This is a genomic window from Hydrogenophaga sp., from assembly GCF_051860785.1.
Lineage (GTDB): Bacteria > Pseudomonadota > Gammaproteobacteria > Burkholderiales > Burkholderiaceae_C > Hydrogenophaga.
The window spans coordinates 224,195-278,124 of sequence record NZ_JBIMLB010000005.1; the positions used below are offsets into that span (position 1 = coordinate 224,195).

Consider the following 53,930-nt stretch of genomic DNA (forward strand, 5'->3'; position numbering starts at 1 on the left):
TGCTCGAACGCGGTGCCGAGCGCGCACGCGCCGAACGCTTCGACGTGAAGTTCCAGGAAGCCGACGTGGAAGAGCTGCCGTTCAAGGACAGCAGCTTCGACGTGGTGCTCTCCACCTTCGGTGTGATGTTCGCGCCCGACCACGCGCGCTCGGCGGCCGAAATGCTGCGCGTGTGCCGCTCGGGTGGTCGCATCGGCATGGCCAACTGGACACCCGAAGGCTTCATCGGCCAGCTCTTCAAGACGCTGGGGCGACACCTGCCACCCCCCGCCGGCCTGCAGCCGCCATCGCTCTGGGGCGTGGAGTCGCACCTGCGTGAACTGTTCGGCCAGGGTGCCGCGAAGATCGACGTCACGCCACGCATCTTCAACTTCCGTTACCGCTCGGCCGCGCATTTCATCGACGTGTTCCGCACCTGGTATGGCCCGGTGCACAAGGCCTTTGCCGCCTTGCCCGCCGACAAGGCTCAGGCGCTGGAAGCCGATCTGACCGCGCTGCTCTTGCGGCTTCACCAGGGTGGCCCGGGCTCGCTGGTGGTGCCCAGCGAATACCTGGAAATCGTGATCACCCGGAGCTGAATCGCGATGGAACCCCGCCTGCAACGCCGCGTGCAGCGCTATGGATGGGACCTGGCGGCCGACGACTACGAGCCTTTGTGGCAGGCGCAGCTTGCTCCCGCACAGGCTGAGTTGCTGGCGCAGGTGTCACTGGCGCCGGGTGAGCGCGTGCTCGACCTGGCTTGCGGCACCGGCCTTATCACCCTGCCGGCCGCTCGCGCGGTGGGGCCCGGCGGCACGGTGATGGGCGTGGACATCTCCGAGCGCATGGTGCAGGCCGTTCAGCGCAGCGCGCGGGCGCAGCAACTGCACCACGTGAGCGCCGCCCGCATGGACGCCGAACAACTGAATCTGCCCGACGCGGGCTTCGACGTGGCGTTGTGCGCCTTCGGCCTGATGTACCTGCCCGAGCCCGAGCAGGCCTTGCGTGAACTGAGGCGCGTGCTGCGCCCGGGCGGCCGCCTGGGCCTGGCCGTCTGGGGGGAACGCGCGCGTTGCGGCTGGTCGGCGCTGTTCCCCATCGTCGATGCCGAGGTGTCCAGCGAGGTCTGCCCGCTGTTCTTCCGCCTCGGTCAGGCGGACACGCTGGCGCGCCTGTGCGCCGATGCGGGCTTTGGCGAGGTGCTTTCACACCGCATGGCCCGCACGCTCGACTATGCGAGCGGCGAGCAAGCCTGCAACGCCGCCTTTGCCGGTGGGCCGGTGGCGCTGGCCTGGTCCCGCATGGATGCGGCGGCCCGTGAGCGCGCTGGGAAACGCTACCTGCAGGCCATCGAACCCTGGCGCAGTGGCCATCGCTACGCTGTGCCGGCGGAGTTCGTCACGGTGACTGCAACCGCGCCACCCTGAGTGTGGACTACAGTCGATCCCAACAGGACTCGGGATCGAACGCATGAAAACACGCATCGTGATCGTTGGCGGCGGCGCAGGCGGCCTGGAACTGGCCTGCAAGCTGGGACGCCAGTTGGGCGCAGAACAGGTGACGCTGGTCGACCAGCAGTTGTTCCACATCTGGAAACCCTCCCTGCACGAAGTGGCGGCCGGCACGCTGGACATCCACCAGGAGGGCCTTTCGTACGAGATGCTCGCGCACGACAACCGCTTCACCTTCTGCTTCGGTGCCATGACCGGCCTGGACCTGGCGGCCCAGGCCGTGCAGGTCGCGCCCGTGCTCGACGAACACGGGGAGGAACTGGTGCCAGCGCGCGCCCTGCCCTACGACCAGCTCGTCATTGCCGTGGGCAGCACCGCCAACCATTTCAATGTGCCTGGTGCGGCCGAACACACGCTGTCGTTGAACCGCCCGGCCGACGCCGAGCAATTTCGCCTGCGCATGCTCAAGCTGCTCACGGCCGCCGAACTGCGCAAGAGCGCGGGCAACGAAGGCCAGGTGCGCATCGTGATCATCGGCGGCGGCGCCACCGGCGTGGAACTGGCCGCCGAGCTGCGCGAAGCCAGCGTGGTTCACTCGCGCTACGGCTTCCGCCGACTCGACCCGCAGCGCGATGTGCAATTGACCCTGCTCGAAGGCGCCGACCGCATTCTGGCCCCGCTGCCCGAAAAGGTGTCCAGCGCCGCCGCGAAGCTCCTCAAGGAGCGCCACGTCACCATCGAGACGAAGTGCCGCGTGGCGAGCATCACACCCACGGAGGTGGCCGACAACACCGGTCGCCTGTTCCAGGCCGACCTGGTGGTGTGGGCCGCCGGCATCAAGGCGCCCGACGTGCTGGGCACGCTCGGCCTGCCCACCAACCGGTCGGGGCAACTGGAGGTGGACGACCATCTGCGGGTCAATGGCCACGCCAACATCCATGCCCTCGGCGACTGCGCGGCCTGCCCCACCGCCGAAGGCGGCTGGGTGCCCCCACGCGCGCAAGCCGCGCACCAGCAGGCCAGCTACCTGCACGACGCGCTGCTGCGCCGCGCCATGAACAAGTCCGCACCGAAGCGCCCCTATGTCTACAAGGACCACGGCTCGCTGGTCTCGCTGGGCACACAGACCTCGGTGGGCAGCCTCATGGGCAACCTGTTCAAGTCCACCTGGTACGTGCAGGGGCTGCTGGCCCGCACCATGTATGTGAGCCTGCACCTGATGCACCACCAGGCGGTGCTGGGCACGCTGCGCACCGGTGTGCTGGCGGTGGCGCGCTTCCTGGTGAAGCGGGCGACGCCGCTGGTGAAATTGCATTGACGGCATGCAAGAAGACCCAAGGAGATCCCGATGACGCAATACTGGCTGATGAAATCCGAGCCCGAAGAGTGCTCGATCGACGACGCAATCAACGCGCCCGACGCCACTGTGCCCTGGACCGGCGTGCGCAACTACCAGGCCCGCAACTTCATGCGCGACGGCATGAAGGTGGGCGACGGCGTGCTGTTCTACCACTCCAGTTGCCCCGAGCCTGGCATCGTCGGCATCGCCAAGGTGGCGTCCGGCACCCGGCCAGATCCCACGCAGTTCGACAAGAAGTCTCCCTACTTCGATCCCGCCTCCAAGCGCGAGGAGCCCCGCTGGCTGCTGCTGGATGTGAAGGCCGTGAAGAAGACGCGCCTGATGGGCCTGCCCGAACTGCGCGACACCCCCGAACTGGCCGACATGGTGGTGCTCAAGCGGGGGAACCGGCTGTCGATCACGCCGGTGAGCGAGGCGCATTGGAACTTCATCAAACGAAAGCTGGTTGGTGGCTGACCCAGCCATGAACACTTACTCGACATCCCTACGGATTCTCGCGACGCCCGAGCGCATCTGGCCAATCGTTGCCGACGTCGTGCACTGGCCCGAATGGTTGCCCACCATGACCTCGGTGGAAGGCCTTTCCGGGAGTGCATTGGCCATCGGAAACCAGTACCACGTGGTTCAGCCCGGGTTCCGGCCCACGCTCTGGACGGTGATCGAGCTGGAGCCCCCGCGTTGCTTCGCCTGGGAAGCGCGCTGGCCGGGTGCGCGCGCTCTCGCCAGGCATACCGTGCGTGCCGCCCCAGACGGTCAGTCCTCAGACGTGGAATTGCAGGTTCTCTTCTCCGGCCCTTTGGGGTTTCTCGCCAGCGCAATTGCCGGACGTCGCATTCAGGCGTATCTGGCGCGTGAGGTTGAGTCACTCAAGCAGAAGGTGGAACAGCAGGCGTAAAAAAGCCCCGACGCATCGGGGCTTTCTTTGTTCTTGATGCGCTGCGTTCAGGGTGGGCAGGCAGGCGCGATCGGGCGGAACGAGGCCGCGGCGCTGCCAGTGTCGTCCGGGCCGAGCGCGCTGTCGGTGAACGTGCAGCCATACGCCGCGTTCGCCACGGTGGCCGGCGTCATCACGTCATCGCCAGCGGGTTTCACGCCGGTCTGCTCCCAGACCACCATGTCCTCGAAAGCCCGGACCTGCTCGGCCACGGTGAAGTCGCAATGGCTCGCGCCGCGGATCGCGCGCTGCACCAGCCAGCCGGCGTTGCCCTTTGCTGCGGCGCGTTGCTGGTACACCTGCTGCATGCTGAAGGGCACGAACAGATCGCCCAGCGTGTGGATGGACACCACCGGGATCTTGAACTCGCCGTTGATGGCGGGAACCCAGCGCAGACCGTCCCTTCGCAGGCGGTTGGCGTCCGGCGCGGCGGTGAGCTTCTGCACGGCGGTGTTGAGCGCCGTCGAGCCCGGCACGTCGCCAGCGATCAGGTAGGTGAAGGCGTTGGTGTCCAGGATGTTGCGGTTCAGGATGCCGGTGACGGTGCCATCGCTGCCGAAGGTGCCGTAGGCCGACTGGAAGCTGCGACCGTACAGCACGCCTTCGTCGAACATCGGACGCTCGCCACCGGTGAGGTTCTCCACCACCGACAGGTACTTGACCCCTTGCGCCGTGGGCACGATGCTGGTGGCAGTAAAGGTCGAGAACAGCGTGCCGGTGACCAGCCCCGCGATCTCCGACCATTTATCGGTCGGGTAGCTCGGCACACCGGCCAGGGCCTGGGCCGTCACCTGCATGCCGGCGAACCGGTTGAACAGTTCTGCATCGCCCATCACACCGCACATGGGCACGGCACCGTGGTAGCTCACCTTGTTCTTCGCGGTGGCAGCGGCCTCCTGCTCGATCGCCGCACCTGTGACGTGACCGCCCATGGAATGCCCGGTGATGTAGATGCGATCGGGCGCAGCGAGCGCACGACCATTGGTCGCGGCGATTCGGGTGAAGGCCAGCGCCAGTGCGTTGGTGTCTTCCACACCGGCCCGCACATCGTAGAAGTTGGTGGAATAGCTCGAAGCCGCCCAGGCGTAGCCGTTCTCGATGAGGTAGCGGCGGATGCTCGGGTTGGACACCGTGAGCACGGAGCCTTCGCCACGGTAGCCGTGGGCGTACATCACCAGCTTGCCGTTCCACCCGGATGAGGGCACCTCGACGCGGTAGGCCGCGCCGTTGAGCACACCAGCCCAACGCTCGGTGCCGACCATCACGCCCGACATGGCGGCGAAGGTGGTGGCGCTGGGGTCCTGCGGCGTGAAGGTGCGGCTGTCTTGAGCGCGCGTTTCCTCAGGCACCGGTGGCGGTGGTGGAGGGGCCGGGGGGTCGTCTCCGCCCCCACCACACGCGGCGAGCAACGCCGCACCTGCCAGAGCCGCCAGGCGAAATCTGTTTGCTGTTTTCACGTTTGTCTCCAGGTCGTTGTAGGTCTGCACAATGGTTGAACGCGCCAGCGGCGCGTTCAACAGACCCGTTATGCGGCGACGGAAAACACGCAAGGAGCGGGAATACCCGATAGCAGTCGCGGAGGCGACGCGCCAGCTTGCCAGCCAGATATTGGGCATGTCGTTTGCCCTTGCCACGAACGTCGACGGCGCAACGGCAGGCCAACGCGAATCGGGTCGCTGAGGGCAGAATCGGGCAGACGAGGAGACACCTGCAACCATGATGGAAAACCCCCTGCCCGGCCTGCGCCTTCGCCCGTTTGCGGGTGACGGCGACTTCCCCGCCATGGCCGAAGTCGCCAACGCCGTGTTTGCCGCCGACGCGATGGGCTGGGTGCGCACGCCCGAACACATTCGGCGCGACTACGCCGGCTTCACGCATTTCGACGCGGCCAAGGACGTCGTCATGGCGGAGCAGGATGGCCGCTTGGTGGGTTATGTGCGCACCACGCAGTGGATCGACGAGAAGGGCATCCTGGTGCAGGGACAGATCGGTTTCGTGCACCCGGCGTTCAGACGCCGGGGCGTGGGCCGCGAACTGCTGCGCTGGGTGGAGGCGCGACAACGCGAAGTGGCGCACGCGCAAGACGCTGCCGCGTCGGTGCACCATGTGTACGTGACCGAGGGCGAGACCAGCCGTGCAGCGTTCTTGCAGCGCGCAGGCTATGCGCCCGCACGCCACTTCCTGCGCATGGAGCGGGCCACACTGGACGACATCCCCGACTTCCCGCTGCCGCAAGGCTTCGAGCTGCGCAGCGTGCAGCCCGAGCACCTGCGACCGATCTTTGACGCGCACATGGAAGCGCTGGAAGATCACTGGGGCGTCGCCCCCGCCAGACCGGGTGACTTCGAGCGCTGGCAGACGATGCCCACTTTCCAGCCCCACCTCTGGCAAGTGGCGTGGCACATCGAGAGCGACCGCGTTGCTGGGCAGGTGAAGCCCTTCATCAACGAAGAACAGAACCTGACCCAGAACCGCAGGCGCGGCGAGACCGAGTTCATCAGCGTAGGCGTGCCCTGGCGGCGTCGAGGTCTGGCGCGCGCGCTCATCGTGCGTGCACTGCGGGCGCAGCGCGACGCGGGCATGAACGAATCGGTTCTGGGCGTGGATGCCGACAACGCGCACGAGGCTGCGAAGCTCTACGAACGCTGCGGGTTTCGCGTCACGCAGCGCAACGTGGTGCTGCGCAAAACAATGGACTGCGCCGGCGAGCCCCAGGCGCGTCCTTGAGAATCCCTTCTTTGGTCCGACTCAACGAGCAGCACACCATGCAAGTCCGCATCACCGTCATCACCCTCGGCGTCGACAACCTGGAACGCGCCGTGGCGTTCTACCGCGACGGGCTCGGCCTGCCCACCCAAGGCATCATCGGCAGCGAATTCGAGAACGGCGCCGTCGCCTTCTTCGACCTGCAGGACCGACTCAAGCTCGCCGTCTGGCCTCGCACCAGCATCGCAGCCGACACAGGCCTTGCGCTCGGCGCACGCGGGTCGCTGGAGTTCACGATCGGCCACAACGTGTCCAGCAAGGAAGAAGTCGATGCGCTGCTCCGACAAGCCATCGCGGCCGGGGCCACCCAGGTCAAGGCGCCAGCCGACACCTTCTGGGGTGGCTACGCCGCGTACTTCATGGACCCGGACGGGCACCTCTGGGAAGCCGTCTACAACCCGCAGATGCTGCCGTAGTGCGCACGACCGATTCCATCCACGCCCAGCTTTCAGCGGTGAGCGCCGTTCTGCGCGCGCACCTGGGCCCGCATCTCCGCGCCATCCACCTCTATGGCTCGGCGGTGACGGATGGCTTGAAGCCGCACAGCGACATCGACCTGATGGTGGCAGTGGCCACGCCATTGCCGGAACCCATGAGGCAAGGGCTCATGCAGGAGCTGCTGGCTCACTCGGCCTGGCCCGGCAGTTCCGACGTGCTCAGGGCACTGGAAGTGACGGTGGTCGCCCTCAGCGAAGTGGTGCCGTGGCGGTACCCACCCCGGCGCGAGATGCAGTTTGGCGAATGGCTCCGGACCGACCTGCAGGCCGGACGCTTCGAGCCACCCATGCCCGACCCCGACCTGGCCATCCTGCTGACCAAGTTGCGACAGCACAGCTCCTCGCTTTTCGGTCCTTCAGCCGATGAGCTGTTCGAGCCCGTGCCAGCTTCCGATCTCAGGAAAGCCCTTACCGACACCATTGCCCAATGGAACTCGCCAGCGGAATGGCAAGGCGATGAGAGAAACATCATCCTCGCCTTGACGCGCATCTGGTTCACCGCTTGTACCGGCGAGATCGCGGGCAAAGACCGCGCTGCGACCTGGGCCGCTGAACGCCTGCCGGCGTCGCACCGTGCCATCGTGGAGCGGGCGCTGAGGTCCTATCTGCGGGGAGAGCCTGATGGGCTGGCATTGATGCCGCAGCCGCTTGCTGACACGATCCACTTCATGAAGCGCGCAGTCGAGGAAGAACTAAAGAAAGAAGATCCCTCCAATGATCAGGGTGCCCGATGAAAACCATTGATGAGAATCGTCTGTACGCGGCGCTCTACGTTGAAACGCAGCAAGCGTGGCGCCATCTCAAGAACAAGCACCAAGACGAGAACTTTTACGCCTTCGGGCTGTACACGACGGATGCGGCCTCCTACCTGACCATCACAGCAAGCACTGAACAAGGCTTGATGACAGTGGTAGAAGACTATGTGGCCAGTTCCGCAAAGAGCCAGGAATCGCAGTTGCTCGCGTTGCGCTGGTCACCATGCGATTCGCCGCTGCACGAAGAGGGAGATGGCCTCCTCAGCGAATCCCAGGCTGTGCGTGACCTGGGGCCAGAACCTTACGAATGCACCGAAGAGGAAAGTGACGCTGCAGTCGAAGCCGTGTTTCGCGCGTTCACTGCCGTAATTCAGAAGCTGGACAGCGAGGGGGAGTTTGGCGTGGGTGAGCAGCGCGAAAAACTGATCCTGGGAATCTGGTGGGGCGATCAATCTGATGAAGACCGACTGGCGCTGGCTTGCCCCATGAACTCAGCCGCCGCGATCGAACGCTTCGCGCGGGAGATGTCAGCTGCCTGGAGGCAGGTATGAAGTTTTTTTAGAGCGGGTTGATGGCTGCGCCTTGAGTGCTTGACAAGAAAAGAGGGCCGACACGCGGCCCTCTTTTCACGAGATCGATCTGGGACGAGTCACCTGCTACCGTTGTCGTGGCCCGTTCCGTATGCACGATTGTCCTCGTGCACCTCCTCAAAACTCCTGTGGTAAACGCCGCAAAACGCAGCGAACTCATCTCCCGCGCTGTGGGGCGGATCGAGGTTGTCGTTCGCGCCGTCCCCTTGCCCGTCGTTGTTGTGATCCGTTTTACTCTTGCTCATACTTTCTCCTTGAGGTAGTGAACTGAAGGACACCCCAGATACATGGGGCGAAAGTACTTTGTCATCCTGCCGACCAAAGCACCACGGCATGAACTCTGCATAGGCGTGAAGCCGGCATGAAATCGGTGTTGCCAAGTTGGATGCCACTCTATGGCTTGCCTTCACCAAGAGTCGAAGGGAATCGTTTGAGGTACGGGCCTGCAATCTTCGGGCGTTTGCTGAAATGGCCCTGTAAAGCAACTTGACGTCCAGTCGCGTGGAATATCTCGGCCAGCTCGCCAGCTCGCGCCGCCGTATGCCTACCGATGAAGGTCATCCCAAAGTCGTTGCACAGAGTCACCCCTTGAGGTGTGAAGGCGACCGCGACAAACTCCGAGATGAACCACCCATTGGTTGTGAAATTTTCGATCTCTTTTACGAATGACTGGATCAATCTCATGTTAGGTCCGGGGCGTTGGTGAGAACCATGAACACCAATCATGATGATGTACATCCTGTAGTTCCGAGACATATCTACAAGCGAAGGGTACTCAAGCATCGAGGGATCAATCTCGGAATCCCGGAGTTTTCCTTGTTTCACCAGCTCAAAATATTCGTCCTTCAGGAATACGAACTGCCAGTAGCCTACGATTTGATCTCCCCAAGTCAACAGTTTCCAAGTAAAGGGGCTTGCTTGAAAAATGGGTGCCCATTGCGCCACAGAACCTTCATCTTGGTGGGTCAGACGGGGGATCAAAGCCACATCGATTTCGATGAGCTTTTCAAGGAGCTTTTCCTCGTCAATGCCCGTCGCCCCCAGGTACCCGAAATCTCTCACCCAGTACTGCTGGTCTGAGCCCAGATTTTGTAGTGCCCATTCGGAGAACCAGTCATCGAGTTCTTTCTGGCTGATCGAGTATTCACGCCTTAGCGCCTCAAGCAGCGCAATGCCAGTAGGACGATTTTTCCCGCGCTCCCACCGAGAGATTGTGTCTTTGTCGACGGAAAAGAGTTCCGCAGCTTGTTCTTGGCTGAGGCCCCGAGCCTCGCGACGCGTCTTCAGATGCAATGCCAGTAACTGAGCCATGATCACCTCTTCGGAATATGGAAGAAGTATTCAGTCTCTCATGCAGAAAGTACGGGAGCAATGTCGAGTTAGTGTCGAGTTAGTGTCGAGCGAATGCGGCGCCGGCCGTTGCTGCCAGCTCCGGCGGTATGCTCGCCCGTCACTCTTCAGGATCTTTTTCATGAAACCCCTCTGGCACCGAATCCCTTGTGCACTGATGGCCGCCTGCTTGGCTACCGGCATGGCCCTGGCGCAGCAGCCACCTGCCTCGGTAGAGATCTCGCACCGCATGACGCCGGATTCGGACTTCGTGACCGACACCGTCAGCGAGGGGATGAACACCATTCACGTGGTGGAAGACCGGGGCATCGTCGCCAAGACCGCGGAGCGCGGGGGGCGTTTTCCCGTGCACCTCAACACCGTCAACCGCCAGTCCATCCGCTTCACCAGCACGCCTCGCGTCGCCGACGGTAGCTTTGGCATCTCGATGGCGTTCCTGGCACAGTCGGACGCGATGCGCAATGACGCCGGTGAAGAGACACCGCTTCCCCGCAAGGCTTCGCTGGCCGGCGGCAAGGTCAGCGCCCAGGCGGGGCCGGACGGCCGCGTGAAGACCGAGTCGCTGGCGTTCTCCGGCATGACACCCGAGCAGTTGCAGATCATGCAGACCACCTTGACGGCCATCCTGCAGCAGGTGAACCAAGTGGACTCGATCCATGTGGTGGCCGGGAAGAGCACCGAGCAGGTGATCGAACTGAACGTGCCGGTTGCCACGATCACCACCATGGCGCTCAAGATGACCGCGTCTTACCGGCTGCTCGAGGTGAAGGACAACGTCGCTTTCCTGGACATCACGTACGTCATGGATTTCGGCTCCCCGGCGCAGGCATTCAAGGTCCAGGCCAACGGCTCCGGCGCGGGAACCATGGAGTACGACACGGCGCTGCAACGCGTGGTGTCGAGCACGACGCATTCGGGCATGGAGTTCGAATTCAGCGTGCCCGATGGCACGCTGAGACTGCAGTCGTTGAGCAAGCAAACGCAGACGATGCGGGCACCTGCCACTGGGGATTGAGGAATATCCCGGTTCAGTGCTGGTCCGGCGTGTCCGCCGGCCACAGCCGAGCGAAGTCAAACGAAAGCTGGCGGTGATGACGGATGGACAGCAGGTACACGGTGGCTTTGGTCTTGGACCTGGGATCAGCATCCACCACCGTGTAAAGCACCAGGTAGTCGCCATGCAGGTATTCGCGCAGGGCGCCCGGTGCGCCGGTCGGCAGCGCAGCCAGTTGTGCCAGCGCTTCGGCTGACTGGGGCGGGTTCGCCAGATAGCGCCGGCCGATGCGCGGGAAGCGCTTCAGATTGGGAATGACGGTGCTTCGGAGCTTGGCCAGAAGGTCATCGAAAGCAAAGCCAGCGTCCGCTTCCAGCAGGAAAGCCTCGACGGCGTCCAGGCGCTCCAGGAAACTCGCGGTCAGTTCGACCCGGCACAGCGGGTCAACCACGCTTTTTGTTCGCCTTGGTGGTGGCTTTGCGACGCTGCTGCAGCTGGGCGATAGCTCCGTCCGCCTCAACGGTGCGGCCGGCTGCAATGTCGGCGAGGCCGCGCGTTGCATCGTCGATCAACAGCAGGTGGATGCGCTCCCGCTCCAGCCGATGGTAGTAATCCAGCCTGTCACTGTCGATCAATGCAACATAGCTTTCGCCGTTCTTGGTGATGATCTTTTCTGCACCCGCTTTGGCCTGGTCGGCCAGTTCGGACAGGTTGGAACGCGCTTGGGTGAAGGGCACCACGTCGCTGGCGGCAAATCCCATGGTTGACTCCTTGAAGGTAGATGACAGAATTCTGTGCATTCTAAATGGTCTTCAATGGAAATCTCGGCTCACCGTCGACAGCCCGTTCAGCATCGGCGTGAGGTCTTCCAGGTGACCGGCGATGAGGTTGGTCACTTCGCCTTCGCGTTGCCATTGGCCGTAAACCGCCAGCAGGCGTGAGTTGGCCAGCACGCTGCGCTGGCGTTCGCGCAGGTGGCGCCACACGATGACCTGCACCACACCGGTTTCGTCTTCCAGGGTGACGAACACCACGCCCGATGAGGTGCCGGGTTGCTGGCGCAGGGTGACGATGCCGCAGTGGCGCACCAGGCGGCCATCAGGGGCATCCTTGAGTTGTGCGGCGCTCATCAGCTTGCGCTTGGCGAGTTCGGCGCGCAGCAGCGCGAGCGGATGCCGGCGCAGTGTGAGGCCGGTGCTGGCGTAGTCCCACACGATGGCCTCGCCTTCGGGGGCTTCGGGCAGAGCCAGCGGGGCTTCTTCGATGGGTGCGCCCTTCAGCAGCGCTGGCGGGGTCTGGAGCGCGGCGGCGTCCCACACCTGCTGGCGGCGGTGGCCGCTCAGGCTCGTGAGGGCATCGGCGGCGGCGAGTGCTTTCATCTGTGGCTGGTCCAGGCCGGCGCGACGGGCCAGGTCCTGGGCGCTTCGCAAGGCTTGTCGGGCGCGTGCGGCCGTGATGCGCTCGGCGGCGTCTTTCCGGATGCCGCTGACGAGGTGCAGGCCCAGGCGAACGTGGCCACCAGGCTCGATCGTGCTGTCCCATTCGCTGGAGCACACATCCACCGGCCGCACGCTCACGCCGTGACGCTTGGCGTCCTGCACCAGTTGGCTCGGCGTGTAGAAGCCCATGGGCTGGCTGTTGAGCAGGGCCACCAGGAACTCGGCCGGGTGGTGGCATTTGATCCAGGCGCTCACGTAGACCAGCAGCGCGAAGCTGGCGGCGTGGCTTTCGGGAAAACCGTAGCTGGAGAAGCCTTTGATCTGTTCGAAGATGCTCTTGGCGAATTCAAGTTCGTAGCCGCGATCGGTCATGCCTTTCACCAGCCGCTCTTCGTATTTCTGCACGTTGCCATGTCTTTTCCAGGCGGCCATGGCGCGGCGCAGTTGATCGGACTCATCGGGCGTGAAACCCGCGGCGAGCACGGCAATCTGCATGCATTGCTCCTGGAAGATGGGCACGCCCATCGTGCGGCCCAGCGCTTTCCTCAAGGCTTTTCCACCGTCAGGGCCGGGGAAGATCACCGGCACTTTTCCCTGCCGGCGGTTCAGGTAAGGGTGCACAGCGCCGCCCTGTATGGGCCCGGGCCGCACCAGCGCCACCTCGATCACGAGGTCGTAGTACTCGCGCGGCCGCAGGCGCGGCAGCATGCTCATCTGCGCGCGGCTCTCGATCTGGAACACGCCAACGGTGTCGGCGGCGCAGATCATGTCATAAGTGGCCTGGTCTTTCTGTGTCGCGTCTTCCATGCCGAAGGGGCGACCTTCTTTCTGGCCGATCAGGGTCATGGCCTTGCGCAAGGCGGTAAGCATGCCCAGCGCGAGCACGTCCACCTTGAGCAGGCCGAGCGCGTCGAGGTCGTCCTTGTCCCATTCGATGACGGTGCGGTCTTCCATGGCCGCGTTCTCAATCGGCACCAGGCGCGAGAGCGGCAACTGCGTGAGCACGAAGCCGCCGGTGTGTTGAGAAAGATGGCGTGGGAAACCCATCAGCGTGGAGGTGTGTTCCAGCAATTGCCGCACCTGCAGACTCTCGGGATCGAGCCCCGCCTCCATCAGCCGCTCCACTGCGATGCCATGACCGTCCCACCAGCGGGACTGCTTGGCCAGCACGTTGAGCGAGCCTTCCTCGAAACCCAGCGCCTTGCCCACGTCGCGCAGCGCGCTGCGCGGGCGATAGCTGATGACAGTGGCGGTGAGTGCGGCGCGTTCGCGTCCGTATTTTTCGTAGAGGTACTGGATGACCTCTTCGCGCCGTTCGTGCTCGAAGTCGACGTCGATGTCCGGCGGCTCGTCGCGCTCGCGAGAAATGAAGCGCTCGAACAGCAAGTCAGTCAGCTCTGGGTTCACAGCCGTGATGCCCAGGCAATAGCACACCACGCTGTTAGCTGCTGAACCACGGCCTTGGCAAAGAATTTTTTCCCGGTTGGCGAAAGCGACGATGTCGTACACCGTCAGGAAGTAATGCTCGTATTTCTTGTAGGCAATCAATTCGAGTTCATGGTCGATCTTCTCTGCCCACTTTTCGGGTATGCCCTGCGGCCACTTCTTCCAGGCGCCCTCCTCCGTGAGCCGACGCAAATAGCTCTGCGGCGTCTCTCCCTCGGGGATCACTTCGCTCGGATACTGATAGCGCAACATGTCGAGCGAGAACTGGCAGCGCGCGACCACCGCGAGCGTTTCCGCCAACAGGTCGGCGGGATAGAGGTTGCCCAACGTCGAGCGCAGGCGCAGGCGCTGTTCAGCGTTGGGCTGCAGCGCAAAGCCGCATTCGGTGAGCGGCTTGCCGATGCGGATGGCGGTGAGCACGTCGTGCAGGGGCTTGCGCGATCGCACGTGCATCTGCACGTCGCCCACGGCCACCAGCGGCACGGCGGTGAGTTCGCTGCTCTGGCGCAGGCGATGCAGGCGCATCTCGTCGTCGAACTGGCACAACTGCTCCACGCCCAACCAGCAACGGCCCCGGAAGTGCCACAGCAGCCAGCGGGCGATGGTGTCCATCTGATCTTGATCGCAGGCGAGATCTGGCACGGCGATGACCACGCAGTCGGCCAGGGCGTCGGCGTCGATATCGTCGATCGTCAGCCGGTAGGTGCCTTTCTTTGGCGAAGCGCGGCGCAGGCGGGTGATGAACTCACACAGGTTGCCGTAACCATCCAGGTGGCAAGCGATCACGATCAGGGTGAAAGGCGCATCGCAATGCACCTGGAACTGGCTACCGATGAGCAGAGGCAGCTTGTGCTTCTTGGCAGCCACGTGCGCACGCACCACCCCGGCCAGGGAGCACTCGTCCACCATCGCCAGCGCGCTGTAGCCCAGTTCCTTCGCGCGTTCGACCAGTTCTTCCGGGTGGCTCGCACCGCGCAGGAAGCTGAAGTTGGAGAGGCAGCGCAGCTCGGCGTAGTCGGGCAAGGTGGGTGGGTTCATCGCAGCGCCTCAAGCAAAGTGCCCATGCAGAAACCATGAAGCCTTTTCTTCCAGCCGCGTCTGGAACACCCACACCACACCCGCCTCCGGTGACAGCGCCACCCAGTAGTCGCGCACCACATTGCGCATGCGGTCTTCATCGCCAACGCGATCCCACCAGCCGCCTTCCACGCGCTGCGGCCCGAGCAGCAGCACCAGTTCGCCCTGGTAGAGCGGCCGGTGATCGCGCACGAGCAAGCGCAGCGGCACGGGCAGCACGAAGCCGGGCTGCGGCAACCCGGTGCCGGGTGCAACCTGGCGCGGCAGGGGCAGCGCTGCGGGCTGCCAGCGGCACATCCATTCGGGGCGGTGGTCTTCGCACAGCACCGGGCGCAGCACGCGCTGCGGCCCCAGGCGGGCCGACAGGCGCTCCAGCACCAGGCCCAGCTTCTCGCCCTGTCGCACGGCATCGGGCAGCAGCGATGCGCTCACCTCGTGCAGGGGCTGCACTTCGGTGGCCACCAGCACCAGGTCGCCCACGGGGGCGAGCAGTTGCACGCGCGCCAGGTGCTCGGCCAGCAGGCGGCAGAGGTGTTCGATGTCGCGCGTGGGCTCGGCCGTGCCGATGGTGATCTCGCCGCCCTCGCCCGCCGCGCGCGCGCGCATGGCGTCGTGCGCCCACTTCAGCGTGAAGGCGGTAACGCCCGCGCGCCGCGCCGCCAGCCAGCCACTGAGCACCAGCAGCAGGCGCCGCGCCCCGAACAACAGGGCCGGCGCCTGTTCCACGCGCGCCATGAGTTCCAGCCGTTCTTCGAAATGCTCGGGCAGCGCCACCCATTCGTGCACCTCGGGCGCGTGGCCATACGCCTGGTCGAGCGCCTGGAGCAGGTGCTGGTCGAAACGCCGGCCGATGCCACCACGCGGCAGCGCACGCACGTCGCCCAGGGTGCGGCAGCCAATGTGTTCGAGCGTGAGCCGGTGCGGGTGCGTGGCGCTCAGCGTGGCCATGGGCAGGGTGTCCAGCAGCTGATCCAGCGTGCGCTTGAAGCCGTTCTCGATGCCGGCCCGCGCCAGCGCCAGCGCAGCCAGGCCGTTGGGTGCCCAGGCGAGTTGCGTCACGCCCACTTCGCGCCCCTCGCCCCACACCCGGTTGCGCAGGGCGCGCTTGCCGCCAAACAAGCGCACGCTGGCTTCCACCTCCATGAGCACGGCTTCGTCCACCAGCGCCACGCGGGGCGTGAACTGCAGGGCCCAGGTGGCCAGCGCGCGCTGCGCGGCTTCAGTGCGCGGGGCTGTGGCGCCGGCTGGGCTGGGCAGGAGTGCGGACCACAACATGGTCGACCTCTTCTTCACGGAGCATCCACCGGCTGGGCTGGCACAACCGGGGGGTAATGAAAGCCTGCAGGCCACCAGGCACCGAGGTCAGGCGCAGGGTGTCTTCCAGCGGCGGGCCCTTGCGCTTGGCGATGCGCACGTGCAGTTCCCAGTCGATCCCCACCCGCACCTGCAGCCGCAGCGGCGCGGCCGACGATTCGCGCAGGGCGTGGCCGGGCCGGCACAAGAACACCGGCGATTCGAAGCTGGCGGCCAGCACCTGCAGCCGGCGGATCTGCGCGGCTCGCGCCTGCGGCAGCCACACCAGAAGCGCGCCGCAGGCCTGGGCCTTGATGAGCTGTTCGGCCGACCACAGGCGCTCGGCCACCGAATCGGCCTGCACCCAGACCAGCCGCCGCTCGTCGATGCCTTCAAAGCGCAGGCCCGGCAGGTGCGGCGCCAGCGGCGGGCCGACCACCACCACCGGTTGCCCGGCGGCACACACCTGGCGCAGCGCCGGCCCCAGCAGGCGCCATTCCAGCGTGCCGCTGTGCGGCGCGAGGATCTCGGTCAGCCCATGGCCAGGCCAGCCACCGCCCGGCAACTGCGCGTCCAGCGCGGCGAAGCCGCTGGGCCACACGGCAGACACCGGCGTGCCGAGCTGGTCACCACGCCACAGGGCCGCCGCCACGGCGGCCGACCACCCGCCAGCGGGATGCACCGGGCGGGAAGGCGGAGAAACGACAAGAGCGGATGACATGACCAACCCAGAAAACTGTATGAAAGCACAGTATCTTAAAGCGGCCTGTGTGTCCATCACCAGGGTTTTATTGCGTCTTCGATGTAATGATTTAAATATGCTTTTTACTTTTTTAGATAGTTAACTTAACTTGACTATCAATAAAAAGAAAAACAAAATATCTTTTATCTGAAGAAAATATTTTTAATATTTATGAAAACACTTCAGTCTCTCGCCGCGGAACTGGAAACCGCCCGCCTTGCACGGGGGCTGAACTACAAGACCCTGGCCGAGCGCACAGGGCTGAGCACGCTGGCCGTGCGCCAGGCCCTGCAAGGCCGCACCGCCCTGCGCGCCACCAACCTCATGGCCCTGGCCGATGAACTCGGGCTTGAACTCGCCCTGGTGCCCAAGGAAATGGCGGCATCGCTGCGCAGCGCCAGCGCAGAACAGGCCACCACCCCGCGCGTGCTCAGCGACGTGGAACGGCTGCTGGCGCGCAGCGCAGGCACACAGGAACGAACCCGATGAGGTTCCGCAGCCTGGACATCTTCATCGGCACGCGCCTGGTGGGCGTGCTGTTCCAGTACGGCCAGGGCGCGGATGCCATCACGCGGTTGCAGCCCGAACCGGCCTACTGGCTCGACGCCCACGCACCGGTGCTCTCATGGGCCACCCACTTCAACGAACCCGCGGACCGCGCCGCCTTTGTGGCCCAGTACACCGTGCAGCCGTTCTTCAATGGCGTGGGCGAACGCTTGCCCCATTTCTTCCAGAACCTCCTGCCCGAAGGGCCCTTGCGCAAACACCTGGAGCGGTTGCGTGGTTGCGCGCCCGACGACCACTTCGATCTGCTGGCCATGTGCGGCGACGACCTGCCTGGTGCGGTGCGTGCCACGCCTTCGGCGCAGAGCCGCACGGCCACGGCCGCCATCGTCACGCAACACCAGGACGCGCTCGAACCCAGCGTGGTGGACGACCCGGTGGCCGGCGCGGTATCGCTCTCGGGCATCCAGCCCAAGCTGGGTCTGGTGGAAAAAGGCGGGCGCTACGTGGCCCGCACACGCGCGCGCTCCGACGGCCTGCACATCATCGCCAAGCTGCCCGCGGTGGACTACGCGCTGCTGCCCGAGGTGGAGCACCTGTCGCTGCAACTCGCGAGCGCAGCGGGCGTGCACGTGTGCCAGGCCAGCCTGCGCCCGGTGAGCGACATCGACCTGGAGGACCAGCCCTTCGTGCTCAACGCCGGGGCGAACTTCCTCGCCGTAGAACGCTTCGACCGCGATGGCGCGCGCCACATCCACTGCGAGGACTTTGCGCAGGTGCTCGGCCTGGACCCGCTGGACAAATACAAGGACCCGCAGCAGCGCGCCAACTACGCCGCGCTGCTGCTCACGCTGCGCGAATCCATGGGCCTGGGCGACGAGGCCGCACACGAGCTGCTGCGCCGGCTCATGGTCAACGAGATGCTGGGCAACTACGACGCCCACGTGAAGAACTTCGGCGTGATCTATGCCGATGGCCGCACCCCCGCGCTGAGCCCGGCCTACGACGTGGTGGCCTACGCCGCCTACCTCGGCGGGCGCGGCCACGCGCTGAAGTTCTTCCCCGGGGCGCCCGACCGCGCCCTGCTCACGCCCGCGCTGGTGCGCCAGCTCTGCAACGCCAGCGGCCTGCTGGAGACGCGCGTGCGCGCCGTGCTGCGCGACACCGTGGGCCGAGCGCTGGCCACCTGGCCGGCGCTCATCGAAGCCAGTGCCCTGCTACCCGAACAGAAGAAGCGCCTGCTGGCGCACTTTCAAGCAGTGCCGGCGGTGCAGGCCCTGGCCAGTCGCAAAGCGCGCTCAGCAACCTGAGCCGGAGCGCCAGTCTCCCGCCAGAGACACCGCCGGGCCGGCTTCGCCGGACGGCAAGTGTCGCCCCCTTGAGGGGGTAGCGCGAAGCGCTGCAGGGGTGCTTCCGCTTCAACGCTCCCAGTCGCGCTCGGGCTTCGCGCCGCGTGCCTTGACGGCGGTGAGGTATTGCGTGAGCAGTGCCTTGGCCTGTGTGCCGCGCGCTTCGTTGTTCTTCACCCACTCCTGCGACAGCGCTGGCAACTGGTCGATCCACTTGCGGCGATCGGCTTCGGACAGCGGCGTCACGGTCACGGGCGGGTTCTGCGTCTTGCCCACTTCGACCATGCGGGCAATGGCGCTCTCGTGGCGCTGCACCAGGTCTTCGCCATGGCGGCGCGAATATTCGGCACCGGCCTCACGCATGGCCACCTGCACTTCGGGCGGCAGCTTGGCCCAGGTGTCCTTGTTGATGGCCAGGCCACCGGAGAACACCACGCCCATGTTCACCTTGGTGATGTAGGGCGCGACTTCGTAGATCTTGGTCGGCAGGATGCCGGTGGCCAGCGAGACCACGCCATCGGACACGCCGGTCTGGATGTCGGTGTAGAAGGTGGTGAGTGCGCCGTCGACCGGCGTGGCACCCACGCCGCGCAGCCACTGGCCCAGGATGCCGGGCGCCGAGATCTTCTTGCCGCGCAGGTCCTCCACCGATTTCACCGGGAACTTGGTGAAGATGTCGTAGGTGTCGGAACCGGTGGCGCCGAGGAAGACCAGGTTGTACTTGTCCCACTCGTTCTTGAAAGCGGGGTTCTTCTCGATCAGTTCGTTCATGGCGCCGAGCACGATGCGCGTGTCGCTGGTGACGAAGGGCGTGTGCACGCTGAGCTGGCTGATCGGCATCTTGGCCGGCTCCAGGTAGCTGAACACCCAGCCAATGTCGGTGATGCCCTGCTCCACCGAGGTGAGCGTGGCGTTCGCCTTGTAGAGCTGACCGCCAAAGGCTTCCTTCCACTGGATCTTGTACTTGCCGCCGGCGGCCAGGCGCTTGTCCACCTCGGGCATGAACACCTGCGGGATGAAGCCCACCCACGGAATCGTGGTGGGGTGGCTGGAGGCCACGGTGAGGTTGATCACCTGCTGGGCCGAGGCGGCCATGGGCAGGCTCATCGCGACGGCGGCTGAAGCCGCCAGGCGAACAAAGGTCGAACGTTTCATGCTTGTCTCCTTTTATGGGTCTGTGTTGCGAACGCGGAAAAACTCAATCGACCTGTGCGCCGGACTGGCGAACCAGTGCGGCCCATTTGGTCACCTCGCTGCGGCCGAATTCGGCCATGGCATCGGGTCCGAGCGGACGCTGTTCCACGCCCTGCGCCGCCAGCTTGGGCGCCACTTCAGGACTGGCGAGCGCCGTGGCGGCGGCCTGGCGCAGGCGCGCCAGCACGGGCGCTGGCGTGGCAGCAGGTGCGTACAACATGAACCACGCCACGAGGTCGAAGTCCGCATTGATCTGTTCGGCAATGGTGGGCACCTCTTTCGCAGCGGCGCTGCGCTGCACACTGGAAGCCCCCAGCGCGCGCAGGCGCCCGCCCTGGATGTGCGGCAACACCGCGGCCGGGTGGTAGAACATGAAATCGGCGCGGCCCCCCATGACGTCGTTCATGGCCATGCCGCCTTCCTTGTAGGGCACATGCAGCATCTGGCCGCCCAGGCGCGCCTTGAGCAGTTCTCCGGCCAGATGGCCCGAGGTGCCGTTGCCGGCCGATGCAAAGCTCACGCCCGCGCCCTGCGCCGCACGCGCCTTGAGATCCGCCAGGGTCTTGATCGGGCCCTGGGCAGAGACCACCAGCAGCGTGGGTGTGTAGCCCACCAGCGCGATGGGCGCAAAGTCTTTCAGCGGGTCGTACGGCAGGCTGCGGAACAGCGTGGCGTTGATGGCGTGCGTGCCCACGGTGCCCATGACGATCTGGTAGCCGTCGGCCGCACCGCGCGCCACCTGCTGCGAGCCCACCGAGCCGCCCGCTCCGGCGCGGTTCTCCACCACCAGGGGCTGGCCGAGCTCTCGCCCCATGCCCTCGCCCACCACGCGCGAAATGATGTCGGTGGTGGTGCCGGCGCCAAATGGCACGATCAGGCGCACCGGCTTGTCGGGGTAGGCTTGCGCAAAGGCACTCAGTGGCAACGTCAGGCCTGCGGCCGTGGCGCCGAGGCCGATCAGGGCTTCGCGTCGGCTGGGCTGGCGTGGGAATCGGGTCATGCGGTCTCCTTCTTGTGACGAATGTCGGTGGTGCTGGCGGGCCAGCCGTGCGCATACAGCGCGTTGTGCTCGCCCAGGGTGGGCGGCGGAACCACGTCCAGACTGCGCTGGCCGTCGAAACTCAGGGGCGAGCGCACCGTGCGCGAGGCGCCCATCACGGGGTGGTACGTGTCCACGAAGAGCTGCAGGTGCCTGGCCTGGGCATCTTCAGGTACTTCGTCGGTGCGGTACATGGGCGCATGCGGCACGTCCTGCGCCACCAGGCGAGCGCACCAGTCGTCGCGTGTGCGGGCCTTGAAGATGCCGCCCAGCAAATCGATGAGCGCGTCCTGATTGGCAATGCGCCCGGGCCGGCTGGCAAAGCGTTCGTCCTCGAAGATGTCGGGCCGCTCCATGGCGTTGGCCAGGCCCTGCCAGAATTTTTCGGGCGAAGACATGTGCAGCGCGATCCAGCCGCCGCACGCGCATTCGAGCACGTAGGACTGCGACACGCTGGGCCGGCTGTAAGGACCCATGACCTCGCCCACCGAGAACAGGTGCGTGAAGGCGTCGAGGTTGAAATGCGCCATGGCCTCGAACATCGAGACCTCCACCTTGCGGCCCTGCCCCGTGCTCTGGCGCTCGAACAGCGCACCCAGGATGCCGAAGGCGGCGTAGTAGCCGGTCATGGCGTCGGCAATGGCCGGGCCCACCACGCGCGGGTTGGCCGGGTTGACCAGCAGGCGCAGGTAGCCGCTGGCAGCCTGCGCCACCGTGTCGTAGCTCGGTCGGCTGGCGGCCGGGCCGTCCTGGCCAAAGCCGCTGATGGCGCAGTAGATCAGCCGCTCGTTGAGCGCGCGCAAGCGGCCCTCGCCGGCATGGATCTGTTCGGCAAAGCCCGGACGGAAGTTCTGGATGTAGACATCGGCGCCCTCGATGAGACGGTCGAAGGTTTCCAGGTCGGCGGGCTTGCGCGTGTCCAGCGCCACACTGTGCTTGTTGCGGTTGTAGGTCTGGTAGTGCGGGCTGTAGAGCCCGCCCTTGAAGGCGCGGAACGGGTCACCGCTGCCGGGCAGTTCCACCTTCACGACGTCCGCGCCCATGTCTGCCAGCATCATCGAGGCCGCCGGCCCGGTGATGAAGGTGCCGTGTTCCACCACGCGAAGGCCTTTGAGTACCTGGGTCATGTCAAATGCCTCACAGCTTTTGGTCGGGCACGAAGCCCTCGGGCACGGCACCGGTGTAGCGCGACTCGCGCGTGGCCTGGTACGACAGCGCGAAGCCAATGGGCGTTTCCACCTCCTCGCTCATGTGGGCGATCAGCCCCGCACAGCGCGCCAGCATGGGCACGCCCTTGAGCGCATTGAGCGGAAAGCCCACGCCCAGCAGCACGGCCGGAATGGCAGCCGACACGTTGAGCTTGAGCTCCTTGCCGATCACTTCGGGCAGCACGGCTTCCACCGCTTCAGCGATCTGCATGAAGCGCTGGCCACCGCCGGCCTGCTTCGAAACGCGGAACAGGGCGTCCACGCGCGGATCACGCGCCTTGTGCAGCGGGTGGCCGTAGCCGGGCACGGCCTGCTTGCGCGCGCGCCATTCGCCCACCACGGCGCGCGCCGCCGCGGTCAGGTCGCCACCGTGTGCGGGCGCGGCCCGGTCGATCTCGTCGAACAGGCGCCCGGCGGTTTCGGAAGCACCGAGGATCACCGAACCACAGCCCAGGATGCCGGCGGCTACCGCGCCCTGCAGCGCATCGGGTGCGGCCGCCAGCGTCATGCGCGCGGCCTGCACGCTGGGCACCAGGCCGTGCTCGGCAATCGCCACCAGCGTGGCATTGAGCACCGCACTCGCTGGCGCGTCGGGCCGGCGTCCGGTGAGCAGCAGGTAGAAGTAGTCGGCAAAGTTCACCTGGCCGATCAGGTCCTGGCACAGGTCTTCGCCACGCACCACGATGGTGTCGGGATTGGAGGCACAGATGGCCGACTCAGGGACCGTGGCTTTGCCGATTTTCAAAAGGGATCTCCAGTGAGGTGAAAGCAGAGGGCCGCTGGTGTGCTCAGGCGGTAGGCACCAGGCGGAAGTCGTAGGTGGCGCTGTGGTAGGGCACGTTCATGCTGCGGCCATCGGGCGCCGTGCCGGGCGGGTGCTGGTCGAACGGCACGATGAGGCTGTTGCGCACACCGAACACGGCGTCCGAGTCGAGGTAGGGGCTGTCGGCCACGAAGAGGTGGGTGGTCACCGTCTGGTGGCCCGGCGCGTACACCTTCATGTGGATGTGGCCTGGCCGGTTGGGATGGCGGCCCATGCGGCGCAGCATGGCGCCCACCGGTCCGTCGTCGGGCACCGGGTAGAACGAAGGCTTGATGGACCAGAAGCGGTAGTGGCCTTTCGCATCGGTGCGAAAGCGCGCGCGCAGGCGCATGCCGGCGTCATCGCCCATCTGCATGTCGTACACGCCGTCGCCGTCGCCCGACCACACGTCCAGGCAACACCCTGCGATGGGCTTTCCCTGGGTGTCGGTCACGGTGCCGTGGTAATAGGCCGGCTCGCCGGGCATCTGCTCGCCGATGTCGCTGCCCAGTTCGAGTTCGGGCGAACCTTCCCAGTAGAACGGACCCTGCACCGTGGCCTCGGTGGGTGTGCTCTTGCCACCGCCGGCCTGCTGGAAGGCGCGCGCCGCCTTGAGCTGGTTGATGGCCACCACCAGCATCGAGATGCCCAGCGTGTCGGAGAGCAGGATGAATTCCTGGCGCTTGTCGTCGCAGGTCTTGCCGGTTTCAGTGAGGAAGCCAATGGCCGAGATCCACTCTTCCTCGCTCAGCTCGACTTCGCGCACGAAGGCGTGGGCATGGCGCACCAGTGCGCTCATGACCTGTTTGAAACGGGGATCGTTGCAGTCGGCGAGGCGATCAATGACGGCCTGCGTGATGTCGCCGGCTTCGAGTTGGGCCATGTTTTGTCTCCTTTTATGACGTGAGTCTAGGGGTGGGTTGATGACGATGGAAGTGATGATTTTCGACCGCTATCATCGACAGCATCAATACATACTGAACAGGAGCTGGCCATGGAACTCAGGCACCTGCGCTACTTCGACGCCGTGGCCGAAACACAGAATTTCACGCGCGCGGCCGAGCGCCTGCACGTGACACAGTCGACCCTGTCGCACCAGATCCGGCAACTGGAAGAAGAACTCGGACTCGTGCTCTTCGACCGGGGGCACAAGCGCGTCGCGCTGACCGAAGCGGGCGAGATGCTGCGCAGCCACCTCATGCCGGCGCTGCAGCAGATCGACCGGGGTCTGCAATCGCTCAAACACGCACCCGAATCGCTGGCGGGCGAGCTTCGCATCGGTGCCACGCACAGTTTCAATACCCGGCTGGTACCCCTGTGCGTGTCGGCCTTTCTCGGCCACCACCCGGGCATCAAGGTGAGCGTGGAAGAGCTCTCGGCCGAGCAGATCGCCCGACGCCTGGTCAGCGGCCACCTGGACCTGGGTGTGTCGTACCGGCCCGACGACCGCACCGAGCTCTGGTTCGAGCCGCTCTACAACGAGGAGCTCCGGCTGGTGGTGGCTGCATCGCACCCGCTGGCGCGTCGGCGGCGGGTGCGCATGGTGGAGCTGCATCACTGCCGCATGGTGCTGCTTCCGGCGCAGTTCTCCACCCGAAAACTGCTGGACGATTGCTTCGAAGCCGCAGGCGCGCAGCCGCTGGTGATCGCAGAGCTGAACTCGATCGCGCCCATGATCGAACTGATCCGGCAGACCGACCTGGCCGGCATCATTGCCGAGACCGCCGTGACGCCGGCTGCGGACTTGCGCGTGGTGCCGATCGAAGACCCGACGCCGATCCGCACGCCAGGCCTGCTGTGGAAGAAGGGTGCCAACCGATCTCCCACCGTCAAGCACATGGCCTCCGTCATCCGCAGGGCGGCTGGATAAGCCCCCACGCTCCGCCGCTGCGTGGGTCGCTGCCCCCCGCGGGGGCTGATCCGGCTTGGGGCGGCCTGGCGCCGGATCGACCACGACTCACTTACAGCACCTGGCAGGCCTGCTCGAAGCTCAGGCGCGGGTTGCGGTCGAACAGCTTGCTGTCGTCGCCCTGGCCGAGGTTGATGAGGAAGTTGGCGCGCCAGCGACCGTCGGGGAAGAACTCGGCGTTCACCTTGTTCAGGTCCACGCCACTCATGGGCCCGCAGTCCAGGCCGAGGGCGCGCGCGGCGATGATGAAGTAGGCACCACCCAGCGTGCCGTTGCGCGTGGCCGTGGCCTCGCTCAGCGCCGGATTGCTCTCGAAGTTTTCCTTCGCGCCTTCGCGGTGCCACACCTGCGGCATGAACTCGAAGAACTTCGTGTCGGTGGCCACGATCACCGTGACCGGTGCGTCGCGGGTCTTGTCGAGGTTGCCAGGCGTGAGCGCGGGCAGCAGGCGTGCACGCGACTCGGGTGAGTTCAGGAACACGTAGCGCGTGGGCTGGGTGTTCATGGAGGTCGGCCCCATGCGGGCGATGTCATACACCTGCCGCAGCAGCGACTCGGGCACCGGTTCGCTGGTGAAGCCGTTGGCGGTGCGGGCCTTCAGAAAGATCAGGTCCAGGGCTTGGGCGTCAAGGGTCATGAGAAGGGTCTGGTTGGGGGTTGAATGTCAGGAAACTTCGAAATCGACCTGGTGGCGCGCGATGCGCAAGCCTTCAAGCTCGCGGCGCACGCGCAGGTGCTCGGGGTGGTCGGTGTAAGCGGCCAGCGCCTGGCGCGACTCGAACTCGGAGTAAAGCACCACGTCGCAGGCGTAGTCGACCCGGCTCTCGTCGATGCCGATCTCCAGCCGCAACAGGCCGGGAATGCGTTCGCGCATGCCTTCGAACGCGGCCTTGAGACGGCTCACGTTGCCGGCCTTCTCATCCGCAGTGCTGCCCAGGATGTTCCACATGACGATGTGTTTGATCATGCTCGTGGGCATCAGGTGGAGGGGAAGCCCGTCTTCTGGGGCCAGAGGTTGGCAAAGGCGTGCACCGAGCTGCCCGCGTACACCCCGGCCTTCGTGAAAGGTTCCTCGGCCAGCCAGGCCCGCGCAGCCTCCCGGTCCGCGAAATCGATGGCGAGCAGGCTGCCCACCATGGTCTGGCCGTCGTCGGCCAGCAAGGGACCTGCAAACGCAATGCGATCGGCCACCGCGCCCAGGTAGTCCTTGTGCTGCGGGCGAATGCGTTGCCGCAGTTCTCCGGCGCCGGGTTTGTCGAGCAGATGAAAGATGAAGATCATCGCGTGGCTTTCATTGCATGCGCGCCAGCCAGGTGGACAGGCCTGGGAAGATCGCGAGGACCACCAGCACGGCGATCATCGCCAGCACAAAAGGGAATGCACCGGCAAAGATGTCGCGGATGGTGATGCGCGGATCGTTGAGTGCGGATTTCACCGTGTACACGGACACCCCGAACGGCGGCGTGAGCAGGCCGACTTCCACCGCCACCACGGTCAGCACGCCGAACCAGATGAGGTCCATGTTGAAGGCCGTGGCAATGGGCAGCACGATGGGCAGCATGATCAGCATGATGGACACCGAGTCGATGATGCAACCCAGCGCGATCACGATGGCCAGGTACGCGATCAGGAACCCCCAGGGGCCGAGGCCCATGTCGGTGATGGCGCTGGTGATGCCGCCAGGCATGCCGGTGAGCGCCAGCATGCGGCTGTAGAGCGAGGCCGCGATGATGAGGAACAGCACCGACACCGAGACGTAGCCCGTCTCGGTGAGCACGTTCCACAGCTTGCGCCAGGTCAGGCGACGCCGCACCAGGGCGATCACGAAGGCACCCGCGGCGCCCACCGCACCCGCTTCGGTGGGTGTGAAGAAGCCGCTGTACAGACCACCCAGCACCAGCACCACCAGTGCCAGGATGGGGAAGAATTTCACGGCGGCACTCGCCCAGGTCTCGGTGTCGGCCTGCTCGGCTGTCTGCGGTGCGCCGCTGGCGTAGATCTTGTGGGGCAGGAAGTAGGCCATTGCCAGGATCAGCCCGGCAAATGCACCCGCCATGATCAGACCGGGCAGGATGCCCGCCAGAAACATGCGCCCGATCGATTCCTCGGCCAGCACGCCGTAGATGATCATCAGCAGCGAAGGCGGGATGAGCATGCCCAGCACCGAGGAACCCGCCACCACGCCCACGGCAAAGCGTGGCGTGTAGCCGTGCCGGATCATTTCCGGCGTGGCCACCTTGGTGAAGACCGAGGCCGAGGCGATGGAGATGCCGGTGATGGCGGCGAACACCGCGTTGGCCCCCACGGTGGCCAGGCCCAGCCCGCCGCGCAGGCGCCGCAGCAGCCACTGGAACACATCGAAGGTGTCGCGCCCGACCCCGGAGACGCTCACGAACATGCCCATGAGCACGAACAGCGGCACCACGCCGAAGAGATAGTCGCGAATCGAATCGTTCGCCGCCGCCCCCACGAAACGCGCCGCGATCTCGGGCGACTTGAGCAGCCACACGCTGATGAACGACGTGACGATGAGCGCCACGCCGATGTGCATGCCGACCACGATGGCCACCAGCATCAGGCCGATGGCCAGAAAGCCGATCATCAGTTCACTCATGGCGCTTACCTCCCTGGACCGGAGCAGCGCCGCTGTCGCGCAGGTCGTGCCAGGCCAGCAGTGCGTACTGCAACGCAGCCAGGGCCGCTCCCACGGTCACCACCAGAGCCATGGGCCAGGTGGGAAAGGTGAACACACCCTCGAGGCCGATGAACTCATCGTTGTTCCAGGCTTTCACCAGCAAGGGCCGCGTGGCGTACGCAATGACGCCGCACGCAAAGATGCCGAAGAGCGAAAACAGCGCCCGCAAGCGCAGGCCAGCGCGCGGCCGCTTGACGAGGAAGGGATCGATGAACAGGTCGGCCCGGCTCATGCGGCCATGCCGCAGCGTGCTGGGCAACTGCAGAAACACGATGACGATGATGGACGCCGCCACCAGCTCGGCCACGCCGTCAATGGGCTTGTTGAACGCGTTGCGCATGAACACGTCGGCGCACATCAGCACCATGACCATGCCGATCACGATGGACCCCAGGCCATTGAGCCCGTCGACCAGATGGCCGAACGGGCTGCTGGGCGCCGACGGCGCAGGCGCGTCGTCCAGATTGGTGTTGGCTTCGTAGCTCATGGCTGATCAGAGGCCCTTGTCCCAATCGCGCAGTGGCTTCGCACCGCGCTTGCGGAGTTCTTCCATGTAGGTTTTCACGATCAATGCAGAAGGACCTCTGTTGGCGTTCGCCTTCACCCAGTCGGCGGCGATGTTGGGCATGGTGGTGGCCCACTTCTCGCGCTCGCCAGGGGCCATGGGCGCCACCTTCACCGGCACGCTCTGCGTGGCGCCCTGCGTCTGGATGGACTTGAGCGCTGCCTCATAGCGCTGCATCAGCGTGTTGCCCAGCGTCTTCGAATACTCGAGGCCCACGTCCTTGATGATCTTCTGCACCTCAGGCGGCATCTTGTTGAAGCTGTCCTTGTTCATGGCCATGCCGCCGTTGTAGAGCGCTCCGATGTCCACCGTGGTCACATACGGCGCCACTTCATAGATCTTGTTGGGCAGGATGCCGGTGGAGATGGAGATGGTGCCTTCGCTCACGCCGGTCTGGATGTCGGTGTAGTAGCTGGTAAGCGAGCCGTCCACCGCCACCGCGCCCGAGCCACGCAGCCAGGTGCCCACCGCGCCCGGCGCCGAGATTTTCTTGCCGCTGAGGTCGGCGTAGGTGTTGATCGGCATCTTGGTGAACAGGTGGTAGGTGTCCACGCCCGAAGCGCCGAGGAACACCAGGTTGTTGCGGTCCCACTCTGCCTTGAGTGCCGGCACCTTCTCGTTCATCTCATTGGCCACTTCCAGCAGCATGCGCACGTCGCCAGTGGCGAACGGGGTCACGGTGGCGTACTGCGTGAGCGGCATCTTGGCCGACTCAAGGTTCGCGAACACCCAGCCGACATCGGCAATGCCTTCGCCCACGCTGGAGAGCGTGGCGTTCATCTTGTAGAGCTGGCCACCATAGGCCTCTTTCCATTCGATCTTGTAGCCCTTGCCCAGTGCTTCCACGCGCTTGTTGACCTCGGGCACGAAAAGTGTGCTCATCAGCCCGACCCATGGCAGCGTCGTCGGGTGGCTGGAGGCGATGGTGAGCTTGAAGGTCTGCTGCGCCTGGGCGAGTGGCAGCCCGGTGGACATCAGTGTGGTGCCGATGGCGGCGGCCAGGGCGGTGCGGTGGAAGGCACGCTTGTTCAGTTTCAACATGATTTTTTGTCTCCTGCAGGTTGGCTTATGTTTTCAAAGGGTTGAGCACGAAATCGAAATCCAGGGTGGTCGAGCCATCGGGCTGCCTCACCCACTCGGCCACCAGCGACTGCCGCACACCGAAGACGGCATCCGAGTCGAGGTAAGGGTCGCCGGCACGGAACACATGGGTCACCAGCGTCTCGTAACCGGGCGCACGGATCATGAAATGCAGGTGGGCGGGACGCCAGGGATGGCGTTTGGTGGCACGAAGCATGTCGCCCACCGGCCCGTCGTCGGGAATCGGGTACGGTTCCGCCACAACGCTCTGGAAATGGAAGCGCCCATCGGTCCCGCTGTGCAGAACCGCCCTGCCCTGCGCCTGGGCCAGGCCCTCGCGCTGCACGTCGTAGAGCCCATCGGCATCGGCCTGCCAGACGTCGATCTCGGCATCGGCCACCGCTCCCCCGCCGAGACCGCGCACGCTGCCGCGCACCAGGCAGGGCTCTCCCGGAGCCCCGTTGGCCACGTCTGCGCCGTGTTCCACCCGGGGAGCGCCCTCCACATGGAAGGGGCCGAACACCGTGGCTTCGGTGCAGCCGGCGGGTTTGTCGTTGTTCATGGCCACGGTGAGCATGGACAGGCCCAGGGTGTCCGACAGCAGGATGAACTCCTGCCGCTGGTCGTCGCACTTCTGTCCGGTGGCGGTCAGGAACTGAATGCCCTGCATCCACTCTGCCTCGGTGAGCTTGACCTCGCGCGCAAAGGCGTGCAGGTGCTGCACCAGGCTGGTCATGATCTCCTTCAGACGCGCGTCGGGCGTCTGCGACAGGCGAGCGAGCACGGCCTGGGTGATGTTGTACTGATCGAGGTTTCTCAAGCGTTTGTCTCCAGCTTGCCGGCGGTTGGCCCGCAGTGCCGTCACAATGTAGAGCGTTGGGGGAGACAGACCAATGCCTGAGGCAAAAATGACTTTTTCTTCAGGCGCAACAAAGAGCAGACCATGGACCGCTGGACCGAGATCGAATTGTTCGTGCAGGTGGCCGAAACCGGCAGCCTGAGCAAGGCCGCCGAGTCGCTGGACCTATCCAACGCCAGCGCCAGCCGCCACCTGGCCGCCCTGGAAGAGCGCCTGGGCGTGCGCCTCGTGGAACGCAACACCCGTCGCCTGTACCTGACGGACACCGGGCAGGAGTTCTTCCAGCGCGCCCGCACCATCCTGTCCGATCTGCGCGACGCCGAATCCACCGTCAATGCCGCTGCACTCAACCCCACCGGCGTGCTGCGGGTCACGGCGTCGCTGTCGTTTTCCATGCACCACATCGCGCCGCTGTTGCGCGAATACACCGATCGCTACCCCAACGTCACGGTGCATGTGGAGGCGGCCAACCGCTACCTGGACATCATCGACAACAACATCGACGTGGCCATCCGCAACCGCGAGTACGAGCCCGACTCCAACATCACCATCCGCCGCCTGGCCGAGACACGGCGCATTCTGGTGGCCTCACCCGGCTACCTGGCGCGCCATGGCGTGCCGCACGATCTGGACGATCTACAGCGCCACAAACTGCTGATCTACATTCACGCCAACAACCCGTACGAACTGCGTTTCTCACGCGGCGACGAACAACGCACGGTGAGCGTGAAGGGGCTGCTGGAAAGCAACGACGGCCAGATCCTGCGCGCCGCCGCGCTCGACGGCATGGGCATCCTGATCCAGCCCAGCTACATCGTCTACGACGACGTGGTGGCAGGGCGCCTGGTGCCCATGCTCGACGACTGGGACCTGCCCCACCTCACCATCAACCTCGCCTACCCCAGCCGCAAGCATCTCAGCGCGAAGGTGCGCACCTTCATCGATTTCATGGCCGCGCACTTCAAGAAGATGGACTACGAGCGCAAGTGGACCGGGCAGTTCACGGTTTACTGACCTTGCCGGCGTCAAAGCCCAGCTGGCGCATGGCCGGCGCCAGCGACACGGCGGCCTTGTCGTAGCCGTCCCAGGGGGCATTGCCTTTGCGCAGGCGCTGACCCACCGTGTGCACACTCCAGTGCGCGCCGCCCGTGAGGCTCGCGAGTTCGGACCAGGCCACCGGCACCGAAATGCCCATGCCCGGCCGCGCGCGCGCCGACCACGCGCTCACGGTGGTGGCGCCACGCCCGTTGCGCAAGTAGTCGGCAAAGATCTTGCCCACGCGGTTGCGCGGGCCGCTCTTGGCCACGAAGCGCTCGGGAATGGTCTGCGCGAGGTGCTGCACCACCGCCTGCGAAAACCCCTTCACGGCATCCCAGCCGTGCAGGCGCTTGATGGGAACCACCACGTGCAATCCCTTGCCGCCGCTGGTCTTCAGGAAAGCCGGCAGGCCCAGTTCCTTCAGCAGCACATGCACCAGCTCCGCCGCTTCCTGCACCTGTTCCCAGGCCACGCCTTCGCCCGGGTCCAGATCGAAAGTCATGCGGTCGGGGCGCTCGATGCGGTCCTTGCGCGCGTTCCAGGTGTGGAACTCGATGACGTTCATCTGGGCGGCCGAAAGCAGCCCATTGGGCCTGGCCACTTCGATCAGGGGATCGTGCCCTTCATCCAGCGCGGGGTCGAGCAGCATCACCCCTTCCATGCGGGTCTTGTCCAGGTGCTTCTGGAAGAACAGCTCGCCTTCAATGCCGTCGGGGGCACGAACCAGCGCCACGGGGCGGCCCTTGAGGTGTTCCATCATGAACGGGGCGACCGTTTCATAGAAACGCACCAGGTCGAGCTTGGTGAGCCCGCTGTCGGCGTCAATGACGCGTTCGGGGTTGGAGATTTTCATGGAGTTCACCGCCTTGGGCTCTTCACGGGAAATGGCCGCAGCCGGCTTGTCGCCGCGCAGCCCCAGGAACACGCCGTGGCGCAGGCGCCCTTCCTGCGTCCAGCCAGCAAAGGAGACTTCGGCCAGCAGGCTGGGCTGCACCCAGTGCGGTCGGCCTTCGATCCTCGTTGAGCCAGCGAAAGGTCGCTTGCCGACGGCGAGCTTCTTCAACGCGACGTGGAGGGACTGCAAGGTGCGTTCGTCGAAGCCGGATCCCACGTGTCCGACGAACTGCAATGCGCCTTCTTCGTCGTGCAGTCCGAGCAGCAGCGCGCCGATGCCGGTTCGAGAACCCTTGGGATCCGTGTAGCCGCCGATCACGAACTCCTGCCGCTGGCCACACTTGAGCTTGATCCAGTCGGTGTTGCGGCGCGACGTGTAGGGTGCCGTCTTGCGTTTGCCGATCAGTCCCTCGAAACCCAGCTGGCACGCCGAGGCGAGCAGGTCGGCCGATGGTGCGTCGAAGCTTTCGCTGAAGCGCAACAGATCGCTGGCGTGGCCATCCATCAGCGCGCGCAACCGCTCGCGGCGTTCTTCCACGGGCAGCGCTCGCAGATCCAGCCCGTCGGCAAACGGCATGTCGAACAGCACGTACACCAGATGATCGGCCTCGGCGGCGTCGAACGCGTTCTGCAGGGCCTGGAAGTTCGGCATGCCCTCCTCGTCCACCACCATCACCTCACCGTCGAGCCAGCCGGAGCGCAGCGGCAGCCTGGCCAGTTCCCGGGCCAGCGCCGGCATGCGGGCCGTCCAGTCGTGGCCATTGCGGGTGAACAGGCGCACGTGCCTGCCCTGCTTGCGCGCCAGCAGGCGATAGCCGTCAAACTTCAACTCCCACAACCAGTCAGCCACCTCGGTGGGAGCGGCCCTGGCGAGCGTGGCGAGCTGCGGGGACAGCGTGTTGGGCAGGGTGGCTTTGGCGGGCCTGGTGTTCCTGGGTGCGGCCGCCTGCAGACCGCTCACACTGTCGGGCTGTTCCTCGACGACGTTGAACTCATCGGCCGGGCGTTCGTGTTCGTCGTGCTCCTTGATGAGCAGCCACGGCGGCACCTTGCCACCGGCATCGGCGCGCATGCGCACCAGCGTCCAGCGGCCCTTCAGCTTGTGGCCGTGCAACTCGAACTTGAGCTTCCCGTCGCGATAGCCTTTCGCAGTATCCCCGATGGGTGTCCAGTGCCCCTTGTCCCACACGATCACCTTGCCCGCGCCGTACTGCCCCGGCGGTATCTGCCCTTCGAAAGTGTTGTAGGCGATGGGATGGTCTTCCACCTGCACCGCCATGCGCTTGTCCTTCGGGTCGAAGCTCGGTCCTTTGGGCACGGCCCAGCTTTTCATGGCGCCGTCGAGCTCCAGCCGAAGGTCGTAGTGCAGGTGACTGGCCCAGTGTTTCTGTATCACGTAGCGAAGGGCACCGGTACTGGCCTCACCGCCCTCGGCGGGCTCAGGCGTGCGGGCGAAGTTGCGCTTCTTGCGGTACAGCGCCAGCGCATCGGCCACGCCTGCGCTCCTAGGCCGCGCGGCGCGCGGGCTTCTTCACCGGCGGCCTGGCAGCGGGCGCGGTCTTCTTCGCCGCGGGCTTCTTCTTGGCCACCGCCTTGCGCGCAGGTGCTTTCGCGGTGGGCAGCTTTGTCACCGAGGCGGGCTTTTCCTTGGGCGTGCGCGCAGCGCCCAGGCTGCGCTTGAGCAGCGCGGTGAGATCGAGCACATTGGCGCCGCTCGGTGCCCCTTCGGTTTTCTCGACCTTCGCCACCTCCGCCAGCTCGCCCTTGGTGGCCTTGGTCTCCACCAGCTTGTTGATTTCATCCGCAAACGAATTGCGAAACTCGTCGGCCTTCCAGGGCTGGGTCATGTCGTCGATGAGCTGCATCGCCATGGTCAACTCGGCGTCCTTGATGCCTGCGGCTTTCACACCCAGCGGCGGCAGATCGAGCTGTTCGAACGAACGGATTTCCCCGCCCCAGCGCAACAGGTTCAGGATGAGCGCACGCCCACAGGGAATGAGCACCGCCAGGTGCTGCTTGGTCTGGATCACCACCTTGGCCAGGCCCACCTTGTTGCTCTTGGCGAGCGCCTCTCGCAACAGCGCATACACCTTCTCGCCGCGCTTGAGCGGCGCCGTGTAGTAAGGCCGTTCCAGGTAGACGAAGGGAATCTCGTCCGCATCGACGAAGGTCTCGATCTCGATGGTCTGCGTGACCTTGGGGAAGGCCGCCGCGATTTCCTCGGGCGAGAGCAGCACATAGCGACCATCTTCGTACTCCACGCCCTTGACGATGTCGGCGCTGGCCACTTCCTTGCCGGTCACCTTGTTGATGCGCTTGTAGCCCACCGGGTCCATCGAGCGCCGGTCCAGCCAGTCGAAGTCGATGCCCGAACTCATCGTGGCCGAATACAGGCCCACGGGGATGTGCACCAGCCCGAAGCTGATGGCACCCTTCCAGATGGTTCGGGTGGAGGTAGGCGCCTGGCCTTCGTCTGACGCCTCCGCCCGGGGTGTTTTTCTGCTGCGTTCACTCATGGCGGATCTCCTTTCCAGGGGTCTGTGGAAAGGTAGCACCGACCGCGCTGATTCCCTGTAGGACAGCGCCCCTTCGACACCAGATTTCAGGCTGGCCGCACGCCCTCGAACGCGTCCTGCAACAACGCCCGGATCGCCCCACGCTCCAGCGGCCTGGGGTTCGGGTACTGGTTGCTCATGGCGATGTCGCAGGCCTTGTCCAGATCTTGCGCCTTCATGCCGATGTCCTTGAGCGCCACCGGGGCGCCATTGGCGTGGGCCAGGTCGTACACCGCCTGTGCCGCACTGGCGCCGCCGAGTGCGCGCCGAATGCGCTCCATGGCTTTGGGAGCGGCACCCGCGTTGTACGCCAGCGCGTGCGGCAGCACGATGGTGTGCGTCTCGGCATGCGGCAGGTTGAAACTGCCACCCAGTGTGTGGCAGAGCTTGTGGTGCAGGGCCATGCCCACGGTCCCGAGCACGATGCCGCAGAGCCACGCGCCGTAAAGCGCATCGGAGCGCGCCTCGGGGTCGCTGGCGTGGGCGCGAATGCGCGGCAGCGCGCGGCCGAGAGCCGTGATGCCTTCTTCGGCCATCAGGTCGATCACCGGGTTGCCTTCCACCGAATACAGGCCTTCGGCGGCGTGGGCAATGGCGTTGATGCCGCTGGTCACGCTCAGGCCCACGGGCAGCGTCATGGAGAGTTCGGGGTCGTAGATCACGGTGCGCGGCAGCACGCGGATGTCCTTGCCGGTTTTCTTCAGGCCCGCTTCGGTGATGCCGTAGATGGGCGTCATCTCCGAACCGGCGTAGGTGGTGGGAATGGCGAGGATGGGCAGGCCGGAATCGAGGGCGATCGCCTTGCCCAGGCCGGTGGTGGAGCCGCCGCCGATGGCCACGGCGCAATCCGCACCCAGGCGGCCAGCTTCTTCCCGGGCCTCGCGGGCGGTCTCGATCGGCACGTGCATCACGGCGCGGTCGAAGATGCCGGCGGCGCGCGAGCCCAGCAGGGCGGCAACGCGTTCACCTGAATCGCGCTGCTCAGGCGTGCACAGCACCAGCGCGCGCTGTGCCTTGAGCGCATCCATCTCCACCGGCAGCGAGGCGAGCGAGCCGGCGCCGAACACCACACGCGAAGGCAGGCCCTGGTAGACGAAGTTTTTCATCGCGTCAGCCCAGCGCTGCGTTCGAGCACGCGGATGATGGCCGCGTAATCCAGGTCGGCGTCGCCCTGCGCCTGCGCAGCGGCCATGAGTTGCCGCGTGGCGGCGGTCTGCGGCACCGGGGCCTCGCAGGCGGCGGCTTCGGCGAGGATGAGGTCGAGGTCCTTGTTCATCTGGGTCACGGTGAAGGTGGGCGCGTAGTCGCGCTTCGAAAGCTGGGCCGATTTGGCCTTGAGGATGGGCGAGGCCACGGCGCTGGCGCCGAGCACGGCCCACATGTCGGCCCAGTCCAGTCCGCCTTTCTGCCCGAGTGTGAGGCCTTCGGCCAGCATGGCACTGGTCTGCGCGATCAGCAGGTTCACCACCAGCTTCATGAGACGGGCCTGCTCGCCCTCGCCCAGGTAGAAGTGGTTCGGTCCCCAGCAGCGCAGCAGGGGCAGCAGGCGCTCGTGCACGGCCTTCGGGCCAGAGGCCATCACCGTGAGCTGGGCGGCTTCGGCCATGTGGTTGTTGCCGGAGACCGTGGTGCGCAGGTATTCCACACCTGAACGGGCACAGGCTTCGGCCACCTCGGCAGAAACGCGCTGCGAGACGGTGCTGGTGTCGAGATACACCGCGCCCTGTGGCAGCGCGGCTGCCACGGCCATGCCCACGCTGCGCAGGGCCTGGTCGTGCGGTAGCGAAGACATCACCACCTCCGCGCGAGCCAGCTCATCCATGGTGCCCGAGGCGAGGCCGCACTCGGCCGCCAGCGCCAGGCGAGAGAGGTCCGGGTCGCTCACGGTGACCTGGTTGCCGGCGGCCAGCAGGTGGCGGGCCATGGGCAGGCCCATCTTGCCCACGCCGATGAAATGCACACGGAACATGTTCATTGACCCTTGAGGTTGGCCGCCTTGGCGATGCGCGCTGCGGCGTCCATCTCGGTGCGGATGAAGGCGTTGAACGCCTCGGGCTGCATGGGGTAGGGTTCGGCGCCCAGGCGCGTGAGGCGCTCCTTCACCTCCGGGTCGGCCAGGGCTTTCAAGGCTTCGGCATGCAACCGCTGCTGAATGGCGGTCGGCGTCTGGGCATGGACGATCATGCCGACCCAGAAGACGAAGTCCGAACCCGGCACGCCGGCCTCCACCGTGGTGGGCACCTGGGGCAGCGCGCTGGTGCGTTGCGATGTGCTCACGGCCAGGGCCACCACCTTGTTCTCCCGGATCAGCGGCAAGGCAGAAGACAACGGTGAGAAATACCAATCGGTGCGCTCGCCCATCACGTCGGCCAGCGCTTCAGGCGTGCCCTTGAAAGGAATGTGCTGTGCGTCGAAGCCCGCCTGCAGCTTGAACTTCTCGGCATTGAGGTGCGTGGCGCTGCCCACGCCGGCCGAGGCATAGTTGAGCTGGCCGGGCCTGGCTCGCGCGGCGGCCAGCACATCGGCCACGGTCTTCCAGCCCCGCGCGGGCGAGACCACCATCACGTTGGGCAGCGCAGCCAGCGGCGTGATGCCGGTGAGATCGCGCACGGTGTCGTAGGTGAGGTTGCTGTAGATCGCCGGGTTCACCGCGTGGCTGGACGAGGGAATGAGCACGGTGTAGCCATCGGCCTCGCCCCGCGCCACCTGCGCGGTCGCCAGCGAGCCCCCTGCGCCGGGGCGGTTCTCCACCACGATGGGCTGGCCCATGCTGCGCGACATCGCATCGCCCACGGTGCGCGCGATCAGGTCGGTGCCGCTGCCCGCGGTGAAGGGCACGAGGAAACGGATGGGCTTGCTCGGGTAGGCCTGTGCCTGAGCGGTGCCCGTGAGCACCGGCATGGCCAGCACCACGGCACCCGTCCAGCGGGTCACCGCATGGATCCATGTTCTTCTCTTCATGCTTGTCTCCTCGTTGCAGGGAAAAGGATGGGGCCACCACCCGCCGGTCTCAGAGGCCCATGGCCTGTGTGATCTTTCGGCCCGACTGCTGCAGGCTCTCCAGCAGCGAGGCGATGTCGGCATCCAGCACGCGGCCATCGCGCTTGCGCCACTGCCCGGCAATCATCACGCTCTCGATGTTGGCCAGCGAGGCCTGCATCACCACGGCACTCACCGCGTCGTGCACGGGCTGCATGTTGAGGGTGTCGGCGCGGATCACCACCAGGTCGGCCTGCTTGCCGGGTGCCAGGCTGCCGATGCGGTCCTGCTGGCCCAGCATGCGCGCGCCCTCCACGGTGACCCAGGCCAGCGCCTCGCGCGTGGTGATGGTGGACGTGGGCGGGATGCTGCCGTGCGCTTCCCGGTAGGCGAAGTTGTCCAGGCTGCGCTGGATGCCCAGGGCAATGCGCGCCTGGCTCAGCATGTCGCCACTCATCACGCTCTCCAGATCCACGCCCAGCGAAGGTGCGCGGCCCAGCGCACGCAGCCGGCCGGTGAGCGGGTGGCCATGACCTTGCGACATCTCGCTCTCAGCCGCCGCCGAGAAGCTCATGCCGAGTTCACAAAAGCGCGCCAGCTGGGCGTCGCTCAGCGCATGACCATGCACGATGTTGATGTGCGGCCCGAGCAGTCCGGCTTCCTCCAGACGCTCCCAGCCATCGGGCGTGCGAGCCGGTCCGCCGCCCTGGTGCAGGGAGGCGATCAGGCCGAGTTCCTTGGCCATGCGGAAATCGTGCATCGCCACATCGAGGGTGGAGTAATGCGGCCCGAGCACGGCGGCATGGATGCTCAGCAAAGGTTCGTCCGCATGCGCCCTGAGCAGGCGTTCGACCTCGGCGCGCGGGTGCGGCTGCTCCCAGAACGGCGTTTCGCCGGGCTTGGGATCGGGCTTGGGCGTGCCATGGAAGAAGGCGGCGCGAATCCCCGACTGCAGCAGCGCGGCCACGGCAGCGTCGTTGTGCGCGAGCGTGGGGTTGTTGTGGCACCAGTCCACCAGCGTGGTGGTGCCGCAGTTGATCTGGTTGAGTGCACCCACCAGCGTGGCGATGTGCAGGTCGCCCGGCGTGAACACCGTGGCCAGGCCGGCGTGCATGTTCTTGAAGTACTGCAGCAGTGTCCAGTTGGCAGCCACGCCGCGCAGCGCCGTCTGCCAGGTGTGCATGTGGGCGTTGACCAGGCCCGGGATGACGATGCATCCGGTGGCGTCGACCACCTGCGCGTCGTCGGCGGCGATCGCAGGCTCGATGGCCGTGATGGTGTCACCGGTGATGAGGACATCACCTCGCGCCAGGTCGCCCTGCGCGTCCATGGTGATGACGGTGCCTCCGCGAAGCAGGGTGCGGGCTGCAGCCATGGCCCGGCGCCTCAGCTGCTCAGACCGTCGCTGACGTCGACGTCCAGCGGCTGGATCTGAAGCCCGGCATCGGCCGCCGTCTCGCGCAGCAGCACGGCGAAGTCGATGTCTTCATAGCCCCGGCCCACCATGCGCGCAATGCTCTCGCGCGTGGCCGCCGCAGCAGGCATGGCCACGCCGTGGGCCTTGGCCGCACCCAGGCCCAGGTCCATGTCTTTCAGCAGCAGCTTGGGCGTGAAGGTGACCTGCTCGAAGTTGAGTTTGGTGAGCACCGGTGTCTTGTAGCGCGTGTACATGGAGCCCAGCACCGAGTCGTTGATGCTCTCCAGGAACACATCGCGCGGAATGCCCGCCTTCTCGGCCAGCACGGTGATCTCGCAGAGGTTCTGGATGATCACGCCGAACATGGTGTTGTGCGCGATCTTCCACACTCGGGCCAATTCGCCCTCGCCCACCCACATGGCCTTGCGCGACATGGCAACCAGGTAAGGCTCGGCTTCGTCGTAGATGGATTTCGCACCCGACGCCACCACCAGCAGCTTGCCGGCCTTGGCCACCTTGGCGTTGCCAGAGACCGGGGCACACAGGTAGGCGATGCCCAGGGCTTCGAGCTTCGTGCGGATCTCGGCCGACCCTTCCTGCGAGATGGAAGAACTGTCGATCACCACGCGCGGGCGCTTCGCACCGGCCACCAGTCCGCCCTCGCCAAAGAGCACTTCCTTGAGGTCGTTTGTCGTGGAGACCATGGTGAACACCGTGTCGCAAGTGGACAGGTCCTGCTTGCTGTTCACCACCACCGCGCCGTATTCGGCCAGGGGTTCGGCCTTGCTGCGGGTGCGGTTCCACACCTCCACCGTGTGGCCGGCCTGGGTCAGCCGCTTCACCATGGCTTCGCCCATGCGGCCGAGGCCGATCCATCCAATTCGCTTGCTCACGCTTGTCTCCAGGTCTTTGTGGTCGATGGCCGCTGAGTGTGTCGCCCTGCCCCTTCCCATGCAACGGATCCACTGAAAATCAGTTTTCCGGCTTGGGAAAAGCCCATGCGCCCCGAGCCCGTCAAAGCGGATGAAAATCCCGTCACCCCAAAGTACCCAGCAGGAGACATCGTTTTGATCAACAAGATCGCCGCCTCGGTCGCCGAGGCGCTCACCGGTATCGCCGACGGTGCCACCGTGCTCATCGGCGGCTTCGGCACCGCCGGCATTCCCGGCGAGCTCATCGACGGCCTGATCGAACAGGGGGCGAGGGAACTCACCGTGGTGAACAACAACGCCGGCAATGGCGACACGGGGCTGGCCGCGCTGCTCAAGACCGGGCGCGTGCGCAAGGTGATCTGCAGCTTCCCGCGCCAGGCAGACAGCCATGTGTTCGACGCGCTCTACCGGAGCGGAAAACTGGAACTGGAACTGGTCCCGCAGGGCAACCTGGCCGAGCGCCTGCGCGCCGCCGGTGCCGGCATCGGCGCGTTCTTCACGCCCACGGGCTTCGGTACCGAGCTGGCGAAGAACGCCGACGGCACAGCGAAGGAAACGCGCGTCCTCAACGGCAAACCGTATGTGCTGGAGTACCCCATCTTCGGCGACGTGGCGCTCATCAAGGCCGAGCGCGGCGACCGTTGGGGCAACCTCACCTACCGCAAGGCCGCGCGCAACTTCGGCCCGGTGATGGCCACGGCTGCGAAGCGCACCATTGCCAGCGTGTACGAGATTGCCGAGCTCGGCAGCTTCGACCCCGAGGCCGTGGTCACCCCCGGCATCCACGTGAGCGCCATCGTTCAGATTCCCCGCGTGGCCACGCAGGCTGGCGGCTTCAAGGACGCAACATGACCTACACAAGAAGAACCAAAGACGAACTCGCGCGCCGCGTGGCACGGGACATCCACGACGGCGCGTACGTGAACCTGGGCATCGGCCAGCCCACGCTGGTGGCCAACCATTTGCCTCCGGGCATCGAGGTGGTGCTGCACAGCGAGAACGGCATCCTGGGCATGGGCCCCGCGCCCGCACCCGGCGAGGAAGACTACGACCTCATCAACGCCGGCAAGCAGCCGGTGACGCTGCTGCCCGGCGGCGTGTACTTCCACCACGCCGACAGCTTCGCCATGATGCGCGGCGGCCACCTCGACATCTGCGTGCTCGGCGCCTTCCAGGTTTCGGCCACCGGCGACCTGGCCAACTGGAGCACCGGCGAGCCCGGCTCCATTCCCGCCGTGGGCGGCGCGATGGACCTGGCCATCGGTGCCAAGCAGACCTGGGTGATGATGGACCTGCTGACCAAGCAAGGCGCGAGCAAGGTGGTGGCGCAGTGCAGCTACCCGCTCACCGGCATCGGCTGCGTCAAGCGCATCTACAGCGACCTGGCCACGCTGGCCTGCACGCCGCAGGGCTTGCAGCTGATCGATGCGGTCGACGGGCTCGAACACGCGGAGCTGGAAAAGCTGGTGGGCCTGCCGATCGCGGCCTGAAGCGCCCGGTGCGTCGGGGCCTCAGGCGTTGCGCCGGTACAGCGCGAGCGAACCGGCCAGCGCAAGCAGCACGCCGCCACAGCAACGGTCCAGCCACAGCACGCCGTTGGCCTTGAGCACGCGGAGGGCCTGCACACCGGCCACGGCATAAACCAGCATCACCATGAAGTCGATCACCGCAAAGGTGATGGCCAGTGTCGCGTACTGCGCGAACTGCGGCTCGGTGGGCACGATGAACTGCGGCAGGAATGCCGTGAACATCAGGTACCCCTTCGGGTTCGACACCGCCACGAAGAAGCTGCGCATGAAGATCGATCGCCCCGAAGGAGGCAGCGCACCGGGATCGTCGCCAGGCACCGCCAGCGTGCCCGTGGACATGAGCATGCGCACGCCCAGGTAGGCCAGGTAAGCCACACCGACCCACTTCACCACGGAGAAGGCGAACTCGGAAGCCGCCAGCAAGGCGCCCAAGCCCAGCGCCACAGCGGCAATGAGCACGAAATCGGACACCACGGCACCCGCCATGCCAGGCAACGAAGCGCGCACGCCATAGCGCGATCCATTGGACAGCGCCAGCAGCACGGTGGGGCCGGGCGTGGCAATGCCGACCAGGGAAACCAGGGCGAAGATGAGCAGGGTCTGGGTCATGGTCAGGAATCTTTGAAAGGAAACCGGATCGACTTTAGTGGATTGCGCCGGGTAGCATCGGTTTCATCACCATTCAAGGAAGAGACGGCAGTGGGATTGCAGGACAGAGACCGGGACGGAAACGGACAACGCAGCACCGCATCGACCGCGAGAAGAGGCGCCTTCTGGATGCTGGTCTTCTGGGTGGGCCTGGGCGCTGCGCTGTACACCGGCTTCTCGCACTTCGAGGGTCAGCGCGCCGCCAGGCAGGCGCCCTACACCACCAGCGAACAAGGCGAGATCGTGATCACCCGCAGCCGGGACGGCCACTTCCGCCTGCCCGGCACCGTGAACGGCAGACCGGTCGAGTTCCTCGTGGACACCGGCGCCAGCCTCGTCACCGTCAGCGCCGCGTTCGCGCAGCAAGCCGGTCTTGAAGGCGGGCAGAGCGTCACCTTCAGCACCGCCAACGGACCCATGCCGGGGCGCGTGCTGCGCGATGTACCGGTGACGGCCGGCTCATTTGCCGTGGGCGGCACGGCGGTGGGCATCGGCCTGCAGACGGGCCGCGATGCCGTGGCCTTGCTGGGGCAGAGTTTTCTATCCCGGTTCGACATCGAGCTCAAGGCCAACCAGATGGTGATCCGCCTTCGAGAGGTATAGATGTTTCCGTCATAAGCAACCAAATATTCATTCGTTCCTTATCCGTGGCTTTGACGGGATCATCCGGCATCCCTTCAACAAAGTCCCCCGAGGAACACCATGACCACCCGCCGCCAGCTCATCCAGGCCCTTGCCGCCACCGCCCTCTCCGCCAGCGCCCTTTCGGCCTACGCCCAGACCGGCCCGGTGACGCTGCTCAACGTGTCGTACGACCCGACGCGCGAGCTCTATGTGGAATACAACGCCGCCTTCACCAAGTACTGGAAGGCCAAGACCGGCCAGGACGTGACCATCAAGCAGAGCCATGGCGGCTCGGGCAAGCAGGCTCGCTCCATCATCGACGGCCTGGACGCCGACGTGGCCACGCTGGCCCTGGCCGGTGACACCGACGCCCTGCACAGCAACGGCAACTGGATCCCCAAGGACTGGCAGAAGCGCCTGCCGCTCAACAGCTCGCCCTACACCTCCACCATCGTGCTGGTGACGCGCGCGGGCAACCCCAAGAACATCAAGGACTGGGACGACCTGATCCGCCCGGACGTGAAGGTCATCACCCCCAACCCCAAGACCTCGGGCGGCGCCCGCTGGAACTACCTGGCCGCCTGGGAATTCGCCAAGCGCAAGTACGGCAGCCCAAATGGTGATGACAGCAAGGCCAAGGAGTTTGTGGCGAAGCTCTACGCCAACGTGCCCGTGCTCGACACCGGTGCGCGCGGCTCGTCCATCACCTTCGCGCAGCGCAACCAGGGCGACGTGTTCATCTCCTGGGAAAACGAGGCCTACCTGCTGGAAAAGGAATTCGGCAACAAGGTCGACTTCGTCTACCCCTCGCTGTCCATCCTGGCCGAGCCGGCTGTGACGGTGGTCGACAAGAACGTGGACAAGAAGGGCACCCGTGCCGTGGCAGAGGAATACCTGAAGTTCCTCTACACCGAAGAAGCGCAGGACATCATCGGCAAGCATTTCTACCGCCCGACCTCGGCCAAGGCCCAGGCCAAGTACGCCAAGCAGTTGCCCAAGCTCAACCTGTTCAAGATCGAAGACGCCTTTGGCGGCTGGGAACAGGCAGCCAAGGTGCACTTCAGCGACAACGGCACCTTTGACCAGATCTATACCAAGAAGTAACCAGCTCAGGGAAAGTGCACCGTGTCCATTCTCCTGATCGCCGGCAGCCCATCCGAGCATTCCCGCTCGGCCGCGCTGCTCGACGCGGTGTACCAACGCCTCGGTCTGCGCCACGCTCTGATTGAACGCCTGCACATCCGGGACCTGTCTCCACAGGCCCTGCTGCTGGCGGATGTGGGCCACAAGTCCATTCGCGCAGCGCTCTCCCAGGTGGAAACGGCGCGGGCCATCGTGGTGGCCACGCCGGTCTACAAGGCGGCCTACAGCGGCGTGCTCAAGGTCTTCCTGGACCTGCTGCCGCAGTCGGCCTTCAAGGGCAAGGCGGTGCTGCCGCTGGCCACCGGGGGCAGCCCCCACCACATGCTCGCGCTCGACTATGCGCTGCGGCCCGTGCTGCAGTCGCTGGCGGCGCGCCACATCCTGCCCGGTGTCTATGCCACCGACGCGCAGATCCCGAAGGACGAGGACGACGGGTACCGCGTCGGTGACGAACTCGGTACCCGACTCGACGACGCCGTGAACAACCTGCTTCACGAAGGCCTGCGAATGCCGCTCACGGCCGGGTTCGCCCCCGTGCCGTTTGCCCAGGTGCGATGTAGCGTCTGACCCGCTGCGAGCCGGGACCACCCGGCCGATCTCCCGCACCCCCCAATTCCCGCATTTTCAAAGCCACCGCGCGGGTGGCCTGGACGGCTGTCGCCTGCGCTTCGTCAAAAAGGAATCTGTCATGAGTGAATCCATCAAGCACCTCGCCGATGCCGAGGCGGGCGCGTCCGCCACGCCGGGCTTCTCGAAACTCAGGCGCTGGGGTCTGGCGCTGCTGGCCGCCATCGTCATCGGCGTGGGCCTGGCCCTGTTGTTGCTGCCGGTGCCGAGCGCCCATGCGCAGACGCGCGGCGAGTTGCGCATCGGCTACCAGAAATCGGCCAGCCTGTTCGTGTTGCAGAAGGCGCAGGGCACGCTGGAGAAAAAGCTCGCTCCTCTGGGCTTCGGCGTGAAGTGGGTGGAATTCCCCGCCGGCCCGCAACTGCTCGAAGGCCTGAACGTCGGCGCGGTCGACGTGGGTTACGTGGGCGAAGCACCGCCCATCTTTGCGCAGGCCGCAGGCGCGCAGTTCGTCTACTTCGGCTTCGACCCCGCCGCACCGCGCGCCGAGGCCATCCTCGTCACCAAGGACTCGCCGATCAAGTCGGTGGCCGAGCTCAAGGGCAGGAAGGTTGCGCTGAACAAGGGCAGCAACGTGCACTACCTGCTGGTCAAGCAGCTGGAAAAGCACGGCCTGAAGATCACCGACATCGAACCCGTCTACCTGGCACCGGCCGATGGCCGTGCCGCCTTCGAGAGCAAGCGCGTGGACGCCTGGGTCATCTGGGATCCGTTCCAGGCCGCTGCTGAAAAAGCCACGGGCGCCCGCGTGCTGGCCGATGGCACGGGTGGCGTGGTCAACAACTACCAGTACTACCTGGGCGCACGCAACTTCGTGACGAAGAACCCCAAGGTGATCGAAGCCCTGTTCGCGGACTCGGTGGAACAAGGCATCTGGCTGAAGAAGAACCTGCGCCAGGCCGCCGAACTCATCGCGCCGCTGCAGGGCCTGCCGGTGGAGGTGGTGGAACTCGCGCTGCAGCGCTACGAGTTCAACGTCAAGCCCATCACCGCCGCCGTGGCCGCCGACCAGCAGAAGATCGCCGACACCTTCTTCGACCTGAAGCTGATTCCCAAGGCCATCAAGGTGAGCGAAGCGGTGGTGGTGTCGCAACCCTGACGCCATCCACCCCAAGCGGAGCCCGCCATGTCCACGCCCTTCGATGCGGCCGACCTGCGCCGCCACATTGCCAGGCTGCTCACCACCACCGCCGCCGCCTGGAGCATCGCCGCCGCGAAAGCGCGCAGCGCCCTTTCACCTCTTTCAAAGACTCAGATGACACTCGATTTCTCCAACCGCCGCCGCTTCGTCCTCTCGGGCGTGGGTGCGGCCGCCCTGGCCACCCTGCCGCAACTGCGCGCACAGGCCCAGACCCCCACCGCCAACCGCGTGCTGCGCGTTGGGCACCAGAAAGGTTTCCTCAGCCTGCTCAAGGGCCGTGGCACGCTGGAACAGCGCCTGGCGCCCCTGGGCGTGAAGCTGACCTGGACCGAATTCACCGCCGGCCCGGTCCAGCTCGAGGCGCTCAACGTCGGCTCCATCGACTTTGGCGACGTGGGCGAAGCCCCGCCGATCTTCGCCCAGGCCGCCGGTGCCCCGCTGGCCTACGTGGCCGCCACGGTGCCGCGCCCCGCCACCGAAGCGGTGATCGTGCCCAAGGACTCGCCCATCAGGTCGGTGGCCGATCTCAAGGGCAGGAAGGTGGCCTACAACAAAGGCTCCAACGTGCACTACTTCCTGGTGAAGCTGCTGGAGAAGAACGGCCTGAAGTACGACGACGTGCAGTCCGTCTTCCTGCCACCTTCCGATGCGCGCGCGGCCTTCGAGCGCGGCGCCATCGACGCCTGGGTGATCTGGGATCCGTTCCTCGCTGCCGCCGAAGTGGGCCTGGGTGGCCGCATCCTGGCCGACGCCACCGGCGTGGTGAACAACCGCGCGTACTACTTCTCCACGCTGGACTACGCGGCGAAGAACGCCGACGTGGTCAGGATCGTGATCGAGGAGATCAACAAGCTCGACCAGTGGGGCAGCGCCCACCGCGATGCGCTCGCCGCCGAGTTCGCGCCGCTGTGGGGCCTGCCCAAGCCGGTGGTGGACCGCTCCGTAGGCCGCGCCGTGTACGGCACCGGCCCGATCACCAAGGCCATCCTGCAGGAACAGCAGGTCATCGCCGACACCTTCTTCAACCTCAAGCTGATCCCGAAAAAGATCAACCTGCTTGAAGCGGCCGTAAATGCTGGTTGACCACCCCCGCCGCGCTTCGCGCGACCCCCTCAAGGGGGCGGCACCAGAGGCCCGGCAAAGCCGGTTCCTCGGTGCCACTTGAACAAACCCCTTCGTTCGGAACGCTATGTCACTCAACATCTTCTGGTTCATCCCCACCCACGGCGACAGCCGCTACCTCGGCACCGCCGAGGGCGCGCGCCAGCTCAGCCACGACTACCTGAAGCAGGTGGCCCAGGCCGCGGACAGCCTGGGCTATGAAGGCGTGCTGATTCCCACCGGCCGCTCCTGCGAAGACCCCTGGGTCGTGGCGGCGAGCCTGCTGCCGGTGACGCAGCGGCTCAAGTTCCTGGTGGCCGTGCGCCCGGGCCTGCACCAGCCGGCGCTGGCCGCGCGCATGGCCGCCAGCTTCGACCGCCTCTCGGGCGGGCGCCTGCTCATCAACCTCGTCACCGGTGGCGACCGTGCCGAACTGGAAGGCGACGGCGTGTTCCTGGACCACGCCGAGCGCTACGAACAATCGGCCGAGTTCATCCGCATCTGGCGCGAGATCCTGGCACGCAGTCACGAAGGCGAAACCTTCGACTACGACGGCAAGCACCTGCAGGTGAAAGGCGCCAAGCTGTTCTTCCCGCCGCTGCAGCAGCCCTATCCCCCGGTGTATTTCGGTGGTTCGTCCGAGGCGGCGCACGAGCTCGCTGCCGAGCAGGTCGACACCTACCTCACCTGGGGCGAAGCGCCAGCCGATGTGGAGAAGAAGGTGGCCGATGTGCGTGCGCGAGCCGCGAAGCGTGGACGGACCGTGAAGTTCGGCATCCGCCTGCACGTGATCGTGCGCGAGACCGACACCGAAGCCTGGGCCGCCGCCGACTCGCTCATCAGCCGGCTCGACGACGACACCGTGATCCGCGCGCAAGCCGCGTTTTCGAAGATGGATTCCGAAGGCCAGCGCCGCATGGCCGCGCTGCACGCCGGTGGCAAGAAGCGCACGCGCGCCGACCTGGAGATCAGCCCCAATCTGTGGGCCGGCGTGGGCCTGGTGCGCGGCGGGGCCGGCACCGCGCTGGTGGGCGATCCGAAGACCGTGGCCGCGCGCATCCAGGAATACGCCGAGCTCGGCCTGGAGAACTTCATCTTCTCCGGCTACCCGCACCTGGAAGAGGCCTACCGCTTTGCCGAACTCGTGTTCCCGCTGCTGCCCCGCCAGTTGCGCGAGAAGCTGCCCGGCCCCGCGCTGAACGGCCCGTTCGGCGAGACCGTGGCCAACGTGTTCGTGCCGCGCGCATCCCAGAGCTGAACAGGAACAAGCTTCATGACCACGATCCAGACGTTTCGCGAGGCGCCGGTGACCCCGGTGCCCGACACCATCGACGCTCCCGGCTGGGGCTTCACCCCGGGCCGTGACCTCGGCCCGTTCGTGGGCCGCTTCCTGCGGTCGGCCTGGCAGCGCTTCCTGCCCTGGCTGGTGCCCACGCTGCTCGTGGTGGTGTGGCAGTTGTCATCTTCGTTCGGCTGGTTGTCCACCCGAGTGCTGCCCGCCCCGCTCTCCGTGGTTACTGCGTTCTGGACGCTGGCCGTGTCGGGCGAACTCTGGACGCACGTGCAGGTGAGCGCCGGCCGCGCCCTGATCGGGCTGGCCATCGGCGGCGGCCTGGGCCTGCTGCTGGGCCTGCTCACTGGCTCGGTGCGCTTCTTCGAAACGCTGCTGGACTCCAGCGTGCAGATGGTGCGCAACATCCCCGCGCTGGCGCTGATCCCATTGGTCATCCTCTGGTTCGGCATCGACGAAGCCGCCAAGCTGTTCCTCATCTCGGTGGCCGTGTTCTTCCCCATCTACCTCAACACCTTCCACGGCATTCGCAACGTCGACCCGGGCCTGATCGAGATGGGCCGCACCTACGGCCTTTCGCGCTGGGGCCTGTACACGCAGATCATCCTGCCCGGCGCGTTGTCCTCCATCCTGGTCGGCCTGCGTTTCTCGCTCGGCCTGATGTGGGTGATTCTGATCGTGGCCGAGACCATCTCCGCACAGGCCGGCATCGGCTACCTGACGATGAATGCCCGCGAATTCCTGCAGACCGACATCGTGCTCGTCGGCATCCTGCTCTACGCCGCCCTCGGCAAGCTGGCCGACGTGTTTGCAAGAAGCCTCGAGACGTACTGGCTCCGCTGGCACCCCGGCTACCAGAACCCCTGAACCACCCCAACGAGAACGACCATGACGCATCCCCTCTTCAACCGCCGCGCCGCCCTGGGCGCCATCGGGTCCCTCGCCGCCGGCGCCGCACTGGCGCAAGGCAGCGCGCCGCGCACGGTGCGCCTGGGCTACCAGAAATCGTCCACGCTGATCGCCGTGCTGCGCCTGCAGGGCACGCTGGAACAGCGCCTCGCGCCGCTGGGCGCCACGCTGAGCTGGCACGAGTTCACCAGCGGCCTGCCGCTCCTGGAAGCACTCAACCTCGACAACCTCGATTTCAGCGCCGACGTGGCCGACACCGTGCCGGTGTTCGCACAGGCCGCGGGTGCGCAGCTCACCTTCGTGGCGCAGGAAGCGCCCTCGCCCACCGCGCAGGCCATCCTGGAGCGCAGCGACTCGCCGCTGAAAAGCGTGAGCGAACTCAAAGGCAAGCGCGTGGGTTTCGCCAAGGCCGCCGGTGCGCACTACCTGCTGATCGCCGCGCTCGAGAAGGCCGGCCTGTCGTTCGTCGACATCGAGCCCGCCTACCTCACGCCCGCCGATGGCCGCGCCGCTTTCGAGCGTGGCGCCATCGACGCCTGGGTGGTCTGGGACCCGTTCCTCTCGGCAGCGCAGAAGCAGGCCAACGCCCGCGTGCTGGCCGACGGCACGGGCCTGGCCTCGTATCAGCGCTACTACCTGGCCAGCACGCGCTTCGCGCAGGCGCGGCCCGACGTGCTCGGCGTGATCTACGCCGAACTGGAGAAGACCGGTCGCTGGGTCAAGGCACAACCGAAAGAAGCGGCCGCGCTGCTCGCGCCCTTCTGGGGCCTGGACGCCGGCATCGTGGAACAGGCCAACGGCCGCCGCAGCTACGCGGTGCGCCCGGTGACCGCGCAGAACATCGTCGAGCAGCAGAAGATCGCCGACACCTTCCTGGCGGAAAAGCTGCTGCCCCGGCGCATCAACGCGGTCGACGTGCCGCTGTTCAAACCGCAGGTGTGACGCGCATCATGGCCAACCCGACCGAAAAATCCACACCCGGCGTGCGCGTGCAGCTGCGCCACCTGAGCAAGCGCTATGGCGCGCGCGAGGTGCTGCGCGACAACCAGCTCACCATCGAACCCGGCGAGTTCGTCGCCATCGTCGGTCGCAGCGGTTGCGGCAAGAGCACGCTGCTGCGCCTGGTGGCGGGCCTGGAGGCTGCCAGCGGCGGTGAACTGCTGCTCGATGGCAAGAACGTCGACGGCCTGCACGACGACACCCGCATCATGTTCCAGGACGCACGCCTGCTGCCGTGGAAACGCGTGGTGGACAACGTGGCCCTGGGCCTGCCGAAGGAGAACCGCAAGGACGCCGAGGCCGTGCTCGGACAAGTTGGCCTGGGCGACCGCCTGGGTGACTGGCCGGCCAAGCTCTCGGGCGGTCAGCGCCAGCGCGTCTCGCTCGCCCGCGCGCTGGTGCACCGCCCGCAACTGCTGCTGCTCGACGAGCCGCTGGGTGCGCTGGACGCGCTCACCCGCATCGAGATGCACGAGCTCATCGAAGGCCTGTGGAAACGCCATGGCTTCACCGCCCTGCTCGTTACGCACGACGTGCAGGAAGCCGTGGCCCTGGCCGACCGCGTGATCCTGATCGAGGACGGCGCCATCGCGCTGGACGAGCGCGTGCCCCTGGCGCGCCCGCGCTCGCGCGGCGATGCCACCTTCGCCGCCATCGAGAAACGCATCCTCGACCGCGTGCTGCAGGTACCTGAAACCGAAGCACCCTCGAACGATCCGCCCTGGCCACCCGCTCCAGCCCACGCCCTTCGCTGGGCCGTCTAGATGAACACCCCCCGCATCGCCTTCGGCGCTACCCCCCAGGTGGCAACGCCAGTGGCCCGGCAAAGCCGGTTCCACGGCGTTTCTTGACCGAGACACCTCCATTCACCGCGTCTTTCACAACCAAAGGAAAACCACACATGTCCATTCAAGCCATCAACGTCCGCAACCAGTTCAAAGGCAAGGTCAAGGAAATCATCAAGGGCGACGTCGTCTCCGAAGTCGATGTCGAGACGCCCTGGGGCATCGTCACCTCGGTCATCACCACCCGCTCCGTGAACGACCTGGGCCTGCAGGTCGGTTCTGAGGTCGTGGCGCTGGTGAAGTCCACCGAAGTCTCGATCGCCAAGCTCTGAATCGGAAGGCGCACGATGAAAAGAACACTCGGCATCGCCGCGCTGTTGTTGCTGGGTAGCACAGCACACGCCCAGACCACCGACTTCCAGGCCCGCGCCTGGGCCGCCTCCTGCGCGGCCTGCCACGGCACCGGCGGCAAGAGCAACAGTGCCATCCCGTCCATCAATGGGCAGGACAAGCAGGTGCTGCTGACCAAGCTGCTGGCCTACAAGCGCGACCAGTTGCCCGCGACCGTGATGCACCAGCACGCCAAGGGCTACAGCGACGCCGAGCTGGAACGCCTGGCCGACCACTTTTCACGCCAACCGAAATAACGCGCAGGAGACACGGACATGACCCAGATGATCAACCGCAGACACCTGCTCGCCGCCGCCGGCGGCACCGCCGTGGCGCTGGCCCTGCCCGGCTGTGCCACCACCACCGCCACCGCCCCCAAGGCCCGCGTGGTCGTGATCGGGGGCGGATTCGGCGGCGCCACTGCCGCCAAGTACATCCGCCAGTGGGCGCCCGAGATCGAGGTGGTGCTGGTCGAGCGTGAGGCTGCCTTCGTCTCCTGCCCGCTGAGCAACCTGGTGCTCGGCGGCAGCGAGAAGATCGAGAACCTCACCACGGGTTACGACACGCTGCAACGCAAACACGGTGTGCGCGTGGTGCGCGACGAAGCCACCGCCATCGACGCCGAGAAGCGCGAAGTGCGCCTGGCGCGCGGCGAGACCTTGAAGTACGACCGCCTGGTGCTCTCGCCCGGCGTGGACTTTCTCTACGACCTGGTGCCCGGCCTGCAGACTGCTGAAGCACAGGCCCGCGTGCTGCACGCCTGGAAAGCCGGCCCGCAAACCGTGGCGCTGCGCCAGCAGCTCGAAGCCCTGCCTGATGGCGGCGTGTATGCCCTGCACATTCCCAAGGGTCCCTACCGCTGCCCGCCCGGCCCCTACGAACGCGCCGCCCAGGTGGCTTCGTACTTCAAGCAGCACAAGCCACGTTCCAAGGTGCTGGTGCTCGACGCCAACCCGGACATCGTTTCCAAGAAGGCCCTGTTCGTCAAAGCCTGGACCGAGCGCTACCCCGGCATCGTGGACTACCGGCCCAACAGCGAACTGGTGCGCGTGGACGCTGCCACGCTGAGCATCGAGACCAGCTTCGAGACCATCAAGGCCGGTGTGCTGAACGTGGTGCCACCGCAGCAAGCGGGCCGCATTGCGCGCACCGCCGGCCTGGTGCAACCCACCGCGCGCTGGGTGGGTGTGAACTTCCAGAGCTTCGAGTCGCTGGCCGTCCAGGGCATCCACGTGCTGGGCGATGCCACCGCCTCCGCACCGGGCATGCCCAAGTCCGGCTTCATGGCCAACAACCACGGCAAGGTCGCGGCCGATGCGGTGATCGCGCTCATCCAGGGCCGCCCCATCAACCCCGACCCCATCATCGCCAACACCTGCTACAGCTTCGTGAGCGAGACCGACGTGGTGCACGTGGCCTCGGTCCACAAGTGGAACGCCGAGCAGAAGACGCTGGTGCCGGTACCGGGCTCGGGCGGCCTCACGCCCACGGCCAATGCACTCGAAGGCCAGTACGCCCGATCCTGGGCGAAGAACATCTGGGCCGACGCCCTGCTATGAACCACCCCCGCCGCGCTTCGCGCGACCCCCTCAAGGGGGCGGTATCTGCGGCCTGGCAAAGCCAGTTCCGCGATACCTCTCGACGAGTCTACGGCGCGCGCAGCACCCGGTATTGAAGGCACGTTCATGAACTTCCAACAGCTCCGATCCGTCCGGGAGACCGTGCGCTGCGGCTTCAACCTTACTGAAGTCGCCGCCATGCTCTACACATCCCAACCCGGCGTGAGCCGGCAGATTCGCGAGCTGGAGGAAGAGCTGGGTGTCACCATCTTCGAGCGTGCAGGCAAGCGGCTGACCGGTCTCACGCCACCCGGCCGCACGCTCCTGCCCATCGTGGAACGCCTGCTGCAGGAAGCCGGCAACCTGCGCCAGGCCGGCAAGGAATTCGTCTCGCGCATGGAGGGTGGCCTGTCGATTGCGGCCACGCACTCGCAGGCCCGCTACGCCCTGCCCCACGCCGTGCGCGATTTCCGCAGCCTGTTCCCGCAGGTCACGCTCAACCTGCACCAGGGTTCACCCAAGCAGGTGGCCGAAATGCTGCTCACCGGTGAAGCCGACATCGGCATCGCCACCGAGGCGCTGGCCCACTACCCGCAACTGGTCACGCTGCCCTGCTACCGCTGGACCCACAGCATCGTGGTGCCACCCAACCACCCGCTGCTGCACACCGCCGGGCCCCTCACGCTGCAAGAGCTCGCCGAGCATCCCATCATCACCTACGACCGGGGCTACACCGGCCGCTCGCACATCGACGACGCCTTTGCCAAGGAAGGCTTGAGCCCGAACGTGGTGATCACCGCCATGGACGCCGACGTGATCAAGACCTACGTCGAACTCGGCATGGGCGTGGGCATCATCGCCTCCATCGCCATCGATGGCGACCGGGACAACAACCTGCGCGCACTCGAGGCGCGCCACCTGTTCGAAATCAACGTCACCCGCCTGGCAGTGCGGCGCGGCAACTGTAAGCGCGCGGCCATCCCACCCTTGAAGGGATTGGTCTAAGCGGCAACGATGGTGTCCACCAAGCAAATTAGGTGGACACCATGGATGAAGCCAGGAAGAAGACCCGCCGGCGGTACGGCGCCGAGCTCAAGCAGCAGATCATTGCCGAGTGCGCCGAGCCAGGTGCATCGGTAGCCAGCATTGCCCTGTCACACGGCATCAACGCCAACGTCGTGCACAAGTGGCGCCGCCAAGCGGGTGGCGCGCTGCCTGCACTGCAGCCCCCCTCATTCGTTCCTGTGCCACTGCCGCCAGCGGCGTGTGCACCTGCGCCGGACATCCGCATCGAGCTGCGCCGTGGCGCCACCAGCGTCTCGGTGACCTGGCCCTTGGACGCAGCCGAACAGTGCGCCGTGTGGATGCGAGAGCTGCTCAAGTGATCCGGGTGGATGCCCTGTGGCTGGCCACCGAGCCGCTGGACATGCGAGCGGGCACCGAGACGGCGCTGGCGCGTGTGGTGTCGGTCTTTGGCGCTGCGCGCCCGCAC

General features: G+C 65.9%; 58 protein-coding genes (1 of these 58 cut by a window edge). 30 read left to right on the top strand and 28 right to left on the bottom strand.

Annotation, left to right across the window (positions count from 1 at the left end; translation table 11 throughout):
• The 5 genes in view from ACTIF6_RS09605 to ACTIF6_RS09625 are tightly spaced (at most 43 nt apart) and all read left to right on the top strand, a layout consistent with a single transcriptional unit that may run on beyond the window.
• Positions 1 to 578, top strand: the 3' portion of a protein-coding gene (locus tag ACTIF6_RS09605; RefSeq protein WP_439587744.1) for a class I SAM-dependent methyltransferase. Its footprint begins 235 nt before the window's first position; only the last 578 of its 813 coding nucleotides appear in the window; the start codon falls outside the window, past its left edge; its stop codon occupies positions 576 to 578.
• Between the two features lie 6 nt (positions 579 to 584).
• Positions 585 to 1,406: a class I SAM-dependent methyltransferase gene (locus ACTIF6_RS09610; protein WP_439587745.1), complete on the top strand. Its 822-nt coding sequence runs from the start codon at positions 585 to 587 to the stop codon at positions 1,404 to 1,406.
• Positions 1,407 to 1,449: 43 nt separating this feature from the next.
• Positions 1,450 to 2,748 carry an NAD(P)/FAD-dependent oxidoreductase gene (locus ACTIF6_RS09615; RefSeq protein ID WP_439587746.1) on the top strand — a complete coding sequence of 433 codons (1,299 nt, stop codon included), beginning with the start codon at positions 1,450 to 1,452 and terminating at the stop codon, positions 2,746 to 2,748.
• Positions 2,749 to 2,778: 30 nt separating this feature from the next.
• Positions 2,779 to 3,246 (top strand): EVE domain-containing protein, encoded by a 468-nt coding sequence (locus tag ACTIF6_RS09620; RefSeq protein ID WP_439587747.1) that lies wholly within the window; start codon positions 2,779 to 2,781, stop codon positions 3,244 to 3,246.
• A 7-nt stretch (positions 3,247 to 3,253) separates the two neighbouring features.
• Entirely contained in the window at positions 3,254 to 3,685 is a 432-nt protein-coding gene (locus ACTIF6_RS09625) for an SRPBCC family protein (RefSeq protein WP_439587748.1), read from the top strand.
• A gap of 47 nt (positions 3,686 to 3,732) precedes the next feature.
• Here ACTIF6_RS09625 and ACTIF6_RS09630 read toward each other — a convergent pair whose 3' ends face one another.
• Positions 3,733 to 5,181 (bottom strand): alpha/beta hydrolase, encoded by a 1,449-nt coding sequence (locus tag ACTIF6_RS09630; RefSeq protein ID WP_439587749.1) that lies wholly within the window; start codon positions 5,179 to 5,181, stop codon positions 3,733 to 3,735.
• 259 nt (positions 5,182 to 5,440) lie between these two features.
• Here ACTIF6_RS09630 and ACTIF6_RS09635 point away from each other — a divergent pair, with 259 nt between their 5' ends.
• The 4 genes from ACTIF6_RS09635 to ACTIF6_RS09650 are packed head-to-tail and all read left to right on the top strand — an operon-like array spanning position 5,441 to position 8,293.
• A complete protein-coding gene (locus ACTIF6_RS09635; protein WP_439587750.1) occupies positions 5,441 to 6,451 on the top strand; it encodes a GNAT family N-acetyltransferase in 1,011 nt (336 codons plus the stop codon).
• A gap of 38 nt (positions 6,452 to 6,489) precedes the next feature.
• Positions 6,490 to 6,906 carry a VOC family protein gene (locus ACTIF6_RS09640; protein WP_439587751.1) on the top strand — a complete coding sequence of 139 codons (417 nt, stop codon included), beginning with the start codon at positions 6,490 to 6,492 and terminating at the stop codon, positions 6,904 to 6,906.
• The gene (locus ACTIF6_RS09645) at positions 6,906 to 7,721 is read left to right on the top strand and encodes an aminoglycoside adenylyltransferase family protein (protein ID WP_439587752.1); all 816 of its coding nucleotides are present in this window, start codon (positions 6,906 to 6,908) and stop codon (positions 7,719 to 7,721) included. Before ACTIF6_RS09640 ends, ACTIF6_RS09645 begins: the two co-directional genes overlap by 1 nt.
• Positions 7,718 to 8,293 carry a DUF4303 domain-containing protein gene (locus ACTIF6_RS09650; protein WP_439587753.1) on the top strand — a complete coding sequence of 192 codons (576 nt, stop codon included), beginning with the start codon at positions 7,718 to 7,720 and terminating at the stop codon, positions 8,291 to 8,293. Before ACTIF6_RS09645 ends, ACTIF6_RS09650 begins: the two co-directional genes overlap by 4 nt.
• 98 nt (positions 8,294 to 8,391) lie before the next feature.
• On the opposite strand, the gene ACTIF6_RS09655 is transcribed toward ACTIF6_RS09650, so the two are convergent.
• On the bottom strand, positions 8,392 to 8,577 hold the full coding sequence (locus ACTIF6_RS09655; protein WP_439587754.1) for a hypothetical protein: 186 nt from the start codon (positions 8,575 to 8,577) through the stop codon (positions 8,392 to 8,394).
• 148 nt (positions 8,578 to 8,725) lie between these two features.
• Positions 8,726 to 9,643 carry a helix-turn-helix domain-containing protein gene (locus tag ACTIF6_RS09660; protein ID WP_439587755.1) on the bottom strand — a complete coding sequence of 306 codons (918 nt, stop codon included), beginning with the start codon at positions 9,641 to 9,643 and terminating at the stop codon, positions 8,726 to 8,728.
• Between the two features lie 160 nt (positions 9,644 to 9,803).
• On the opposite strand from ACTIF6_RS09660, the gene ACTIF6_RS09665 reads away from it, so the two are divergent.
• Positions 9,804 to 10,697 carry a hypothetical protein gene (locus ACTIF6_RS09665; protein WP_439587756.1) on the top strand — a complete coding sequence of 298 codons (894 nt, stop codon included), beginning with the start codon at positions 9,804 to 9,806 and terminating at the stop codon, positions 10,695 to 10,697.
• A gap of 13 nt (positions 10,698 to 10,710) precedes the next feature.
• Here ACTIF6_RS09665 and ACTIF6_RS09670 read toward each other — a convergent pair whose 3' ends face one another.
• From ACTIF6_RS09670 to imuA, 5 genes are read right to left on the bottom strand one after another with little or no spacing between them, the layout of a single operon-like run.
• The gene (locus tag ACTIF6_RS09670) at positions 10,711 to 11,127 is read right to left on the bottom strand and encodes a type II toxin-antitoxin system RelE/ParE family toxin (protein WP_439587757.1); all 417 of its coding nucleotides are present in this window, start codon (positions 11,125 to 11,127) and stop codon (positions 10,711 to 10,713) included.
• On the bottom strand, positions 11,120 to 11,437 hold the full coding sequence (locus ACTIF6_RS09675; RefSeq protein ID WP_439587758.1) for a type II toxin-antitoxin system Phd/YefM family antitoxin: 318 nt from the start codon (positions 11,435 to 11,437) through the stop codon (positions 11,120 to 11,122). The genes ACTIF6_RS09670 and ACTIF6_RS09675 overlap by 8 nt, the downstream gene beginning before the upstream one ends.
• Positions 11,438 to 11,488: 51 nt before the next feature.
• Positions 11,489 to 14,599 carry an error-prone DNA polymerase gene (locus tag ACTIF6_RS09680; protein ID WP_439587759.1) on the bottom strand — a complete coding sequence of 1,037 codons (3,111 nt, stop codon included), beginning with the start codon at positions 14,597 to 14,599 and terminating at the stop codon, positions 11,489 to 11,491.
• A gap of 9 nt (positions 14,600 to 14,608) precedes the next feature.
• Positions 14,609 to 15,913 (bottom strand): Y-family DNA polymerase, encoded by a 1,305-nt coding sequence (locus ACTIF6_RS09685; protein WP_439587760.1) that lies wholly within the window; start codon positions 15,911 to 15,913, stop codon positions 14,609 to 14,611.
• On the bottom strand, positions 15,858 to 16,652 hold the full coding sequence (gene imuA / locus ACTIF6_RS09690; protein WP_439587761.1) for a translesion DNA synthesis-associated protein ImuA: 795 nt from the start codon (positions 16,650 to 16,652) through the stop codon (positions 15,858 to 15,860). The genes ACTIF6_RS09685 and imuA overlap by 56 nt, the downstream gene beginning before the upstream one ends.
• A 192-nt stretch (positions 16,653 to 16,844) precedes the next feature.
• On the opposite strand from imuA, the gene ACTIF6_RS09695 reads away from it, so the two are divergent.
• Both ACTIF6_RS09695 and ACTIF6_RS09700 read left to right on the top strand, forming a co-directional pair.
• A complete protein-coding gene (locus ACTIF6_RS09695) occupies positions 16,845 to 17,162 on the top strand; it encodes a helix-turn-helix domain-containing protein (RefSeq protein WP_439587762.1) in 318 nt (105 codons plus the stop codon).
• Entirely contained in the window at positions 17,159 to 18,487 is a 1,329-nt protein-coding gene (locus ACTIF6_RS09700; RefSeq protein ID WP_439587763.1) for a type II toxin-antitoxin system HipA family toxin, read from the top strand. Before ACTIF6_RS09695 ends, ACTIF6_RS09700 begins: the two co-directional genes overlap by 4 nt.
• Positions 18,488 to 18,595: 108 nt before the next feature.
• On the opposite strand, the gene ACTIF6_RS09705 is transcribed toward ACTIF6_RS09700, so the two are convergent.
• The 5 genes from ACTIF6_RS09705 to ACTIF6_RS09725 are packed head-to-tail and all read right to left on the bottom strand — an operon-like array spanning position 18,596 to position 23,652.
• A complete protein-coding gene (locus tag ACTIF6_RS09705) occupies positions 18,596 to 19,681 on the bottom strand; it encodes a C4-dicarboxylate TRAP transporter substrate-binding protein (RefSeq protein WP_439587764.1) in 1,086 nt (361 codons plus the stop codon).
• Positions 19,682 to 19,724: 43 nt separating this feature from the next.
• Positions 19,725 to 20,720: a Bug family tripartite tricarboxylate transporter substrate binding protein gene (locus ACTIF6_RS09710; RefSeq protein WP_439587765.1), complete on the bottom strand. Its 996-nt coding sequence runs from the start codon at positions 20,718 to 20,720 to the stop codon at positions 19,725 to 19,727.
• The gene (locus tag ACTIF6_RS09715) at positions 20,717 to 21,886 is read right to left on the bottom strand and encodes a CaiB/BaiF CoA transferase family protein (protein WP_439587766.1); all 1,170 of its coding nucleotides are present in this window, start codon (positions 21,884 to 21,886) and stop codon (positions 20,717 to 20,719) included. The genes ACTIF6_RS09710 and ACTIF6_RS09715 overlap by 4 nt, the downstream gene beginning before the upstream one ends.
• 10 nt (positions 21,887 to 21,896) lie before the next feature.
• Complete coding sequence (locus ACTIF6_RS09720; RefSeq protein ID WP_439587767.1) at positions 21,897 to 22,712, bottom strand: citryl-CoA lyase; 816 nt, start codon at positions 22,710 to 22,712, stop codon at positions 21,897 to 21,899.
• Positions 22,713 to 22,755: 43 nt separating this feature from the next.
• Positions 22,756 to 23,652, bottom strand: a complete 897-nt coding sequence (locus ACTIF6_RS09725; RefSeq protein ID WP_439587768.1) for a dioxygenase — start codon at positions 23,650 to 23,652, stop codon at positions 22,756 to 22,758.
• Positions 23,653 to 23,763: 111 nt separating this feature from the next.
• On the opposite strand from ACTIF6_RS09725, the gene ACTIF6_RS09730 reads away from it, so the two are divergent.
• Positions 23,764 to 24,639: a LysR substrate-binding domain-containing protein gene (locus ACTIF6_RS09730; RefSeq protein WP_439587769.1), complete on the top strand. Its 876-nt coding sequence runs from the start codon at positions 23,764 to 23,766 to the stop codon at positions 24,637 to 24,639.
• 91 nt (positions 24,640 to 24,730) lie between these two features.
• On the opposite strand, the gene ACTIF6_RS09735 is transcribed toward ACTIF6_RS09730, so the two are convergent.
• The 7 genes from ACTIF6_RS09735 to ACTIF6_RS09765 are packed head-to-tail and all read right to left on the bottom strand — an operon-like array spanning position 24,731 to position 29,838.
• Entirely contained in the window at positions 24,731 to 25,315 is a 585-nt protein-coding gene (locus ACTIF6_RS09735) for a malonic semialdehyde reductase (protein WP_439587770.1), read from the bottom strand.
• A gap of 27 nt (positions 25,316 to 25,342) precedes the next feature.
• Positions 25,343 to 25,645 (bottom strand): Dabb family protein, encoded by a 303-nt coding sequence (locus tag ACTIF6_RS09740; RefSeq protein WP_439587771.1) that lies wholly within the window; start codon positions 25,643 to 25,645, stop codon positions 25,343 to 25,345.
• 11 nt (positions 25,646 to 25,656) lie between these two features.
• A complete protein-coding gene (locus tag ACTIF6_RS09745; RefSeq protein WP_439587772.1) occupies positions 25,657 to 25,959 on the bottom strand; it encodes a YciI family protein in 303 nt (100 codons plus the stop codon).
• Positions 25,960 to 25,969: 10 nt separating this feature from the next.
• Positions 25,970 to 27,292 (bottom strand): TRAP transporter large permease, encoded by a 1,323-nt coding sequence (locus ACTIF6_RS09750; RefSeq protein ID WP_439587773.1) that lies wholly within the window; start codon positions 27,290 to 27,292, stop codon positions 25,970 to 25,972.
• Positions 27,285 to 27,860, bottom strand: a complete 576-nt coding sequence (locus ACTIF6_RS09755) for a TRAP transporter small permease subunit (RefSeq protein WP_439587774.1) — start codon at positions 27,858 to 27,860, stop codon at positions 27,285 to 27,287. Before ACTIF6_RS09755 ends, ACTIF6_RS09750 begins: the two co-directional genes overlap by 8 nt.
• A gap of 6 nt (positions 27,861 to 27,866) precedes the next feature.
• Positions 27,867 to 28,979, bottom strand: coding sequence for a C4-dicarboxylate TRAP transporter substrate-binding protein (locus tag ACTIF6_RS09760; RefSeq protein WP_439587775.1), 1,113 nt, complete (start codon positions 28,977 to 28,979; stop codon positions 27,867 to 27,869).
• Positions 28,980 to 29,004: 25 nt separating this feature from the next.
• The gene (locus ACTIF6_RS09765) at positions 29,005 to 29,838 is read right to left on the bottom strand and encodes an intradiol ring-cleavage dioxygenase (RefSeq protein WP_439587776.1); all 834 of its coding nucleotides are present in this window, start codon (positions 29,836 to 29,838) and stop codon (positions 29,005 to 29,007) included.
• Between the two features lie 123 nt (positions 29,839 to 29,961).
• On the opposite strand from ACTIF6_RS09765, the gene ACTIF6_RS09770 reads away from it, so the two are divergent.
• A complete protein-coding gene (locus tag ACTIF6_RS09770; RefSeq protein WP_439587777.1) occupies positions 29,962 to 30,891 on the top strand; it encodes a LysR family transcriptional regulator in 930 nt (309 codons plus the stop codon).
• Here the strand turns inward: ACTIF6_RS09770 and ligD are convergent.
• The 7 genes from ligD to ACTIF6_RS09805 all read right to left on the bottom strand — a co-directional run bounded on the left by ligD (position 30,878) and on the right by ACTIF6_RS09805 (position 39,713).
• Positions 30,878 to 33,304 carry a DNA ligase D gene (ligD, locus tag ACTIF6_RS09775; protein ID WP_439587778.1) on the bottom strand — a complete coding sequence of 809 codons (2,427 nt, stop codon included), beginning with the start codon at positions 33,302 to 33,304 and terminating at the stop codon, positions 30,878 to 30,880. The genes ACTIF6_RS09770 and ligD overlap by 14 nt on opposite strands.
• A 10-nt stretch (positions 33,305 to 33,314) precedes the next feature.
• Positions 33,315 to 34,325 carry a Ku protein gene (locus ACTIF6_RS09780; protein ID WP_439587779.1) on the bottom strand — a complete coding sequence of 337 codons (1,011 nt, stop codon included), beginning with the start codon at positions 34,323 to 34,325 and terminating at the stop codon, positions 33,315 to 33,317.
• Positions 34,326 to 34,411: 86 nt separating this feature from the next.
• On the bottom strand, positions 34,412 to 35,470 hold the full coding sequence (locus tag ACTIF6_RS09785) for a maleylacetate reductase (protein ID WP_439587780.1): 1,059 nt from the start codon (positions 35,468 to 35,470) through the stop codon (positions 34,412 to 34,414).
• A complete protein-coding gene (locus tag ACTIF6_RS09790) occupies positions 35,467 to 36,339 on the bottom strand; it encodes an NAD(P)-dependent oxidoreductase (RefSeq protein ID WP_439587781.1) in 873 nt (290 codons plus the stop codon). Before ACTIF6_RS09790 ends, ACTIF6_RS09785 begins: the two co-directional genes overlap by 4 nt.
• A complete protein-coding gene (locus tag ACTIF6_RS09795; RefSeq protein WP_439587782.1) occupies positions 36,336 to 37,325 on the bottom strand; it encodes a Bug family tripartite tricarboxylate transporter substrate binding protein in 990 nt (329 codons plus the stop codon). Before ACTIF6_RS09795 ends, ACTIF6_RS09790 begins: the two co-directional genes overlap by 4 nt.
• A gap of 49 nt (positions 37,326 to 37,374) precedes the next feature.
• Complete coding sequence (locus ACTIF6_RS09800) at positions 37,375 to 38,718, bottom strand: amidohydrolase family protein (protein ID WP_439587783.1); 1,344 nt, start codon at positions 38,716 to 38,718, stop codon at positions 37,375 to 37,377.
• An 11-nt stretch (positions 38,719 to 38,729) separates the two neighbouring features.
• Entirely contained in the window at positions 38,730 to 39,713 is a 984-nt protein-coding gene (locus ACTIF6_RS09805) for an NAD(P)-dependent oxidoreductase (protein ID WP_439587784.1), read from the bottom strand.
• A 114-nt stretch (positions 39,714 to 39,827) separates the two neighbouring features.
• On the opposite strand from ACTIF6_RS09805, the gene ACTIF6_RS09810 reads away from it, so the two are divergent.
• Both ACTIF6_RS09810 and ACTIF6_RS09815 read left to right on the top strand, forming a co-directional pair.
• Positions 39,828 to 40,544, top strand: coding sequence for a 3-oxoacid CoA-transferase subunit A (locus ACTIF6_RS09810; protein ID WP_439587785.1), 717 nt, complete (start codon positions 39,828 to 39,830; stop codon positions 40,542 to 40,544).
• On the top strand, positions 40,541 to 41,182 hold the full coding sequence (locus ACTIF6_RS09815) for a 3-oxoacid CoA-transferase subunit B (RefSeq protein ID WP_439587786.1): 642 nt from the start codon (positions 40,541 to 40,543) through the stop codon (positions 41,180 to 41,182). The genes ACTIF6_RS09810 and ACTIF6_RS09815 overlap by 4 nt, the downstream gene beginning before the upstream one ends.
• Before the next feature lie 21 nt (positions 41,183 to 41,203).
• Here the strand turns inward: ACTIF6_RS09815 and ACTIF6_RS09820 are convergent, their stop codons facing one another.
• Positions 41,204 to 41,830: a LysE family translocator gene (locus ACTIF6_RS09820; RefSeq protein ID WP_439587787.1), complete on the bottom strand. Its 627-nt coding sequence runs from the start codon at positions 41,828 to 41,830 to the stop codon at positions 41,204 to 41,206.
• Positions 41,831 to 41,998: 168 nt separating this feature from the next.
• On the opposite strand from ACTIF6_RS09820, the gene ACTIF6_RS09825 reads away from it, so the two are divergent.
• The 14 genes from ACTIF6_RS09825 (at position 41,999) to tnpA (ending at position 53,823) form a co-directional block, all read left to right on the top strand.
• Positions 41,999 to 42,472: a retropepsin-like aspartic protease family protein gene (locus ACTIF6_RS09825; RefSeq protein WP_439587788.1), complete on the top strand. Its 474-nt coding sequence runs from the start codon at positions 41,999 to 42,001 to the stop codon at positions 42,470 to 42,472.
• A gap of 99 nt (positions 42,473 to 42,571) precedes the next feature.
• Complete coding sequence (locus tag ACTIF6_RS09830) at positions 42,572 to 43,597, top strand: sulfate ABC transporter substrate-binding protein (RefSeq protein WP_439587789.1); 1,026 nt, start codon at positions 42,572 to 42,574, stop codon at positions 43,595 to 43,597.
• Between the two features lie 21 nt (positions 43,598 to 43,618).
• Positions 43,619 to 44,203 carry an NADPH-dependent FMN reductase gene (ssuE, locus tag ACTIF6_RS09835; protein WP_439587790.1) on the top strand — a complete coding sequence of 195 codons (585 nt, stop codon included), beginning with the start codon at positions 43,619 to 43,621 and terminating at the stop codon, positions 44,201 to 44,203.
• A 121-nt stretch (positions 44,204 to 44,324) separates the two neighbouring features.
• Positions 44,325 to 45,362 carry a sulfonate ABC transporter substrate-binding protein gene (locus ACTIF6_RS09840; protein ID WP_439587791.1) on the top strand — a complete coding sequence of 346 codons (1,038 nt, stop codon included), beginning with the start codon at positions 44,325 to 44,327 and terminating at the stop codon, positions 45,360 to 45,362.
• Positions 45,363 to 45,518: 156 nt separating this feature from the next.
• Positions 45,519 to 46,487 (top strand): sulfonate ABC transporter substrate-binding protein, encoded by a 969-nt coding sequence (locus ACTIF6_RS09845; protein WP_439587805.1) that lies wholly within the window; start codon positions 45,519 to 45,521, stop codon positions 46,485 to 46,487.
• A 106-nt stretch (positions 46,488 to 46,593) separates the two neighbouring features.
• Complete coding sequence (gene ssuD, locus ACTIF6_RS09850) at positions 46,594 to 47,763, top strand: FMNH2-dependent alkanesulfonate monooxygenase (protein ID WP_439587792.1); 1,170 nt, start codon at positions 46,594 to 46,596, stop codon at positions 47,761 to 47,763.
• A gap of 15 nt (positions 47,764 to 47,778) precedes the next feature.
• Positions 47,779 to 48,663, top strand: a complete 885-nt coding sequence (ssuC, locus tag ACTIF6_RS09855) for an aliphatic sulfonate ABC transporter permease SsuC (RefSeq protein WP_439587793.1) — start codon at positions 47,779 to 47,781, stop codon at positions 48,661 to 48,663.
• A 21-nt stretch (positions 48,664 to 48,684) separates the two neighbouring features.
• Positions 48,685 to 49,647 (top strand): aliphatic sulfonate ABC transporter substrate-binding protein, encoded by a 963-nt coding sequence (locus ACTIF6_RS09860; protein WP_439587794.1) that lies wholly within the window; start codon positions 48,685 to 48,687, stop codon positions 49,645 to 49,647.
• Between the two features lie 8 nt (positions 49,648 to 49,655).
• Positions 49,656 to 50,468: an ATP-binding cassette domain-containing protein gene (locus ACTIF6_RS09865; protein ID WP_439587795.1), complete on the top strand. Its 813-nt coding sequence runs from the start codon at positions 49,656 to 49,658 to the stop codon at positions 50,466 to 50,468.
• A 137-nt stretch (positions 50,469 to 50,605) separates the two neighbouring features.
• Positions 50,606 to 50,821, top strand: coding sequence for a TOBE domain-containing protein (locus tag ACTIF6_RS09870; RefSeq protein ID WP_439587796.1), 216 nt, complete (start codon positions 50,606 to 50,608; stop codon positions 50,819 to 50,821).
• Positions 50,822 to 50,836: 15 nt separating this feature from the next.
• Positions 50,837 to 51,136 (top strand): c-type cytochrome, encoded by a 300-nt coding sequence (locus tag ACTIF6_RS09875; protein ID WP_439587797.1) that lies wholly within the window; start codon positions 50,837 to 50,839, stop codon positions 51,134 to 51,136.
• A 30-nt stretch (positions 51,137 to 51,166) separates the two neighbouring features.
• Positions 51,167 to 52,438 carry an FCSD flavin-binding domain-containing protein gene (locus tag ACTIF6_RS09880; protein ID WP_439587806.1) on the top strand — a complete coding sequence of 424 codons (1,272 nt, stop codon included), beginning with the start codon at positions 51,167 to 51,169 and terminating at the stop codon, positions 52,436 to 52,438.
• Positions 52,439 to 52,564: 126 nt separating this feature from the next.
• A complete protein-coding gene (locus tag ACTIF6_RS09885; protein WP_439587798.1) occupies positions 52,565 to 53,443 on the top strand; it encodes a CysB family HTH-type transcriptional regulator in 879 nt (292 codons plus the stop codon).
• 41 nt (positions 53,444 to 53,484) lie between these two features.
• On the top strand, positions 53,485 to 53,823 hold the full coding sequence (gene tnpA, locus ACTIF6_RS09890) for an IS66-like element accessory protein TnpA (protein ID WP_439587799.1): 339 nt from the start codon (positions 53,485 to 53,487) through the stop codon (positions 53,821 to 53,823).
• Positions 53,824 to 53,930: the final 107 nt, after the last annotated feature.

Excerpts from the sequence above, each read along its gene's own strand:
- ACTIF6_RS09860 (WP_439587794.1), top strand. The coding sequence starts at position 48,685 with ATGACGCATCCCCTCTTCAACCGCCGCGCCGCCCTGGGCGCCATCGGG.
- ACTIF6_RS09635 (WP_439587750.1), top strand. The coding sequence starts at position 5,441 with ATGATGGAAAACCCCCTGCCCGGCCTGCGCCTTCGCCCGTTTGCGGGT.
- ACTIF6_RS09665 (WP_439587756.1), top strand. The coding sequence starts at position 9,804 with ATGAAACCCCTCTGGCACCGAATCCCTTGTGCACTGATGGCCGCCTGC.
- ssuC (WP_439587793.1), top strand. The coding sequence starts at position 47,779 with ATGACCACGATCCAGACGTTTCGCGAGGCGCCGGTGACCCCGGTGCCC.
- ACTIF6_RS09825 (WP_439587788.1), top strand. The coding sequence starts at position 41,999 with ATGCTGGTCTTCTGGGTGGGCCTGGGCGCTGCGCTGTACACCGGCTTC.
- ACTIF6_RS09745 (WP_439587772.1), bottom strand. The coding sequence starts at position 25,959 with ATGATCTTCATCTTTCATCTGCTCGACAAACCCGGCGCCGGAGAACTG.
- ACTIF6_RS09790 (WP_439587781.1), bottom strand. The coding sequence starts at position 36,339 with ATGAACATGTTCCGTGTGCATTTCATCGGCGTGGGCAAGATGGGCCTG.
- ACTIF6_RS09640 (WP_439587751.1), top strand. The coding sequence starts at position 6,490 with ATGCAAGTCCGCATCACCGTCATCACCCTCGGCGTCGACAACCTGGAA.
- ACTIF6_RS09695 (WP_439587762.1), top strand. The coding sequence starts at position 16,845 with ATGAAAACACTTCAGTCTCTCGCCGCGGAACTGGAAACCGCCCGCCTT.
- ACTIF6_RS09830 (WP_439587789.1), top strand. The coding sequence starts at position 42,572 with ATGACCACCCGCCGCCAGCTCATCCAGGCCCTTGCCGCCACCGCCCTC.
- ACTIF6_RS09815 (WP_439587786.1), top strand. The coding sequence starts at position 40,541 with ATGACCTACACAAGAAGAACCAAAGACGAACTCGCGCGCCGCGTGGCA.
- ACTIF6_RS09620 (WP_439587747.1), top strand. The coding sequence starts at position 2,779 with ATGACGCAATACTGGCTGATGAAATCCGAGCCCGAAGAGTGCTCGATC.
- ACTIF6_RS09840 (WP_439587791.1), top strand. The coding sequence starts at position 44,325 with ATGAGTGAATCCATCAAGCACCTCGCCGATGCCGAGGCGGGCGCGTCC.
- ACTIF6_RS09660 (WP_439587755.1), bottom strand. The coding sequence starts at position 9,643 with ATGGCTCAGTTACTGGCATTGCATCTGAAGACGCGTCGCGAGGCTCGG.
- ACTIF6_RS09740 (WP_439587771.1), bottom strand. The coding sequence starts at position 25,645 with ATGATCAAACACATCGTCATGTGGAACATCCTGGGCAGCACTGCGGAT.
- ACTIF6_RS09615 (WP_439587746.1), top strand. The coding sequence starts at position 1,450 with ATGAAAACACGCATCGTGATCGTTGGCGGCGGCGCAGGCGGCCTGGAA.
- ACTIF6_RS09795 (WP_439587782.1), bottom strand. The coding sequence starts at position 37,325 with ATGAAGAGAAGAACATGGATCCATGCGGTGACCCGCTGGACGGGTGCC.
- ACTIF6_RS09750 (WP_439587773.1), bottom strand. The coding sequence starts at position 27,292 with ATGAGTGAACTGATGATCGGCTTTCTGGCCATCGGCCTGATGCTGGTG.
- ACTIF6_RS09800 (WP_439587783.1), bottom strand. The coding sequence starts at position 38,718 with ATGGCTGCAGCCCGCACCCTGCTTCGCGGAGGCACCGTCATCACCATG.
- ACTIF6_RS09875 (WP_439587797.1), top strand. The coding sequence starts at position 50,837 with ATGAAAAGAACACTCGGCATCGCCGCGCTGTTGTTGCTGGGTAGCACA.
- ACTIF6_RS09650 (WP_439587753.1), top strand. The coding sequence starts at position 7,718 with ATGAAAACCATTGATGAGAATCGTCTGTACGCGGCGCTCTACGTTGAA.
- ACTIF6_RS09705 (WP_439587764.1), bottom strand. The coding sequence starts at position 19,681 with ATGAAACGTTCGACCTTTGTTCGCCTGGCGGCTTCAGCCGCCGTCGCG.
- ACTIF6_RS09770 (WP_439587777.1), top strand. The coding sequence starts at position 29,962 with ATGGACCGCTGGACCGAGATCGAATTGTTCGTGCAGGTGGCCGAAACC.
- ACTIF6_RS09680 (WP_439587759.1), bottom strand. The coding sequence starts at position 14,599 with ATGAACCCACCCACCTTGCCCGACTACGCCGAGCTGCGCTGCCTCTCC.
- tnpA (WP_439587799.1), top strand. The coding sequence starts at position 53,485 with ATGGATGAAGCCAGGAAGAAGACCCGCCGGCGGTACGGCGCCGAGCTC.
- ACTIF6_RS09715 (WP_439587766.1), bottom strand. The coding sequence starts at position 21,886 with ATGACCCAGGTACTCAAAGGCCTTCGCGTGGTGGAACACGGCACCTTC.
- ACTIF6_RS09755 (WP_439587774.1), bottom strand. The coding sequence starts at position 27,860 with ATGAGCTACGAAGCCAACACCAATCTGGACGACGCGCCTGCGCCGTCG.
- ssuD (WP_439587792.1), top strand. The coding sequence starts at position 46,594 with ATGTCACTCAACATCTTCTGGTTCATCCCCACCCACGGCGACAGCCGC.
- ACTIF6_RS09870 (WP_439587796.1), top strand. The coding sequence starts at position 50,606 with ATGTCCATTCAAGCCATCAACGTCCGCAACCAGTTCAAAGGCAAGGTC.
- ACTIF6_RS09625 (WP_439587748.1), top strand. The coding sequence starts at position 3,254 with ATGAACACTTACTCGACATCCCTACGGATTCTCGCGACGCCCGAGCGC.
- ACTIF6_RS09820 (WP_439587787.1), bottom strand. The coding sequence starts at position 41,830 with ATGACCCAGACCCTGCTCATCTTCGCCCTGGTTTCCCTGGTCGGCATT.
- ACTIF6_RS09865 (WP_439587795.1), top strand. The coding sequence starts at position 49,656 with ATGGCCAACCCGACCGAAAAATCCACACCCGGCGTGCGCGTGCAGCTG.
- ACTIF6_RS09780 (WP_439587779.1), bottom strand. The coding sequence starts at position 34,325 with ATGAGTGAACGCAGCAGAAAAACACCCCGGGCGGAGGCGTCAGACGAA.
- ACTIF6_RS09675 (WP_439587758.1), bottom strand. The coding sequence starts at position 11,437 with ATGGGATTTGCCGCCAGCGACGTGGTGCCCTTCACCCAAGCGCGTTCC.
- ACTIF6_RS09700 (WP_439587763.1), top strand. The coding sequence starts at position 17,159 with ATGAGGTTCCGCAGCCTGGACATCTTCATCGGCACGCGCCTGGTGGGC.
- ACTIF6_RS09845 (WP_439587805.1), top strand. The coding sequence starts at position 45,519 with ATGACACTCGATTTCTCCAACCGCCGCCGCTTCGTCCTCTCGGGCGTG.
- imuA (WP_439587761.1), bottom strand. The coding sequence starts at position 16,652 with ATGTCATCCGCTCTTGTCGTTTCTCCGCCTTCCCGCCCGGTGCATCCC.
- ACTIF6_RS09710 (WP_439587765.1), bottom strand. The coding sequence starts at position 20,720 with ATGACCCGATTCCCACGCCAGCCCAGCCGACGCGAAGCCCTGATCGGC.
- ACTIF6_RS09735 (WP_439587770.1), bottom strand. The coding sequence starts at position 25,315 with ATGACCCTTGACGCCCAAGCCCTGGACCTGATCTTTCTGAAGGCCCGC.
- ACTIF6_RS09730 (WP_439587769.1), top strand. The coding sequence starts at position 23,764 with ATGGAACTCAGGCACCTGCGCTACTTCGACGCCGTGGCCGAAACACAG.
- ACTIF6_RS09685 (WP_439587760.1), bottom strand. The coding sequence starts at position 15,913 with ATGTTGTGGTCCGCACTCCTGCCCAGCCCAGCCGGCGCCACAGCCCCG.
- ACTIF6_RS09785 (WP_439587780.1), bottom strand. The coding sequence starts at position 35,470 with ATGAAAAACTTCGTCTACCAGGGCCTGCCTTCGCGTGTGGTGTTCGGC.
- ACTIF6_RS09760 (WP_439587775.1), bottom strand. The coding sequence starts at position 28,979 with ATGTTGAAACTGAACAAGCGTGCCTTCCACCGCACCGCCCTGGCCGCC.
- ACTIF6_RS09655 (WP_439587754.1), bottom strand. The coding sequence starts at position 8,577 with ATGAGCAAGAGTAAAACGGATCACAACAACGACGGGCAAGGGGACGGC.
- ACTIF6_RS09885 (WP_439587798.1), top strand. The coding sequence starts at position 52,565 with ATGAACTTCCAACAGCTCCGATCCGTCCGGGAGACCGTGCGCTGCGGC.
- ACTIF6_RS09805 (WP_439587784.1), bottom strand. The coding sequence starts at position 39,713 with ATGGGAAGGGGCAGGGCGACACACTCAGCGGCCATCGACCACAAAGAC.
- ACTIF6_RS09610 (WP_439587745.1), top strand. The coding sequence starts at position 585 with ATGGAACCCCGCCTGCAACGCCGCGTGCAGCGCTATGGATGGGACCTG.
- ACTIF6_RS09725 (WP_439587768.1), bottom strand. The coding sequence starts at position 23,652 with ATGGCCCAACTCGAAGCCGGCGACATCACGCAGGCCGTCATTGATCGC.